Raw genomic sequence first — 57671 nt, 5'->3', positions numbered from 1 at the left:
CACCAGATTGAAGGCCTCCAGAGAAATCAAAAAATTTCGAGCTTCGAGGATCTGCGGTTGGCCGAAGCCCAGGGTTGTCATGCTGATACCTTTTGCATCAAGCCGATTATGGACCACCAAGAGGTCGTTAAATGCCTGCAACAGCATCAACTGCATCTCATCAACAATCAGGACAAATTGGTCCCCGCCTCTGACCTCGCACTCGGCAGCGATATGCTCGATATAACGTTCTAGTTGTATTGCGCGACTCTCTCGATTGGCAGCGGCTAAATTTGCCGAGCTCAACAAATCGCGCACCAGATAAGTAGCTCGCTCACTATCCATTGTATGATACAGAACATAAGAATCAGGGAACTCGCTAGAAAGCAAGTCTTTGATGGCAAGTGCGCATCGCGTCTTCCCCATGCGAGGGGAGGCAAACATAAAGGCACCGGAGTGCCTAAAAAAGACTTTCTCCCGGAACATCGCATATGACGCCTTGATCATCGGGGTCAGGATAGTATATTTATCTCGTTTGACCGGATGGGTGCGAAAAAGTTCAGCACGCGATTTATCATCAAGAACCAACATGATTCACCTCAGCTTGTTCTTGCCAATTAATTTGTTGAGGTCTGGCATCGGTGCAAAGCTGCAGTGACCTTCCGCTTCGAGATCCAATGATAAAATTGAAGGATACTCTGCGCCTTCTATTGGATCATGAATATTTAAACTCAGACCTGTTTCATCCGATAGTCGTTTCGCCTCGGTCGCCTGTCGAGTACTGAGAGGGGATTTTGACTTTTTCCCGCTGGTTTTGCTTTTTGTGGTCAAATATTGCATGTACACCTGCACGGGATTTTGCCCCCTGGCGATAATAACGACCCGTTCAGATACCAATTTATTGATTGCTTGCCGGGTGGCCAGGCTATGTTTCATGTCCGCCCAATGCCCCATAGCAACCAACATTCCCAAAGACTCACCCTGCAAAGTGAATGCCCTCAGATACCGTATATCGTCCTCAAAAATTTCAATGTATATCTGCTTGCCGATCAGACTAGCTGCCTGCCTCAATTGCTCGCTCGTATACTTAACTCTCGCAAACTGAATGTGTGGTGCACGGCCAGTTCTCCGCCCACCTCTGACGAACACACGTTTCTTTCTGAGTAATATTTCAGAAGCATTCTGAAAGTGCGCATTGGGAAGCTTTCGCAAAATCAGATGGTTATTGTTGTTCGTGATTTTTTGTCGGATATAGTCTAGAGGGGACATGTAGAGACCTTCGGTAGGAAGAGCATTATACATAGCGATCTCCACATCAAGCATATGCCTGATTTCATCTGCGATGATTCGCTTGGTAACCGCAATTTGCTCAGCTTTATCGGCTCGACCTTTGCCTGGACCATGCCCCGTGGTAGACGGCATTCGCGAAAAAATGCTATTTGCGAAATCAGCAAATTTCCGCTCTATAGAGTTTCGTCTTTCAAAATGTTGCGAAGGCCCAACATTCCAAGAGTAGCCAAGTTCTTTACGTGATTGATCAGTAACTTTCTCAGCAAGGTTAGCGAGCGCACCGTCAAATTTGACAATCGACCATAATGCCCCTTTGCATTCCTCAATCACTTCGCTGGGTAAGCCAGAGCCTTCGGGATAAATCAGCCCGTCGACGAGTGGTAATGGCCTTTCACGGTTTGGCAACAAAGCAATCCGAAACAGATTGACCACATCCTCAGCATTAACCTCTGGCTTAAACACAAGGGTATAACTTATGACAGCAGTCGAAGCGACATCGATCATCGCTAGCAACCACATTCGCGTAATATGGACAGCAGTGAGTATTCCCTCAGGAGTCATGAATTCAACGGATGTGTGACAATCTATCTTGTAGGCATCAACCTCGACTATGTCATAGGGCTGACTAGATCTAAGACTTGTGTGTATGCCCTTTCCAACCTTAAGATGAGCGCGGGCCGATGGCTCTTCATTAACTAGAACCGCCTGATCAAAATTCCTGTCCATAATTGCATTTAAAAACTTGCTAATTGTTCTCGCCCCCTTGAGCTCGGTAGTGAATGGCCATTGATCTATCGGTGCCCCAAGCTCTTGTAAGGTATGAAGAAAAATCGAATGGAGAGTTTTAGCACTCACCTTATGTTCATATACCGTCCCGCGACCTCCTATCTTGAAGATTTTCTTGCGCAATAGCTCTGGTAAATCTTCATATTGATCAAGAATCCAACCAAAAGCTCCTGCATACCCCCCTCTTCCACTAGCGCTGCCATTTGTCGGGGGAGCGCTTCGGGTATACGGCGCCAGTCTAATTCTTGGTAATAGAGCGCGACATCCCCACGGATTACCGTCTGGTGAAATTTCGAGGCATTTTTTTGCTAGAGATACAACTTGCGAAGGAGCGATTCCCGTCAACCCTTCAATATCGCTTAGCTTACTTCCTGCTGAGTACATCTCGAGGGCTCGATACCTGAAGATATAAACCTCTTTGTCGCTATCGTTTAAATGCGAGACATCGGGCCTCTGCCAAGATTCAAATTGGTCACAGGCTCTATTTTGGACTGCTCCGCCTCGACTGAGTCTGATATTCACTTGGAGGGCCTCCTGACAAATGCCATCGTGTTTGCCGGCCAAAGAAATCCCGCGTGAAGTCCACATCAATCAAGTTTCGAATCATGTGTCTAACAATGACTCCTGCAACCAGAGATTCCTCTATTCCTTCAAAAGCCTCCAATAGCTGCCTTATCGTTCCGCTCATCATTTGGCGCTCGACCAATATGAGTCTGTTTTCGATTTGAGCCAATTCTTGGTCACGGACACCAGCGCAAAAAGACAATGCCCCAAAAATTCGCATAGCCTCCGGTGCTTTTGATATAATCTCATCAGGTGAAACTATTATACAGTCAGATTCGAGCTCAGCATTGTCAGCATGGATCTTGGGTGGTATTTTTTTTGCTATCCAGAATTGTTTAACACAGCCATCTGCCGTAATCAATTCGCCATCCGGTTCGGCTGAGGTTTTTTTGTCCAAGTACTCAAAGCTTCTTACATACGCATTAGTTTCAAGCCAGTAAATCCAGTGGAAAAGGCGCAAGTCAGAATTTAATGCAAAGTCACGATGCATCTTCTCGCTATAGACCAACCATATATTGTTCGCCCGCCCACTCTTGCCCCCATATTTCTTGTAAAGATTGTACTTGGCGGCACTCTTTACTGTTTTTGACATAACACAAAACCCAAAACCATCCAGCCTTCCTTAAGCGATACGCTAGCGCAAATTTTGCGAATCCAATTATATTGTTTGGCCATAGGTGCCATGCCTTAAAGAAATATAACACGGCACTATAAATGCCCATTCAAAGCAATTGCCCCGATGCATGATCCATGCAACTAGCGTAGAAATATAATTTTCTCTTATTTTTCAACTATATGATATCTGCGACCGGGGAGGTTTCATATTGACCGGGATCCCTTTATCAAAAACCCAGAATACTGTAATTCACTATTACGATACCAAGAGTATTGGTGATCTGCACCGGAGAATGACTTCCTGATAAAGGCTGAATTTACCAGTCGAAAAAAATATATCGCATCGCGCACACCACCACAAATCCACAATCCCTTCCGCCTATTAGATTTGCACGTTATCGTTTGCAGATTGCAGGAGTCCATGCCGTTATTATTTTGTGAAATTCATTGTCAGAGCAATAACAATACTGCTCCGTCACGCCCAACCCTTTATACCCTGCAATTCTTTTTAACTCATATACATTTCTGGTAGCGGCCATACTGGCTAAGCATGAGTGCCTCAACATATATCCATTAGCACGCTGAAGTGTCGCCGCAACATCGCACTGCCTTCTTTCTCGCAGCAGTCGCATTGCTTGGCTTGCGATCTTTTTTATTATTGCCAGTACGGTTGAGCTATGTAGACGCCTTAATTTCCCGGTTAATGGCAGTATCAAGGGTATGGGACTATCAATTTTTTGCTCTAGCTCAGAGAGAAATAGAGTTTTATAGTGGCCCACCAATGAAAATAATTCAGACGTGATTGCAAGCTTTCGCAATTCACCATGCTTACCCTTTACAGCTATCCAGCAGGCTCCATTTTCGTCCCGGCTAACATCCTCCAGGTCTGCGGCTATTACTTCTGAAGTTAGCAGTCCAGTTTGCAAGAGGACTGAAAGCAACAAATTATCTCTTAATCTCTTTTTGACGCTTCCATGACCATTGATAACTTCAAACAATGCCGCAATAGCTTCTTGAGCAAGTGGTCGTGGCCTGAACATGAGTTTGACTATTCTTGGTTTTTCTTGCGATTCCATCGGAGAAAATTCGAGCAAGCCGCTCTGCACAGCCCATTTGAAGAAACTACCAATCTGCACTAACGCATATCGGCGCGAAGCTTCGTTTAGTGGGCCGGCAAAAGGACGCCATGCGTCATTGCACTTGGGATATTTTATTTTAGATATCCACATTGCAGCAGGCATTGGCTGCCCTAAGAATATTGCGTAGTTGGCAAGGTCAGCCGGGGTTAGCTCAAGTATGCTCTTATGCCTTATAGCATTCGCCCAGAATATAAGGCGTTCAATTTCTTTTTTCATTACCCTCCGAGTTTGACAATTTTTCGTACCTTGACTGATCCAATCCTTTAACAACTGAAAGTCGCTCACCAAAGAGTCAGCGCCACTCGAATTCATAGCATTTGGTGATAACCCTGCTGCGATTAGAAATCCTTCACTATAGATATCGTGAATCATGGGCCAAGTCCCGATCGGGCATAGTTGATTATCTATAGCGCCATTCCCGATACTTAGCTAGCCCAGGGTAGATGCTGCTCTATAGAGTAACTATCTAAAAAGCGTTAAAGTCTTAAGGAATTCATCTGACGCCCGTTTTAAAATTTACTTCCATCAACCTCTCATTTCATAGTTTTCTTCAATGTATTAGGAGATAAATGCTTGAATGAACCTCGCATAGATTGTAGAGTAATCAGCCATGCGCCTGTTTTATAGATGATTTTTTAATCAGGTTTTTGTACTGAATTACTTCTGAGCACTTAGATCACTGCGCTGCAGATAGAGCTTGGACCTCAGCGATGTAACCCAGCACGAACGGATCCTGAGAGCCTCGCTCCTTGTAGTAGCCAACCACGTTGGCCAATGTCCACCGCAGCAACCCCATCAGCACTGGATCGGAAAATTTGCAACTGACCGACTCATACTGATATCGGCTGTTGGTGAACACATCGCGATACCGCTCGAATGAATGTTCCTGGCTGTTAAGGGCCAGGCGCTCTCGAATCGCCGCAGGCATCGCGTGAAACAGCGTCAGCAGATCGTGAGCATCACGCTTTTGTTTGGGTGGAATCTTGCCGATTGACTGCAGGTGCTGGTGGGCCGTTTTGAGAGCTTCGACGTCGAGCTTGTAGGTTTCGCCAGAAGTACCTTGGTGCTGATCTGGCAAGGAAATAAAGCTTTTCAGCAGGATTTCCATACCGATCGCCGCATTGACCATGGCGACATGTGGGAGGTTTTGGGCGTGTAGAAGCTCAGCGGCCTTGAGGTAGTTATGGGCGCTTTCAAGCATCCAGCCTGGAAAATGAGTCATTGAGTGGTAATCCTCGATGGTCAATGACGCCGAAGGTAGCTCACCAGGTGAACTACCCTCCCTTTATCCTATGACTCCAAGGAATAACTACACTAAATATTCATTTAGTCGAGTTATGAGTCTGGCCACCTCTGGAACCTTGAATTCCCTATATTTTCTTCGAGCTGCTCACCCGCCACGAACGCTGTGGCAGGTAAGCCGTGTCCGTCAAGCCTGGCGCAACTCACTCGGGTCAATCGGCAATCGGCGAAGGCGTTTGCCTGTGGCGGCAAATATTGCATTGGTGACCGCAGGTGCAATCAGGACAGTGGAGACTTCACCCAGGCCACCGGGCGCGTCCTCGCTCTTGATGATGTGTACATCGAAATGCGGCGTCTCGTTGATGCGCAAGATCCGATACGTATCGAAATTGCCTTGTTCGACCCGCCCGTCCTTGAAGGTAATGTCTCCGAACAACGCCGCCGTCAGCCCGAAGATGGTGCCTCCTTGCATTTGCGCCACTACGCTGTCCGGGTTTATCGCAATGCCGCAATCCACCACACTGGTGATCCGTTTCACCTTGACCTCCCCCGAGGGCTGGACACTGACTTCAGCCACTTGGGCGGCATAAGTACCAAAACAATAAGTAAGGGCCAACCCGCGCCCTTCCCTATTGCCCATTGGCGTGCCCCAGCCCGATTTGTCGCGCAGCGTCTCAAGCACCTTGAGCAACCGCGGATGTTTTTCAAGCAACGGGTAGCGATACTCAAACGGGTCAGTCTTGGCGATATGTGCCAGCTCATCCAAGAAACTTTCCACCATGAAACCGTTTTGGGTATGGCCCACACCACGCCAAAATGCGGGGTAAATCCCTTCAGGAGGTTCGTGGCGTACGTAATAGGCACTGATATTGGGAAATGCGTACGGACCGGAAGGGTCGCGTACCGCATCTCGATCGATGCCGTCCTTGAAGGCGGCAGGCAACCAACGCGCCAAGATGGAGCCGCCGGTTACTTTGTGGACCCACGCGACGGGACGGCCCTGCTCGTCGAGCGCGGCGCTCAGGTGGTTGTAATGGTACGGCCGCAGCGAACTGTGCCGCGTATCTTCCTCCCGTGAATAGATGACCTTGACGGGATAATCCACTTGCTTGGCGATCTTTACGGCATGGGCTACAAAATCGACTTCCAGGCGTCGGCCAAAGCCACCTCCCAGCAATTGGTTATGTACCTCCACCTTATCCTCGGGCAGCCCAGTGAGCTCTGCAGCAATCGCCTTTGCACGCGCCGGTACCTGGCTACCGACCCAGAGTTCGCAACCATCCTTACGCACATGTACCGTGCAATTCACCGGTTCCATACAGGCATGGGCCAGGAATGGAACCTGGTAAACCGCATCTACCTTCCGGGTGGCGGTCTTGAGCACCCCTTCTGCATCACCCTCCTTGCGGGATTGCCGACCGGGTTGCATCGACGCTTTTTTTATCGCCTCAAGCATTTGTTCGCTCGACACCGATGCGTTCTGGCCGCCGTCCCATTGGATCTGCAATGTAGCCAACCCTTTGCGCGCGGCCCCCATGTGATCTGCGACCACCGCTACCGAATTATCGGTTTTTATGACCTGCCGAACGCCCTTGATGGCCATGGCCGGGCCTGGCTCGACCGCTTTCAGCGTGCCTCCAACAACAGGGCAAATCGTGATTGCAGCGACTTTCATGCCTTCCGGCCGAACGTCGATGCCGAACACTGCCTTGCCCGTAACCTTATCCTGCCCGTCGGTCCGTTTGGCGGGAGTACCAATGAGCTTGAATTCACTGGATGGTTTGAGAGCCAATGTATCTGGAATGGGCAGTTTCGCAGCTGCACCGGCGACCTCTCCATAGCCAAGCTTCCGGCCACTGGCCGGATGAAACACCGATCCGTTTTCTGCTTTGCAGCTGTCCGCAGCCACCCCCCACTGATTGGCCGCTGCGCTGATCAATAACATACGAGCTGCCGCTCCCGCTTCACGTAGCGGCTTCCAGTTCGCAGGCACCGATGTCGATCCTCCCGTCACCTGGAAGCCCAGTGCCGGGTTGGCGTAGCGCGTGTCGTCCGCCGGGGCATGTTCGACAATGATCTGGTCGAGCCCTACTTCCAGTTCCTCCGCTATGAGCGCTGGCATTGACGTGTAAGTGGCCTGCCCCATCTCCACCGGCTGAATGACAAATACAACCTTGCCGCTGGGCTCGATCCGAATATAGGCATTGGGAGTGAAGTTCGAATCCTGGCCTTGCGACGAACCCGCAAATCCAGGTAGCGAGATACCGATCAACAACCCGCCGCCGAGTGCAGCACTGGCTCGGAGGAAACCGCGACGGCTGACCCCTTCAGGAGAAGATGAGGGCATCAGGTTCTGGATGCTCATGATTTGGCCTCCATGTTGCTAGGCCGAGATTTGCTTGCAGCCGTCTTTATTGCCTCTCGAATGCGTACATAAGTGCCGCAACGGCAGATATTGCCTGCCATGGAGGCATCGATATCGGCATCGCTGGGGTTCGCATTGCTGGCGAGCAATGACGTTGCGGCCATGATCTGCCCTGATTGGCAGTAGCCGCATTGAACGACCTCGTGTTCGAGCCATGCTTGCTGCACACGACGGCCTACATCGGTATCACCTACTGCTTCTATCGTCGTGATGCTCGCCCCCGCCAGACTGCCGACAGGCGTAACGCATGAGCGAATGGCGACACCATTCATATGCACGGTACAGGCGCCACACAATGCCATTGCGCAACCGAACTTGGTCCCCGTCATACCAAGTACGTCTCTGAGTACCCACAGCAATGGTGTGTCGTCATCAACGTCGACCTGATGTTCGGTTCCATTGATCCTTAGCGTTTGAGTCATCGAATCGCCCTCATGTGGCACACGGGTATTCGCGCCTGAGTGGCTTCGACACAGGCGTGCGGAACAATACATGAGCTTAGGTCGAGATCGCGCTTATGGAAGGCAGCGCAAAAGGATAAAAACCGACGACCCGATCGATGTTTAATCACGCAAGCCAACCCTGCAATTTGCACCGCTTGCACGATACTTGTTGCCTGGACACCGCCCCAGAAAGGAGCCAGGATGAACCGCAACGAGCTGCGCCGTATCGACTTGAACCTGCTGGTGGTCTTCGAAACGTTGATGTTCGAAAGAAACCTCACCCGCGCTGCAGAAAAACTATTTCTTGGTCAACCGGCGGTGAGTGCCGCACTGGCCCGCCTGCGCGATCTCTTTGACGACCCATTATTGGTCCGAAACGGCAGAAGCTTCGAACCGACCTTGCGTGCCTTGGCGATTCTGCGGGAGCTGCAGCCCGCGATGGATACTATCTCCAGCGCCGTGAGCCGGGCCCGGGACTTCGACCCGGCCACCAACCGCGATACGTTCCGCATCGGCCTCTCCGATGATGCCGAATTCGGCCTGTTCCCCCACCTACTGAAACACATCCGTGAGCAAGCGCCGAATGTGGTCATCGTGGTCCGGCGGGTGAATTTTCTTTTGATGTCCGGAATGCTGGCTTCGGGCGAAATTTCTGTCGGAGTCAGCTACACCACGGAACTCCCCGCCAATGCCAAGCGTCGCAAGCTACGCGACATGGCAGTCAAAGTGTTGCGTGGCGATGATTGCAGTGAGCCCCTGAGCCTGGATGATTTCAGTGAGCGTCCCCATGCCTTGGTATCGTTCTCAGGTGATCTGTGCGGCAATATCGACAATGACCTGGCCCGTGTTGGCCGCACTCGACGCGTGGTGCTGGCAGTTCCTCAGTTCAGTGGCTTACGGTCGATCCTGGCGGGCACCCAGCTACTGGCCTGCGTTCCGGACTACGCGGCGGCAGCGCTGATCGACGGCAGTCAACTGCGCGCCGAGGATGCGCCCTTCCCTATCGCCACATCAGAACTGTCCATGGTCTGGGGCGAAGTCACGGACAACGACCCCGCCGAGCGCTGGCTACGCGCCAAAATCATCGAGCACATGGGGCAACCTGCGTCTAGCACTTGATGTCACACGACGGGGCGGCCTCGGTGAGGTAAATCGACAAATCAGTCATCGGCGGTATGGCGGGAATTTCGAAATACATCTGCACCAGCCAACCGCGGTGATAGGTCCCATGGTTGACTACATGCAGCAACATGCCGCCAGCGGTCATGGTTCCCTGGTTGCCAGAGACGAATGCGAAGTCGATTGAGCGCTTCAATGAAGCCTCCGTCTGCCCGGTGCCCCAGTCGACAAACCAGTCGTCCACCTCCTGTTGAGCGCCCCACAACTCATCGAGTTGCGGGTAAGGCATGGCCTGGCGTGACGAAAACCCATGCAGCCGTCCTTCAAGATGGGCCTGCCAGATGCGGTCTACCACATAGATGTGATTGAGCGTGGCGATCATGGTTTTCATCGGTCCAGCGCGTTGCCGGGTCAGCTCCTCGGGTGCCAGGGAGGCCAGGCTGGCGAAAAGCAGCTGGTCAGCCCAGCGTTTGTAGCGGGTCAGCAGTTGGGTGGTGGGCAGGTTTATCACGGCAAACCTCCTGGCGAGCAACGACGTCTTTCCCGGAGCGGCGGTGTACGCTGCAAACGTCTATTGGGTATAGATCACTACGCCGATCCAGTCGACGACGCTGTACTGGCCCGCGCTCCCGCTAGCGATGTTCCCGTACGAACTCGATGAAGGCTTTCAATGCCGCTGGCACCTGCCGCCGGCTTGGGTAATACAGGTGCAGTCCCGGATAGTAGTGGCACCAATCGCCCAAAACCTGCTGCAGATCGCCTCGCTCCAGATGTTCCTTGACCATGTCCTCGAACACATAGGCCAGGCCGATGCCTTGTAAGGCAGGCGCCAGCATCAAGCTCACATCACCCAGTATCAGCGGGCCTCGGACATCGACCTCCAGTTGGACACCTCCCCGCTCGAACTCCCATCGGTAAAGCGCGCCACTGGGAAAACGGTGCCCGATACAAGGTAGTTTTTTCAGGTCTTGTGGGTGTTGCGGGGTGAAATGGCGTTCGAAGAACGCGGGCGAGCCGACCACCACCGAGCGCAGATAAGGGCCAATGGGCAATGAGACCATATCGGCTTGTAACCGCTCACCCAGGCGTACACCAGCATCAAAGCCGGTGCCCACCATGTCCACTAACGCGTCGTCACTGACGATTTCCAGGTGTACATCCGGGTATGCATCGAGAAAAGGCTGGGCCAGTGGAAGCAGTGCAAGCTCCGCGGCTGCGCGCCCAGCGGTAATGCGCAGGTTGCCAGACGGTTTGTCACGAAAATTATTGAGGTCTTCCAGGGCGTCGGCGATGTCGCGAAAGGCCGGTTGCAGCCTTTGGTAAAGACGCTCCCCTGCGTCGGTAAGTGCCACACTGCGCGTGGTGCGGTTGAACAAGCGAACATCCAGGCGGGTTTCCAGAGCTCGCAGCGCATGGCTCAAGGCCGAGGGCGTAAGGCCGAGCTCGACCGCTGCACGACTGAAATTCAGGTGCCGGGCAATGCACAGGAAAAGCGACAGGTCGGCGGTGCTGGTCGGTTTCATTGATGAAAACCACTCAAAGGCCCATGTGATATTCATGGGATTATCACAGGAATCAAGAGATTTTAAAGTTCAATCAACTCATCGAGAAGGCCCGCATGGTGCAGGGTCGGATACAGGAGGAGTTGATATGCGTACTTGGCTCATTACTGGCGCTTCCCGTGGTTTCGGCACCCTGATCGCCCAACAGGCCCTGGCGGCTGGCGATGCAGTCATTGCAACGGCACGTAAACCAGAAGACATCGAGGCCCGACTCGGTCAGCATCCGAACCTGCTGGCGGTGCGCCTGGATGTGACCCGCGAGGAGGAAGCCCACGCAGCGGTCGCTGCCGGCATCAAGCATTTCGGGCAAATCGACGTGCTGGTCAACAATGCCGGGTTCGGCGTGCTCGGCGCGGTCGAAGAAACCAGCGCCAGCGAAACCGAGCGGCTGTTCGCCACCAACGTCTTCGGCGTGCTCAACGTCACCCGTGCGGTATTGCCCCATATGCGCCGTCAACGCAGCGGCCATGTCATCAACATCTCATCGCTGGGTGGCTACCAAGCCTATATGGGCTGGGGCGTTTATGGCTCGACCAAGTTCGCCGTCGAAGGCATCAGTGAAGCGATGCATCAGGAGTTGGCCCCATTGGGGATCAAGGTAACCGTGGTCGAGCCAGGTTTTTTCCGCACCGATTTCCTCGATGAGCAATCGTTGGTGAAAACAGCTTTGGAGCTGCCCGATTATGCCGCCACCGTCGGCGTCATGCGCAATCATGCCGAAGCAGCCAACCACGCTCAGCCCGGCAACCCTGCGAAACTGGCCGAGGCTTTGATGGTGCTGGCGAGTGTAGCCAATCCACCGCTGCGTCTGGCCCTGGGCAGCGACGCCGTGGCGCGCGTCGAGGCCAAGAACCGCGCAGTCGAACATGAACTGGAGCAGTGGCGGACACTGTCTCTTTCCACCGACTTCGTCTCGTAAGCTGCCGCGCGCCAAACCTGAACCGGGTGCGCCGGTTCAGGTTTTGGCTGCCTGCGACGCCAGAACGACCGCCCTGCAAGTTGACTCCCCTTCGCATAAATGCTCAGATGCGCCCCAGTTTCAGGTGTCCCCTGCCGCCGTGCCGGGGATTAAACGGGAAGCCGGTGCCTCGCCTTGTGCGATCAGTCCGGCGCTGCCCCCGCAACGGTAAGCGAGCGATGCATTCGATACGCCACTGTGCCACCGGCATGGGAAGGTGAATGCCTCACGCCTCTCGCAAGCCCGGAGACCGGCCTGTCACCTCGTTTGGCAACTCCCGCGGTGGGCGGGCGCGGGCCGGTCTTGGGGCAGCAGCCTGCCCGCGATTCCCTTGCGCGCCGTCATCGTCGGGTTACATTCATTCCCGGTACGGTTGCTCGTCATGTCTGCCCCTACCCTGCGTCTCGAAGGTTTGCACTGGGCGCCATCGCCTGGTGGCCGGCGGCTGCTCGACGGCATTGACCTGGAGGTACGCCCCGGTGAATGCGTCGGCCTGATCGGCCCCAACGGCAGCGGCAAGACCAGCCTGCTGCGCTGCGCCTATCGCTTCACACGGCCTGATGACGGGCGCGTGCTGCTCGAAAACGAGGACATCTGGCAGCGCCCGGCGCGCTGGGTGGCACAACGCGTCGCGGTGATGCTCCAAGAGTTTCCCGAGGATTTCGGCCTGAGCGTACGCGATGTGGTCGCCATGGGCCGCACGCCGCACCAGGGATGGTTCGACAGCGACGATGACGATGCGCTGGTGGACGCCAGCCTGCATCGCCTGGGCCTGCAAGCGCGCGGCGATCATGGTTTTACCCCGTTGTCCGGCGGCGAGAAGCAGCGCGTGCTGTTGGCTCGCGCGCTGGTCCAGCAACCGCGCCTGTTGATCCTCGACGAACCCACCAACCACCTGGACCCCCGCTACCAGCTGGCCTTGCTGGAGCACTTGCGCGCCACCGGCCTGAGCCTGCTCGCCAGTTTCCACGATTTGAACCTGGCTGCGGCCTTCTGTGACCGGCTGTATGTCATCGAGGCCGGTCGCATTGTTGCCCACGGCCCCCCGGCCGAGGTACTGACCGAACAGTGCCTGGCCGAAGTCTTCGGCGTACGGGCACTGGTCGACCGTCACCCCGTGGCCTTTCACCCACGCATCACCTGGATCAGCCCCGCATGAAGCGAAGCCTCACCTGCCTGGCCCTGCTGGCCGCCCTGCCCTTCGTCGCCTGGGCAGGCGACTACCCCGTGACCGTGCGCAGCTGCGAGCGTGATGTCACCTTCAGCCAGCCGCCCCAGCGGGCGGTGAGCCACGACAGCAACCTGACCGGCATGCTGCTGGCCCTGGGGTTGCGCGAGCGTATGGTTGGCTTCACCGGCATCAGTGGCTGGAAGACCCTTGACCCTACCATGACGGGTGCCCTGGACGGCCTGCCGGAACTCGCCCCGCGCTACCCATCGGTGGAAACCCTGCTCGATGCGAACGTCGACTTCCTCTTTGCCGGCTGGGGCTACGGCATGTACGTGGGCGGCCCGGTCACGCCACAGGCCCTGGCACCGTTCGGCATCCCGGTGTACGAGCTCAGCGAGTCCTGCTCGCGGGTCATGCCCCAACACCGCGCCAGCCTCGATGACCTGTACCGGGACCTGGACAACCTGGGGCGCATCTTCGACGTTCGCCAGCAGGCCCAGGCCCTGATCGCCACCCTGCGCCAGCGCGTGGCGCGCGTGCAGGCGCAGGTCGCCGCTGAGCCCCAGGCTCCCCGTGTATTCCTCTATGACAGCGGCGAAGACCGCCCCACCACCTCCGGCCGCCTCGGCATGCCCCAAGCGCTGATCGAGGCGGCCGGCGGTGACAATGTAATGGCCGATGTCAACGCCAGCTGGACCGAAGTGAACTGGGAAAGCGTGGTGGAGCGCGACCCGCAGGTGATCGTGATCGTCGACTACGGCCCGACCTCCTGGCAACAGAAGCGCGATTTCCTGCTCGCGCACCCGGCCCTAGGCGAAGTGACGGCCATCCGCGAACGACGTTTCGTGGTGCTCTCCTATATTCAAGTCACCCCATCGGTGGACAACGCCAGCGCCATCGAGCAGTTGGCAGCGGCGCTGCATCCCCGCCTGTTCGCAGGCACGCTGCAGTGATGCCGGTACGTGATCGTCGCGCCTACCGGTTGTTGCTCGTCGCGCTGCTGATGGCAATGCTGTGCTCGTGTCTGGTGTCTCTGGGGTTCGGTGCTGCCCAGGTACCCCTGGCCGATGTGCTGGGCATCGTGCTGCAACAGGCAGGCCTGGTCGACCCAGGAGGATGGAGCCGGGGCCAGGCACAGATCGTCTGGCAGATCCGCGCGCCGCGGGTGCTGCTCGGTGCGCTGGTGGGTGCAGGCCTGGCCTTGGTCGGTGGTGCATTGCAGGCCGTGACCCGCAACCCGCTGGCAGACCCGCATCTGCTCGGGGTCAGTTCCGGTGCGGTGCTGGGCGCGGTCCTGGTGGTGCTGTTCCTGGGCGCCTTCGCCGGCCCGTTCAGCCTGCCGCTGGCGGCGTTCATCGGCGCGCTCGCCAGCATGCTGCTGGTATTGGCGGTGGCCAGCCGACGCGGGCGCCTGGACAGCGACCGGCTGCTGCTCGCTGGGGTGGCCGTGTCCTTCGTGATCATGGCCCTGGCCAACCTGCTGCTCTACACCGGCGACCCACATGCGGCCAGCTCGGTGATGTTCTGGATGCTGGGCGGCCTGGGCCTGGCGCAGTGGTCGCTGCTGTGGCTGCCGGCACTGTGCGTGCTGGCGGGCTTTGCCTTGCTGATGAGCCTGGCGCGGGCCCTCAATGGTTTGATGAGCGGCGAACAGACAGCCGTCAGCCTGGGCTTCGAGCCCCGTCGGGTAAGAGCCCATGTGTTCGTGGGGTGTGCGCTGCTCACAGGCGTGCTGGTGTCATTGTCCGGGGCCATCGGCTTTGTCGGCCTGATGCTGCCCCATGTCGCCCGCCGGCTGGTAGGCGCCGAACATCGACGGCTGCTCCCGGCCTGTGCCTTGCTCGGGGCGCTGTTCATGGTCTGGGTGGACATCGGCGCACGTACGTTGATCGCGCCCCAGGACCTGCCCATCGGCATCGCCACCGCCGCCATCGGCGGCATGTTCTTCATCCTGATGCTGCGCCGCAAGCCCTGACGTGTCTACAGGCCTTGTGCCCGACGCTCGCGTACCTGGCGCTTGAGCACCCGCAAAGGCGGTGCATAGAAGAACCCGAACGACACGCTGCCCTTGCGCCCGGGCAGCGCGTGGTGCAGCCGATGGGCCCGATACAGGCGTCGCAGGTAGCGGTTCACCGGCTTCGGCGCCCGGGGCCAGTGGCGGTGGAAGAAGCCATCGTGGGCCAGTACATACAGCACGCCGTAGCCCGCCACGCCAGCGCCGACCCATTGCAGCGGCGCATACCCGGCCTTGCCCAGGGCGACCAGGCCCGAGGCGATCAGGGCGAGTGCCACCAGGTACAGGTCGTTGGTCTCCAGCATGCCCAGGTGGGGCTCATGGTGCGAGCGATGCAGCCACCAGCCCCAGCCATGCATGACGTACTTGTGGGCCAGCGTGCCGACGCCTTCCATGGCCACCAGCGTGCCGAACAGGATGGCGAGATTGAACAGCATGTAACGGTCCGAGGTTGTAACGAAGGGCGCAAGGTTAACACCGCCTGGGCGCGCTTCAGAGGCCTTTTTCATGAAAGTCCGGTCGCCGAACATCCAGTTTCATGAAGGAAATTTCCCAGATCGCGCAATTGTCACGCAACTGTCCTTGACCCTGCCTGGCGCCAGGCGTAAGGTCCGCGGCGCAGTTTTGCATCCCACAACAGGAGTCCTGCATTGGACAGTAGCCCCAGTCGATTGCGACAGGCCCACACGGCGAGCTAGTCCGGCAGCCCTCCTGCCACTGTCTTGCCGCACACGGTAGACGGTGGTTCATCACGGCCCAGGCGGGTCGATGTCTCCCCTTCTTTCCTTCCTGCTCCCGTGCCCGGCACGCGGGCATGTGGTCCTCGCACTCGTTGTTTTCAGTTGCGCCGCAGGTGGCGGCGCCCCACGGGCATATGCCCGGGAAATGAGGTTTGCTATGGATTGGAAAGTCTTTCTGCTGCGCGTCAGCGTAGCCCTGGTACTCGGCGCCCTGATCGGTGCCGAACGTCAACTGCGCCAGCGCCTGACCGGCCTGCGCACCAATGCGCTGGTCAGCACCGGCGCCTGCCTGTTCGTGCTCATGACCCAGGCGGTGCCTGGCATGGCGCCCACCGATGCCTCGCGTATCGCCGCCTATGTGGTGTCTGGTATCGGCTTTCTCGGCGGTGGCGTGATCATGCGCGACGGCTTCAATGTCCGTGGCCTGAACACCGCCGCCACGCTTTGGTGCACGGCCGCCATCGGTGTGTTGTGCAGCCTGGGCCTGCTGCTCGAGGCGGCATTGGGCAGCCTGGTGGTGCTGTGTGCCAATATCCTGCTGCGTGACATCGCCCAGCGCCTGGACCGCCAGGAGGTACTGCCGGCCAGCGAGGTGGAGCAGCGTTTCGAGGTCCGCATCGTCTGCCGCGCCGAGGACGAAATCCAGGTACGCAGCCTGATGTTGCACAGCCTCAGCGACCCCGGCCTGCGCCTGCAGTCGCTGCACAGCGAAGACCTGGCCAACCCCGCGCGCCTTGAGGTGCGCGCCGAGCTGCTCGGTACACCGCAGGCCCCTACCCAGCTGGAACGCCTGGTCAGCCGGGTAAGCCTCGAGAAAGGCGTCAGCTCGGTGCGCTGGCAGCTGCGCGAGCTGGTCGGCGAATGAGCCGCTGGCGAGCCTTGCCTTGGCGCGGCAGGGCTCGCAGACTGGGCGTTTTGTCAGGGACCACCCATGCACATTCGCCCTACCCGCCTTCATGATGTCCCCTTGCTTGCCGCCATCGAGCGCTCGGCGGCCCAGGCCTTCCTGCGTTTGCCTGACCTGGCTTGGCTGGCCACTGGCGATGTGCTGGACGAAAACGCCCACCGGGCCTTCATTGTCGGGCAAGGCAGCTGGGTGGCGGTGGACGGCAACGACTGCCCGCAAGGTTTCATCTGCACCGAGCAGGCACACGACTGGCTGCATATCCACGAAGTGTCGGTATGCGCGCAGGCCCAGGGCCTAGGGCTGGGGCGCGCCCTGCTCCAGCAAGCAATCAGCATCGCGCGGAGCCACGGCAAGCGGGTCGCCACCCTGACGACCTTCGCCGAGGTCCCCTGGAACGCGCCGTTCTACGCCCGGCACGGGTTCAAAATCATCGAGCCGGCACAACTGGACGCCCGCCTGGGCGACATCCTGCAGGCCGAACGCGCTCACGGCCTGACTGGGCGCTGCGCGATGGCATTGACGATCGTGCCGGCGGCTTGATCGCTCACGAATGGGTGCCGGTCAGCGCACCAGTGGCCAGCTGATAGCGGTCCCGCCCTTGGCGTTTGGCCTCGTACAGGGCGCTATCTGCCGTCGCCATCAGGTTTTCCGGCGTGATCGTTTCAGGCCCTGGGTACCCCACCGCGATGCCCGCACTGGCGGTGACATGCCCCAGCGGGCTGCCGGCATGTTCGATCATCTGCCGGCGCAGCAAGGCCAGGATCTCCTGCACGATCGCCACTGCACCCTGGGCGTCGGTGTTCGGTAGCAGCAAGGTGAACTCCTCGCCGCCATAGCGCACCGCCAGATCGCCTGGGCGCTTCAGCGCATGGCGCAGCACTTCGCCCACGCGTCGCAGGCACTGATCGCCGCCGGGGTGGCCATAGCGGTCGTTGTAGGCTTTGAAGTAGTCCAGGTCCATCATCACCAGCGCCAACGGGTAGCCTTGACGGCGTGCCCGGCGGATCTCCGCGTCGAATACACCGTCGAGCCGGCGCCGGTTACCCAGGCCTGTCAGGCTGTCGGTCAGCGCCAGGGATTTGAGGGTCTGGTGCGCCTGGTGCAAGGCGCGCTCGATGACGATGCGCTCGCGTAGCTGGCGCAGCACCACCCAACCGAAGGTCGCCAGCCCCACCAGCAACAGCAGCAGCACGGCGACCGACTTGAGCATGTCGTGGCGCCACGGGGCGAGGATCGACTCCCGCGACAAACCTGCTTCCACCACCAGTGGGTAGCTCGACAGTGCCCGGTAGGCATACAGCCGCGGGGTACCGTCGACCACTGCCACCGCCTCGGCCACGCCCTGGTCGGCGTAAGGCAGGTGGTTGCGGAAGATCTCGCTGTCCGCCAGGCTGCGCCCCACTACCTGCTCGACGAACGGCCGCCGAACCAGGATGGTGCCATCACGCTTGGCCAGTACCAGTGCGCCGCGTTCGTCGATCTTGAAGTCGCCGTAGTAGCGTACGAACCAGTCCACTTTGATGGTGCCCAGCAGCACCCCGGCGAAACGGCCGTCCGGGTGGTCCAGGCGCCGAGAGATCGGGATCACCAGGTCACCCGTGGAACGGCTGCGCACCACCGAACCGATACGCACGCCTCGGCCGGTATGGGTGCGGTGATAGATGAAGTAATCGCGGTCGGCATTGTTGGCGTGCTTGGGTGTCGAGGCCCGGTCGGTTACCACCCAGCGGCCCTCGGCGTCGTAGACGAACAGGCCGTGCAACTGCGGCATGATGGCCTTCTGCTGCTTGAGCAAGGCATGCAAGCGCGGCCGGTCCAGGTTGGCGAAGCCATCGCCTTCGAGCCGTTCGGCCAACGCTGCGCTAATGGCGTCGACCTGGCGAATCGCATCTTCGGCGTGCTGAGCGGTGGCCCTGGCCAGGTTGATCACTGCGTCCTCTGCATTCAGCGACGCATGGCGGTAGTCACGGGCGATGCGCCAGCTTTCGACCGAGACGAAAGCCAGCATCACCACGGCCATGAAGCTCAACACCAGGCGGAACAACGCGACAGCCCGGCCTTCGCCGGTGATCGCCAAAAGCCCCTCCTCGTGCGGTTTCCTGCTTGCAGCCATTACAGTCCCTTGTTGTCCCGCCCTCGCCGCCTATGACTATAGAACAGCGTGCCAGGCACGCGAACAACGCTTGGCACCTTTGCGCTAGCCTACGACGCGGTTTGCAGCGAGATCCAGACCGGCGCATGGTCGCTCGCCTTCGGCTCGTTGCGCACCCAGGCATCCACCCCGGCGGCCTCCAGCCGTGGTACAAGCTCGGGGCTGAGCAGCAGGTGGTCGATGCGCAGGCCCGCGTTGCGCTGCCAATGGTTACGGAAGTAGTCCCAGAACGTATAGACCTGCTCGTGCGGGTGCAACTGGCGGATGGCGTCGCTCCAGCCCTGGGCCAGCAGCTGGCGGTAACATTCACGGCTCTCGGGCTGGAGCAGCGCATCCTTGAGCCAGGAGCGCGTGTTGTAGATGTCCTGGTCGGTGGGTACCACGTTGAAGTCCCCTGCCAGCACCGTTGGGTGGCCGCTGTCCAGCAGCCCCTGAGCGTGCGCGTTCAGGCAGTGGAACCAGCGCAGTTTATAGTCGAACTTCGGCCCAGGCTGGGGGTTGCCGTTGGGCAGGTACAGGCATGCCACCAATACCCCATGGGCCGCGGCCTCCAGGTACCGGCTCTGGCTGTCCGCCTCCATGCCTGGCAAGCCGCGTCGTACCTCCAGCGGCTCGCTACCCCGGGCCAGGATGGCCACGCCGTTCCAGGACGGCTGACCGTGGTGCAGGCAGCCATAGCCTGCGGCCTCCAGGGCATCGCGCGGGAAATCCTTGTCGGCGGCCTTGAGTTCCTGCAGGCAGGCGATGTCCGGTTGCTCGCGCGCCAGCCAGGCCAGAAGCCCGGGCAGGCGGCTGCGGATGCCGTTGATGTTGAACGTGGCGATCTTCAAGGTCTTCATGCGTCAGGGTCATCGACATGGGCCTGCACCGCTTCTTCAAGCGCACGGCCATGGGCCTGGTCGGCCAGGGCCTTAAGCGCCAGCCAGTCGTCCCAGTCGATGGCGCCATCGTCGCGCAGGGCTTCGGCGGTACGGATCAGTTCATGGTGGTAGGCATCCGGCGACTCGCGCCGATAGCTCGCGTCATCGTACTGGGCGTACCAGGCTTCGAGCTCGGGAATGCTGCGTTCGATGCTCATGGGCAGGCTCCTCGGTGCAACCTTTGAATGTCTGAGCCCAGGTTGTCGGCAACGTTCAACCCAATGACCACTCGCCTCATGGCGTGAAGAAAAATCAAACCTTTGCCCACTGGCCGTGCTCAACCATAAGCGACACTGAGGTCGCGCCAATGGATAAGGAGTGACACATGAGCAATCTGTTCCTCAAGCGGGTCGGCCTGACCGTCGCGCTGGGCATGGCTTCGATGCATGTGCTGGCCGCCAGCTCCAACGACTTCGTCGACAGTGCCACCGAGTCGGGCATCGCCGAAGTGGTGACGGGCAACCTGGCCCAGGAAAAGAGCAAGAACCCTGAGATCAAGGCCTTCGCCCAACAGATGGTCACCGACCACACCCAGGCCAACCAGAAGCTCGGCGATATCGCCCGCTCGCTGGATATCAGCGTGCCGGACGAAGCCGCGCTGACCGACAAGGTCAAGAAGATGATCCTGGAATGGCGCGACGAGTCCTTCGACCAGTCGTATATCAACAACCAGGTCGAGGCCCATGAAAAAGCCGTGAAGCTGTTCAAGGACGAAGCGAACACCTCCGACAAACCCGAGCTCAAGGCCTTTGCCAGCGAAACCCTGCCCAAGCTCGAGCAGCACCTGGAGCACGCCAAGCAGCTCCAGGCCAAGCACGGCAAATGACCTGCAGCACGTGTGAGGCACGCCATGAGTAACGATGCACTACGTTCCGAAATCCTCACCCGCCTGTTCCATGCCCACCCACAAGGCCTGGGCAAGGAGCTGCTGGACAACTACCGCGGTGAAAAGGCCGTGGCCGGGATGCTCAAGACTCTGCAGGAGCAGGGGTTGATCCAGGATGGCAGCGTCGATGTCGATGCCGAGCATCGGCTGAGCGTGAACTACCCGATCAAGCTGTCGTCCGCAGGCGTCGAGGAAGCCAAGAAAATGCCGCAAGGCTGAATGCACCTGGCGGCACCTGACCTTCACCAGCGCCTCGGCACCCCGGGGCGCTGGTGAAGCCTTCTTGGTTCAATCTTTTTTTTCGTCGTCCCGAGGCGGCTTGGCCGGGCCTTGCGGGTCGACTTGCGGGTCTTCCAGGTCGGGTGAGTCCGGGTCGAAACCCAGGTCGTTCTTGCGTGTCGCGTGCTCGGAAGAATGAGGGCCGTCGTCGGGCTTGTGCTGTTCGGGTCTGCTCATGGGCTGTCTCCGGTAGAGGTGTCTACGGAAGAACCTGCAAGCCTCAGGAAGTTTGATCCATCTGCGCCCCACTGCGCCCGACGGCGTCAGGGCAGGCGCGCCTGGCACGCCAAGAGCTCCGCCGTTCGGGCATCCAGCTTGGCCTGCAACTGCTCCAGTTGCCGACGCATTTCATCCCCTGCGCCCTGGGCCTGGGCGAGGATCGAGCGCAGCCCCTGCACCTGGGCGTCGCGTTGTTCCAGTTGTTCGTCCAACACCTTGCGCTTGGCCGAAGCCCGCCGATTGTCCGCCAGCAACCGTTCGTTGTCCCGGTGCAGCCGGGTGGCCTCCTCCTGGCGGAAGGCGACGCTTTGTTGCAGGCGCAGCACCTCCACCTGCAACTGCTGCACCTGCGTCTCGTGGCGACGCTTGTCCTGCTCCTGCGCATCGCGTGCATGGCGTTGCGTCTCTTCCAGCGAGCGAACCTGCTCGTCCTTGTCGGCCAGGCGCACCTGCAGCTCCCCCAGCGCCTGGCTGAGGCTGGCGCTGCGTAGCTGCTCGGCCTGCAAGGCGTCTTGGGTGGTCGCCAGCTTCTCGGACTCCGCCTGCAACGCGCCGGCCTGGGCCTGCAGTTGCTGGTGAGCCGCCGCCAGCGCCTGCTGGGCCACTTGCAGTTGTGCCTGCAGACGTTCGCGTTGTTCGTCGAATGTGGCCTCGGCTTCGCGGATACGTGCCTGGGCCTCGTCCTCCAGTTGCCCGGCCAGTTTCTCCACCAGCGTGCCCAGTTGCTCGCTCAGGCCGGCCCTGCTGGGCTGAGCTGCGTCCAGCTCTTTGAGATAACGGTGGATGGTGGTCTTGGAGCCGGTGTTGCCCAGCTCGATACGTACTGCGTCGATGGTTGGCTGCTCGCCTCGGGCAAGCAGCGCCTGGCGTGCCTGCTGCACCACCGCTTTGTTGATACCGGCCCGGGCCATGTGCGCTCCTGTGTTCGTAACGTAGTACGTATTACGTAATAGGGGCCGATTGTGCGAGTATTCGCGCGCCCATTCAAGGCCCACCTCAACGCTTTACCACCTTTGGGTAAGGGTTTGCCCGCTTTTGGGCCTCTATCCCCTTTTTCTATCCGAGCCGGCGATTCAGTACGGCCGAAACGTACTGAAATAAATGCTTACAAATACCTGGCGCACTCATTGCTTCTGCCTCAGCAACAAGGCAAATGGCCACCTCGATGTGACCATGGCCATGCTGTACGACCCGAGGCGAAAGCGATGAAAAGACATCCGGCAGTGCGTTCATCCATGCATGTTTTCCGGTTATCGTCGGTCACGGCGATGCTGTTCAGTCTGGGACTGATCACGGCCATAGCCTCCCCCCTCGACGACACCAGCCAGCCCCCGCCAACCGACCCCTCGGCCTACTACGATCCGCCAGACGACCCGGCCAAGGCGCTCGATGACATCAACAGCGAACCGGAGGCCAACGAAGGCGCGCTGGAGCTCACCGACGGCGTGTTCGGTGACCGCTCCACGCCCACCACCGAGAACGTGCTGCCGCCACTGCAGCAAACCTCCAGCCAATACCCCACCAACGGTAAGCCCAGCCCGTTGTTCGGCGCCGAGCCGTTCACCCAGCAACTGTTGCTCTTCGAAGAATTCGGCACCGAGAAGCTCGACCCCACCGCGCCCCCGCCCGAGCTGGGCTTCCCCTTGCCGACCAAAGGGCCGGCGCCCGCCCAGGACCCGAACAACGTCGCCCGCAGCGGCCCGGACGGCAATGCCCTGGAAGCCTTCCTCAAGCAACCAGGGCTGCACCCCTTCCCCACCCAGTACGCCAACGTGCTCGATCGCAACCCGTGGAAGGCGCAGATCGAAGACTTCCTCAATCGGCACCCGGTCGGCTCGCCCGCCGAAGGCCGCCCGCCAGGAAAAGGCTGGTCGCACCAGCGCTGGAACGAGTTCTACCCCCAGGCCGCATTCAAGACCGCCCAGGCCGGTGCGCGCATCAACCAGGGCCTGCGCGATCGTCGGCAACTGCACAACTACGCCCAAGGCGAGTTCGCCCCAGGCGGGCTGTACTACCAGACCTCGGACATCCCCACCACGCTGGGCACCACCAAAGGCATCGACACCCGCTTCCACCCCAAGATGCCGCTACAGAACCACAAGTCGCTGTGGACCTTCGACGGCACCTTCCCGCCGAAGCTCTTGATGGTGCGCTACGGCCAGCCGATCCTCATGCGCCATTACAACGCCCTGCCGATCGACCCGTCGGCCAACGGCGGCTTCGGCCTGCACACCATCTCGACCCATGAACACAATGGCCACTCGCCAGCCGAAAGCGACGGTTTCGCCAATGCCTATTTCTTCCCCGGCCAGTACTACGACTACCGCTGGCCGGTGCAGCTGGCCGGCTACGACACCATCAACACCCGCGCCGAAGACCCGCGTGCCGCCTTCCCTTGCTCGCCGGGCGAAACCCTGTTCGTCAACGACGCCTCGCCGGGCCTGAAGACGTGCCAGAACGGCAGCATCAAGATCCGTGGCGACTGGCGCGAAACCATGAGCACCCACTGGTTCCACGACCACATGCTCGATTTCACGGCGCAGAACGTCTACAAAGGCAACGCCGTGATGATGAACTACTACAGCGCCCTCGATCGCGGCAACGAAGCCCTGCAGGACGGCGTCAACCTGCGCCTGCCCAGCGGCTCGGCGCTGCCCTGGGGCAACCGTGACTATGACGTGAACCTGGTGATCGCCGACAAGGCCTGGGATGCCAACGGCCAGCTGTGGTTCAACCCCTTCAATACCGACGGTTTTCTCGGTGACCAGGTGCTGGTCAACTGGCAGTACCAGCCACGCCTGAAGGTGCGGGCACGCAGCTACCGCTTCCGCCTGCTCAACGGCTCGGTGTCGCGGTACTTCAAGTTCGCCGTGGTGCGTGAAGTCGCGGGCAGCGGCGGCGAATTCAAGGGGCCGTCCGGCTCCAACGTCTCGTACCAGCGCGTGCCGTTCCACATGATCGCCAACGACGGCAACCTCATGGAACACGCAGTGCCGTTCGACGGCACCATGGATCTCAACGGCGACGGCAATCGCCAGGACAACAACGGCATCCTGCCCCTGCAAGGCATCGCCGAGCGCTACGACATCATCATCAACTTCGCCAAGCACGGCATCCAGGTCGGCGACAAGCTGTACTTCGTCAACCTGATGGAACATGAGACCGGCAAGGGCCCCAGCGAGGCGATCCCCCTGGCCGATGTGCTCTCGGGGAACTACAAGGCCGTCATCAAGCAGACCAGCAAAGGCCCGGAATGGGACCGCGGCGACCCCGCTGTCGGCAAGTTCCTGCAACTGGTGGTGCAGCCCTACAGCGGCCAGGACCTGAGCATGGACCCGGTGGCCTACGAACCGGCCAAGCCCGGCAAGGCCGAAGGCCTGAAGATGCTGCCGCTGACCATCGACCGCAACAGCGCCAGCGACCAGGCCAAGCTCAAGGACGCCCGCCACCGCGAGTTTCTCTTTGGCCGCTCCGACGGCACCGACACCGCGCCCTGGACCATCAAGACCGACGGTGGTTTCGGCTACAGCATGGACCCACGCCGGATCAGCGCGGCCCCGCAACTGTCCGCCGAAGCGACCGATGGCGGCTTCAGTGGCGACGGCACCCTGGAGGTCTGGAAGATCAAGAACGGCGGCAACGGCTGGAGCCACCCGGTGCATGTGCATTTCGAGGAAGGCGTGGTGCTCAGCCGCGACGGCAAGGCACCGCCGGAGTGGGAGAAATGGGCACGCAAGGACGTGTATCGCATCGGGCCGGACGCCGACTCGTCGGAAGAAATCGAGGTGGCCATCCGCTTCCGCGAATTCGCCGGCACCTACATGGAACACTGCCACAACACCCAGCACGAAGACTCCTCCATGCTGCTGCGCTGGGACCTGGAGCATCCCGGCCAGTTCCAGATGATGCCCACACCACTGCCTGGCTGGGATGGCGTGCAGTACGTCAGCTCCGCCGCCCTGCCGACCTTCCGCACCAGCAACAGTGGTAGCGGCAGCGGCGATGACAACAGCAGCAACCAGCCCCCGGTGGCCATGCCCGACAGCGCAGCCACCCAGGCCGGCACCCCGGTCGTGGTGAACGTGCTGGCCAACGACACCGACCCGGACCGCAACCTGCCCTTGAGCGTGGTAAGCCTGGCCCAGCCGGACTCAGGCAAGGGCACCGTGGCCAGCGATGGCACGCAGGTCACCTACACACCGCCACAGCAGGTGACTGCGCCGTTCACCGCAAGCTTCACCTACCAGGCGCGCGATGCCCTGGGCGCCGAGTCGGCAAGCCCAGCCACGGTCAGCATCGCGGTAACGCCACCGGTGATCGCCGATGAGCTGAAGGTCAGCAGCGCCACGGTGCAACGGCGCAGCAACGACCGCTACACCTGGGACCTGGCCGGCACCACCAGCCAGGCCACCGGCAACAGCATCCGGGTGACGGCTTCGACCACCAACGGGCCGCTGGACCTGGGCCTGGCGACCCTGAGCCCGACCACCAGCGGCGCGCGCTGGCGGCTGTCGGTCACCACCACCGGTGCCGGCCCGGCATCACCAGCGACGGTGACCGCGCGCTCCGCGCTTGGGCAGAGCATCACCGTACCGATCAGTGTCCGCTGACAACGAAGGAGCAAGACCATGGGCTGGTTCCGGCGTCCTACACGTGCCCACCTGCTGCTGTTGCTGGTGGCCTGCCTGCCCTACTGGCCTCCCCAGGCCACCCAGGACGTGGCCCAGGCCACGCCCTGGGGCCGGGACTACTTCCCCAACATCCGCCTGCTCGACCAGGACGGCCACCCCGTGCGTTTCTTCGACGACCTGATCGAGGGCAAGGTGGTGGCGATCAACTTCATCTTCACCGGCTGCTCCGACGCCTGCCCCCTGGAAACCGCGCGGCTGCGCCAGGTGCAGAAGCTGCTGGGCGACCGGGTGGGCAAGGACATCTTTTTCTATTCCATCAGCATCGACCCGTACAACGACACCCCGGCCACCCTCAAGCGCTATGGCGAGAAATTCAACTTGGGCCCAGGCTGGCGCCTGCTCACCGGCGAGCCCGACGACATCGAGCTGCTGCGCAGGCGCCTGGGGTTGTTCATCGAAGGCCTGGACAATGGCCGCTCCAAGGACCACAACCTGAGCCTGATCATCGGCAACCAGGCCACCGGCCGCTGGATGAAGGCCTCGCCCTTCGAAAGCCCCTACATCCTCTCCGACCGCCTGGGCAAGAGCCTGCACAACTGGAAACTGCCGGAAACGGCTGTAGCCCAGGCCACACAGATTCGTACGCCCAGCACGGGCGAGCAGATCTTCAGGACCCGCTGTTCCTCCTGCCACAGCCTTGGCGACGCCGGGCCCAGCGCCTCGGGCGGGATCGGCCCCGACCTGCTGGGCGTCACCCGGCAACGCGATGCTCGCTGGCTGGTGCGCTGGCTAAAGGAGCCCGACCGCATGCTTGCCGAAAAAGACCCGCTGGCCATGCTGCTGTACGACCAGTACAAAGGCCTGGCCATGCCCAACCTGCGCCTGGGCGACACCGAGGTGAGCGCACTGTTGACCTACCTGGAGGAAGAAACCCAGCGGGTGCAGACGCCCTCACAAGGGCCCTCCCACAACCTGTAGAAGCGGCACCGCTTTTTGTGGGAGCCGGCTCGCCGGCGATTGGCCCGCAAAGGCAACACAAGCGTTCGCCCGTGCCCTACCCCTGCCTCAACCAATCGATAAACCGGGCAAACAACTCGGACTGCGAGTTGATCCCAAGCTTCAAGTACAGGTTCTTGCGATGCATGCGCACGGTCTCCGGCGAGATCCCCAGCTCGATGGCCGTGGACTTCACCGAATGCCCACGCAAAATCATGTGCGCCACCTGCCGCTCACGGTCAGTGAGCACCTGGCAACCAAAACTGTCGAAGGCCGCCTGCAAGCCGCCCGCCTCCGACGCCCCTGGTGCCTCCAGCAGGTGATGCCGGGCATAGCGCCCCAGCAGCTCCCGCACCATCGGTTCCACCGCCCGCAGCAGGTCCACCTGCCCAGCGCTCAGGCGCGTGCCACTGCAGCCCTGGAACAGGCTCAGGGACAGCTTGCGGTCCTCGGCGATGTCGGCGATGAAGTAGCTGTCTTCGCTACAGCCAGTGCCCAGGTAATAAGCCTTGTAGTAGTCGCTGTCGAAGAAGTTGTCCGGGGCGATGTCTTCCAGGTGGTAGAAACCCTCAGCCAGACCGTTCTCCACCGCCAGGCAGAATGGGTCGAGCAGATAGCCGGCCGCGAAGTAACGGTTGAGCACCGCATCACGGTGGCACTCAGGAATGCCTTGCTGGTACAGCAGCCGTGGCGCCCGGCCCCGGCATTCGAGGCTGATCATCATCGACTCCACCGACACCAGCCGGCCGATGGCCGTTGCCAGGTGCGCCAGGGCATCCGGGGTCTCGCTGCTGGCGAACGCCTGCTGCAGGGCGGCATGCCACTGCTGTAGCGCGCCGAAGCTCAGGGTGACGGGTGTATCGAGGGAGGGCTGGGTCATGCCCGGCAGTCTAACCTGCCGAGCATGGGGGCGCACAGCCCGCTCCAGGTGGCTCATCGCCCCTGGTACAGCCCTTCGGCGCGCAGCTCCTCGGCGGTCTCGAGGATACAGTGGCGCAGGGTCTGGACGATCTCGTCGACCTGGGCGTGGGTGATCACCAGCGGTGGCGACATCACGTTCAGGTGCATGATCGGCCGCACCAGCAGCCCCTTGGCCTGAGCCTTGCGATGGATGCGTTCGCCGATGTTCACCGCATCGTCGAACAGCGCCTTGCTGGCCTTGTCGGCGACGAACTCGACGCACGCCATCAGCTTCATGCAGCGCACGTCCCCCACCAGCGGCAGTTCGCGCAGGCTGCCCAGGCGCTGCTCCAGATATGTGCCCACATCGTTCACATGCGCCAACAGGTTCTCCCGCTCGATGATCTCGATGTTCTTCAGCGCCGCGGTGCAGCACACCGGGTGGCCGCTGTAGGTGAACCCGTGGGTGAAGCAGCGCCCCTTGCCCGGCTCGGCGATCACCTGCCAGATCCGCTCGGAGAAGATGCACGCGCCCAGTGGCAGATAGGCCGACGTCAGCCCCTTGGCGGTGGTGATGATGTCCGGCTGCACACCGAACAGCTCTTCGCTGGCGAAGAACGTGCCCAGGCGCCCGAACGAGGTCACCACTTCGTCGGCCACAAACAGGATGTCGTAGGTCTGGCACAGCTGCCACATGCGCAGGAAATAGCCCTTGGGCGGGATGATCACGCCGCCCGAGCCCATGATCGGCTCGGCGAAGAACGCCGCCACATTGTCTGCGCCCAGCGACAGGATCTTGTCCTCGAACTCGGCCACCAGGAAATCGAGGAACTCGGCCTCGTCCATGTCGTCCGGGGCGCGGTACGGGTTGGGGTTGGAGACATGGTGGATCAACGGATGCAGGTAGTCGAACTCCGGCACCCGGTCGGCCGCCTTGTTGCCGATCGACATGGTCAGCGTGGTCGAGCCGTGGTAGGCGTTGAAGCGGGCGATGATGTGCTTCTTGTGCGGCTTGCCCCGGCAGTTCTGGTAGTACTGGATCAGGCGGTAGGCGGTGTCCACGGCAGTAGAGCCGCCGGTGGTGAGGAACACATGGTCCAGGTCGCCCGGCGCCAGCTGCGCGAGCTTCTGGCACAGCTGGATGGCCACGTCGTTGGCCATGTCGGAGAACGGGTTGGAATACGCCAGCTTGCGCACCTGGTCGGCAATGGCCTGGGCCATCTCCTCGCGGCCCAGGCCGATGTTGGTGCACCACATCCCGCCCACGGCATCGAGGAACCGGTTGCCCTCGGTATCACGAATGTAGGCGCCCTCCCCGGCGACGATGTTCAGCGCGCCCTGCTCACGGTGCTCGTCGAACATGTGGTAGCCGTGCATGTAGTGGGCCTTGTCGGCCTCCACCAGTGGGTCCTGGATGAGTGTCGAAGCGACTGCTTGGCTTGGCATGGCCATGGGGCAGCTCCTTGCGGGAAATATGATAGGGAAATCGGTTCACAGGCCGGTCTTGACCGTGCTCCACACCCGGGTGATGGCGCGCATGTCCCGGGGCGCCTGGGTTTTCTGTGCAAAAAGGCGGCTGCGGGTGGCGTCGTCGGGGTAGATCGCCGGGTTGGCGCGGATGCCCGCCTGCACCAGGGGCGTGGCGGCGGCATTGCTGTTGGCGTAGTGGATGTAATTGGTCACCTTGGCCATGGTCTGTGGTTGCAGCAGGAACTCGATGAAGCGGTGTGCGTTCGCCGCATGGGGTGCATCCTTGGGCAGGTACAGGTTGTCGAACCAGATCAACGAGCCCTCCTTGGGAATGAAGAAGTCCAGCGTGATGTCCTTCTTCGCCTCCTCAGCGCGGGCCTGGGCGGTGGCGTAGTCGCCCGACCAGGTCAAGGCCAGGCAGGTGTCGCCGTTGGGCAGGCTGGTGAGGTAGTTGACCGAGTCGAACTTCTTCACATAGGGGCGAATGCCCATGAGCAGGTCTTCGGCCGCCTTCAGGTCGGCGGGCGCGGCGCTGTGCGGGTCCTTGCCCAGGTATTGCAGGGCCAGCGGGATCACCTCGCTGGGTGCATCCATCAGCGTCACGCCGCAGTCGGCGAAGCGCGAGACGACCTTGGGGTCGAACAGCATCGCCAGCGAGCCGATGGGGGCGTCGGGCATGCGGGCCTTGATCTTGTCGACGTTGTAGGTCACGCCCGAACTGCCCCAGGTATAGGGTGCCGAGTACTTCAGGCCCGGGTCGTAGCTTTGCAGCTGCGCGACCACCTTGGCGTCCAGGTTGTGCCAGCTCGGCAACTGACCTTTGTCCAGCGGTTGGAACACCCCGGCCTGGATCAGCGGCGGCACCAGGGAGGCGTTGAGCATGACCAGGTCGTAGCCGGAACGCCCGGTCAGCAGCTTGGTCTGCACGGTTTCGTAACCATCGAAGGTGTCATAGATCACCTTGATGCCAGTGGCCTTCTCGAAGTCTGCCAGGGTGGTCTCGCCGATGTAGTCGGTCCAGTTGTACAGCCGCAACGTATTGCTCGCATCTGCCTCCACCGCCTGCGTGGCGCTGGCACAGGATGCCAACAACAGACTGCCAATCACCTTCAGTGCCTTGCCCATAGCAACTCCATCGTGTGACTGCTCGGGATGAGCCGGTGGCGTTACTATCGGAAGATTCGGCGGCCTGGAACATACCCCGAATGTGTGGGTGGCCCCTGCAATTGGCTGGGGCACCGTACTTTGTGGGAGATTACCCAGCCCTTCGGGCTGCGCTGTCGCGCAGAGAACAAGCGGCCAATGCTGCCCCTGTGGGAGCGGGCTTGTCCCGCGATTGGGACGGTCCTGCCATCGCAGCTGCATGGCAAGGGCTTCGCCCTTGATCGCGGGGCAAGCCCGCTCCCACAAGAGCCATGCAGCGCTCAAGAGGTGATCACACCCGCCTTCGCCAACATCGCCCCCAGCAGCACATTGGCCCCGGCCTCGGCCCAATGCGGATGGATATGCTCGGCCTCGTTATGGCTCAACCCCTCCACACAGGGCACGAAGATCATCGCCGTAGGCGCGACCTTGCTCAGGTAGCAGGCATCGTGCCCCGCGCCGGAAATCATCGGCCGCTGGCTGTAGCCATGGGCGCGTGCCGCCTCGGCCACGTCCGCCACGCACCCCGGGTCGAACTGGATGGGCGCGTACTGGAAGATCCGCTTCACCTGCTGCTCCAACCCAAGGCCCTTGGCGATACCTGCCACCCCAACGTACAAACGCGCCTCCAGGGCCTCCAGCACGGCCTCGCTGGGGTGGCGGAACTCCACGCTGCACACCGCCCGCCCAGGGACCACGTTGCGCGAGTTGGGGTATAGGTTCACCCAGCCTACCGTGGCCCGGCCGACATCGCCTTGCTCGACCCCAAGCGCATGCACTTGCTCGATCACCCGCGCCAACCCCAGCCCTGCATCCAGACGGTGCGACATCGGCGTGGTACCGGCATGGGCACTGCGCCCAGTCAGTTCGACCTCATACCAGCGCTGACCCTGGGCACCGCTCACCACGCCAATGTCGATGCTTGCCGCTTCCAGGATCGGGCCTTGCTCGATGTGCAGTTCGAACGCCGCATGAATAGCCCGACCGCCCACCGGCTCCGGGCCGGCATAGCCGATTTGCCGCAGGGCCTGGCCCAGGGTGACGCCCTCGGCATCGGTGCGCGACAGGCCATACGCCAGGTCATAGACCCCGGCGAACACCCCCGAAGCGATCATCGCCGGGGCGAAGCGCGACCCTTCCTCGTTGGTCCAGTTCACCACCTCGATCGGCCGCTCGGTCTCGATCCCAAGGTCGTTCAAGGTGCGCAACACTTCGATGCCGGCGAGCACGCCATAGATACCGTCGAACTTTCCGCCGGCGGGTTGCGAGTCGCCGTGGGAACCGGTGATGACCGGCGCCAGGTCGTCCCGAGCGCCGGCCCTGCGGGCAAAGATATTGCCCATGGCATCCACGCGCACGGTGCACCCTGCCTGTTGCGCCCAGCGCACGAACAGGTCGCGCCCCTGGCGATCCTCCTCGGTCAAGGCCAGGCGCGTCACCCCGCCGGCTGGCGTGGCGCCGATGCGCGCCATTTCCATGAGTGAATCCCAAAAGCGCGCGCCATCGACCCTTGGCACGCCGCTCATGGCTGCTGCTCCTTGAGGCGATAACGGAAGTCGCAGCACGGCGCACCCCCCATGATGGTCTGGGTACGCGTCAGGCTCACGCTCGGGTCGTAGCCGACGATGAACACTTCGTCGCGATTGCACGAGAGCAGATGGCCGATTTCGCCCAACCCCATCGCCTGGTACATCTCTGCATACCGGCAGCGGTGCACGTCATAGTCGTAGCGGGTGGCATCGCTGGCGATCACCTCCACCTCCAGCGCATCGTCCTTCTCCCACAAGGCTTGGAGTGCCACGAAGCCCGCCAGGCTCGGGCCCTCCGGCTCGCGCGAGGCGAAATGACGCCCGGCAGCGACCGCCGCCCCGGACACCGCCTCGCCGATCACCGCCTGGGCCTTCTGCTTGCCATAGTCGCGCACGAGGATTTCGTAGATGGGTTTGATGATCTCGGCTTCGATGCGCCGGCGGGCAAGAATGCCCAGTTCTCCGTCGATTGCACTCATGTCGGGATGACCTCTCAGGCAGCGGTTCTGTTGTGTCTGCACGGTAAGGCAACCGTTCTGATTTAATCAACTTGAATGAATGAATACCGACAAATAACCCTTGAAAGCCCACCATATTTGGGTTTTTCTAGGCAAAATTCACCAATTAATCTCAACACATGAATTTAATCGAACAATTTGACACCGATCCGCCCTTGCGCGCCGTGCGTACGTTCGAGGCGTTTGCCCGGCATGGCGGTGTCAACGCAGCCGCCAGGGAACTGAACGTCTCGGCCTCCGCCATCAGCCATCAGTTGCGCCTGCTGGAGGACTTCCTCGGCCTGCCGCTGACCCTGCGCCAGGGCCGCAACCTGATCCTCACCGAGCAGGGCCGCGAGTACTACCGCGCCATCCGCTCGGCCTTCGCGGTGCTGCGCAGCGCCACCGAGCATGCACGGGAGCAGAATGCCACGCGCCAGGTAACCGTCAGCCTGATCCCCCTGTTCGGCCTGAACCTGTTCATCCCGCGGTTGGGCGAGTTCCTGGCCGCCAATCCCGGTGTGGACGTCAACGTCACCTACGCCAACCACCGCAGCTACCCCAGCGACGCCGCCGACATCTCCATCCGCTTCGGCACCGGGCATTGGGCCGGCTACCACAGCGAGCCGCTGATCAGCGGCGCCGTGACCGCCTGGTGCAGCCCCTCTCTGCTCGCCCGCTTCGGCCCGCTCGACACGCCCCTGGCGCTGGCGCGCATGCCCCTGTTGCATGACGAAGACCGCAGTACCTGGCCCCAGTGGCTGCACAGCGCCGGCATACGCCACCCAGCCCCGTTGCAGGGCTTGCTGTTCGAGGACGGCCAGCTGGCACTTACCGCAGCCTTGCGTGGGCTGGGCTGCGCCCTGCTGCGCGAACCCCTGGTGGCGGCGCAGCGGGACAGCCGCGCATTGGTCAAGCTGTTCGAGCATGCGCTGGATGACGGTCGTGGCTACTACCTGTGCCGACGCGTGGACGGTGAGCTGTCTCGAGAGGGCGCGAGCCTGTACGAATGGATTCGCGCGTGCTTTGCCTGAACGGGTCGCCAGGACTGCGCAACCCTTTGAAATGGAGCTTGAATTTGTGCAAAAAATCACCAGCCGACGCTCAGGTTGCCATCATTGGCCACCCCTCCCTCATCCCCTTTTGAGCGAAAACCAGGCGACCAAAGGGCGACCTGGTTCACTTTTTGAAAAAAAACATTGAACAGCCCATTGGATCCAACCAGCAACGACAAACCCCTTTAAATTCCTGGCCTGCAGGCCATTTAGCAGCTCTGATCCGGGCATTTGATATCACTTAGACATCATTGCAGTGCGTCACAAAACCGGGAAAAAATCCGTTTCCTAACTGGAACTTCTTCCCAAAGGAGCTGCCCTAGAGGGCATTACTGGCACCTCGATATTTTTTTGCCAGCACGGTTGATCCAGGGTTCGCCACACGTTTTTCTGCGCGGCGAACGAGAACGAAATGCCCTTCAGGTCCACGCCTCCCAAGGCGTCGTGGGACGAACACGAAGGCTCAAGGACGATGCACCCGAATGACACAGACGTTCGATGTTGAAGCACTGATCAAGCTACGCAGCCAGACCCGTGCGATTTCCGATGCGCTCAAGGCGCAGGCGTCGGACTATCTCGCGAGCCTCGCTCCGCTGATCCGTCCCCAGGCCTTCTTCGGTGAGTACCTGCAAGGTGCGCAACGCAGCAGTGGCCGCGAAACCCAAGGCCACTTCCAGTCGCTCATCGGACTCTACGAGCGCATCGGTTCGGCCGCCCCGTTCCAACTGGTCAGCGAGCTGGACGTACCGCTCAACCTGATCAGCACCACCCCCGAACTCTTCCCGCTGGAGTACGACAAGGCCCTCGCCCCGGGCGGCCAGGTCATTCGCATCACCAGCCCCGTGCGCTGGGTCGTCGGCTACCAGGGTTTCGACCTGGCACGTTTTCGCACCGTCATCAAGGACCCCGACCGCAGCAGCGCCGAGCTGTACCGCTTCGTGGTGCACTACCTGGTGCTGTTCTACTGCCTGAGCAAATCGCCAGGGCTCGGCCGCCTGTTCGAAGGCCTGCGCTTCGCCCTTGGCTTCGAGCGCCTCAAAGGCTTCGGCGACCTGCCCTTCTGCATCATCAGCTCACCGGTACGTTCGGAACTTCCCGACGATTCGGTCATCCGTAGCAGCACGCAAATTGCCGGCAACACCAGCTTCGAAGAGCTGGTGGGGCGCGACAACATACTGGAAATGAACGACGAAATCCGTCAGCGCCTGTTGCTGACGATCGAAGGACTGTAACGCGCGTTGCCCGGCAACGGGCCGCGCAATGATTCGCAGCGAATTGCTCGCACTGGAGATCACGATGGCGAAGAAGGAAAGCACCCAGCACAAACTCGACCGCGTTCGCGCGCCTCGGGTCCACATCACCTACGACGTGGACATCGGCGATGCAATCGAGAAAAAGGAACTGCCCTTTGTCGTCGGCGTGCTGGGCGATTTCTCCGGCAACCCGCTGGAGCCGCTGCCCAAGCTCAAGGACCGCAAGTTCGTCTACATCGACCGCGACAACTTCAACGGCGTGCTCAAGGGCATCAAGCCGCGCCTGACCTATCGCGTCGACAATACCCTGGCCAAGAACGGCACCCAGCTGGGCGTCGAGCTGAACTTCAACAGCCTCGAGGACTTCGAGCCGCAGAACGTGGTCAAGCAGGTAGAGCCACTGCGCAAGCTGCTCGAGGTGCGCAACAAGCTCGCCGACCTGCGCAACAAGATGGGCGGCAACGACAAGCTCGAAGAGCTGCTCATGGACGTGCTGCAGAACACCGAGAAGCTCAAGACCCTGGGCAAGGAATTCGGCCGTGAAGCCGAAGTGAAAGATCCATCCAGCGACGACCGCGCCTGAGCAGGAGCCTGAACATGACCGACAAGCAAACCATGCCGCAACAGGCTGCCGACCTGGTGGAAGTGGAATCCTTCGCGCCGCAGTCCTCGCTGCTCGACAGCATCATCTCGCAAAGCCGCGTGGCCCGCTCCGAGACCGAGCGCAGCCGCACCCGCGACCTGATCGGTGAACTGGTGAGCCAGGTACTCGAGGGCGAAATGACCCCGAGCAAGGACCTGATCGCCGTGCTCGACGCCCGCATCGCCGAGATCGACGCGATGCTCTCCGAGCAGATGAACGAGATCATGCACGCCCGTGAGTTCCAGCAGCTGGAAGCCTCCTGGCGCGGCCTGAAATACCAGGTCGACCAGACCGAGACCAGCACCACGCTGAAGATCCACCTGCTCAACGCCTCGAAGAAAGACCTGGTGCGCGACCTCAAGGCCGCCAGCGAATTCGACCAGAGCGCACTGTTCAAGAAGGTCTACGAAGAAGAGTACGGCACCTTCGGCGGCGCCCCGTTCGGCATGCTGATCGGCGATTACGAGTTCAATCGCAACCCCGAGGACATGTACCTGCTCGAGGAAATCTCGCACGTCGCCGCCGCGGCCCACGCGCCGTTCATTTCGGCCGCCTCGCCCGAGCTGTTCGGCTGGGACTCGTTCACCGAAATGTCTGGCCCGCGCGACCTGGCGAAAATCTTCGACACCGTCGAGTACGCCAAATGGAAGTCGTTCCGCGCCTCTGAAGATTCGCGCTACGTCGGCCTGACCCTGCCACACGTGCTCGGCCGCCTGCCCTACGGCCCGGATACCACCCCGGTCGAGGAGTTCAACTTCGTCGAAAGCGTCGACGGCCGCGACCACAACAAGTACCTGTGGATGAACGCCGCCTACGCCCTCGGCACCCGCGTCACCGATGCCTTCGCCCGCTACGGCTGGTGCGTGGCCATCCGTGGCGTCGAAGGCGGTGGCCTGGTCGAAGGCCTGCCCACCCACACCTTCAAGACCGACGACGGCGAAATCGCCCTCAAGTGCCCCACCGAGATCGCCATCACCGACCGTCGTGAAAAAGAGCTCTCGGACCTGGGCTTCATCCCCCTGGTGCACTGCAAGGGCACCGACTACGCCGCGTTCTTCGGCACCCAGTCGGCGCAGAAGCAGAAGCAGTACAACACCGACATCGCCAACGCCAACGCACGCCTGTCGGCGCAACTGCAGTACATCTTCGCCACGTCGCGCATCGCCCACTACATGAAGGCGATCATGCGCGACAAGATCGGCAGCTTCGCCTCGCGTATGGATGTGGAGCGCTTCCTCAACCAATGGCTGGCCAGCTACGTACTGCTCGACGACACCGCCAGCCAGGAAGCCAAGGCCAAGTTCCCGCTGCGCGAAGCCCGCGCCGAGGTGTTCGAGGTGCCAGGCAAGCCGGGTGTGTACAAGGCCGTGACCTACCTGCGCCCGCACTACCAGCTCGACGAACTGACCGCCTCGCTGCGCCTGGTCGCGGAGCTGCCGCAAGGCGCCCGCGGCTGACCGGCCCCATGTGAACGGAATGTGTACAGGGATTGACACATGAGTAACCAGGCCCGCCTGCTGCCCTCGCTGCTCGACCGACTGCTGGACGACCGTCCGTACCAGTCGGCCGAGCCAGCCACGCAGCGCACCTGTTCGCTGGCCGAGTACAAGGCGAGCATCGTGCGCGACCTGGAAGTGCTGGTGAACACTCGCCAATCCCTGGTCGCCGAGGAGCTCGAAGGCTTCAGCCAGCTCGGCGGCACCATTCTCGAATACGGCATGCCCGACTTCATCAGCCGCAGCGTGCTCGACCCGCAGGATCGCCGGCTCATCCAGCAACAGCTGGAGCGGGCGATCAGCACCGGCGACCGGCGTTTCCGCCGGGTTCGCGTACAGCTGTTGGCCCAGCAGAACGGGCACCGCATGTTGACCTTCCGCGTGGACGCCGTGCTGCGTCTGCAGGACATCAGCCGCCAGGTGTCGTTCGACGCCGTGCTGCAGGTCAACACCCAGGAATACAAAGTGCAGAACCTCAACTGATGCTCGACGAACTGCTGCCCTACTACGAAAAGGAACTGTCGCACCTGCGCTTCCTCGGCCAGGAGTTCGCCGCGCAGTACCCGAAAATCGCCTCACGGCTGCTGATCGAGGGCGACAACTGCGAGGACCCGCACACCGAGCGCCTGATCGAGGCGTTCTCGTTCCTGTCTGCACGGGTGCACAAGAAGCTCGATGACGAGTTCCCGGAAATCGTCGAGTCCTTCCTCGAGGTGCTGTACCCGCACTACCTGCGCCCTACCCCGTCGATGTCGATCGCCGAGCTGACCCTGGGCAAGCACGAGAAGGTCACCGAGGCCTATCACGTGGCACGCCACACCGAGATGCACGCCAATGCCATCGACGGCGTGGTCTGCAAGTTCCGCACCTGCTACCCGGTGGAACTCTGGCCCATCGCCGTGCAGCACGCCTCGTTCGCCGAAATGGAACGCTCGGCCTTCAACGGCCACAGCGCCGACCTGGTGGCACGCCTGCGCATCCGCCTGGAGGCGACCGGCGATGTGCTGTTCGGCCAGATGGAGCTGGAGCGCCTGCGCTTCTTCCTCGATGGCGAAGCCACGCTGATGCTGCAGCTGTACGAGCTGCTGTTCAACAACCTGGCCAAGGCCACCCTGAGCTTCCAGGATGGCGGCCGTACCCGTGAGGTCGCGCTACCGGCCAACGCCCTCAAAGCCGTCGGCTATGCCCGCGACGAAGGCCTGGTGGACTATTCCGAGCGCTCGTTCCTGGGCTACCGCCTGCTGCACGAGTACTTCACCTTCCCCGACAAGTTCATGTTCTTCGACCTCAGCGGCTTCGCCCGCATCCTGCAGGGCAAGGCCATCGAACAGGTCGAGGTCAACTTCTACTTTTCCGACTACGACCTCAGCGATCGCCTGGCGCGGCTGACCCAGAACATCGGGCGCAACAACTTCAAGCTCAACTGCACGCCGATCATCAACCTGTTCCGCCAGCAGGCCGAGCCGATCAAGCTGACCCATACCCAGCACGAATACCCGGTCACGCCCGACATCCGCCTGCACAATGCAGCCGAGGTGGTGTCGATCGACCGCGTGCGGCGTGTGCGCAAGCTGGGCGGCATCGACCAGGTCGGCACCTGCCAGCCGTTCTTCGAGCCACGTGGCGAGCAGGACCCGCATACCAGCTTCTGGATCGCCCGCCGGCGCAACCAGGGCGATGCCACCGCCATGAGCATCCGTGTGGTCGACCGCGACCTGGAGCTGATCGACGGCAACGCCGACACCCTGAGCATCAACCTCACCTGCAGCAACCGCGATGTGCCCTTGATGCTGCCCTTCGGTGGCGAGCGTGGCGACTTCAACATCCCGGCCAACTCGGTGATCAAGGACATCCGCTGCCTGCGCAAGCCCACCGCCACGGTGCGCGTACCGCTGGGCAAGGGCCTGATCTGGCGGCTGATCGCGCACCTGTCGCTCAACCACCTGTCGCTAGTGAGCCAGGGCCGCGAAGTGCTGCTCGAACTGCTGTCGCTGTACAACTACCGCAACGTCTCGGCGATCCGCAAACAGATCAACGGCATCAAGGCCATCAGCAGCGAACCGGTGGTCGCGCGCATTGGCCACCCGCGGCCGAACTTCGTGCGCGGCGTGGGCATCACCCTGACCTTCGACGAAAGCCAGTTCACCGGCAGTGGCGTGTTCCTGTTCGGCATGGTGCTGGACCACTTCTTCGGCCAGTACTGCTCGATGAACAGCTTCACCCAACTGACCCTGCGCACCCAACAACGAGAAAAGAGAGTCGTCCAATGGCCAGCACGTACTGGCGATCAGCCCCTGGTCTGATCGATCAGGCCCGAGCCGAGCCGCACCGATTCGAATTCTTCCAATTGGTGCGCCTGCTTCGCCTGCACTACAGCCGCTCCGGGCGCATGGACCTGGCGACCCGGCCGCACGAAGACCCGCTGCGCTTTCGCACCCAGCTGTCCCTGGCGTTCCCGGCCAGCGAGGTCAGCGACCTGCACTTCGAGCGCGAGGGCAAGGTGTCGCCGGCCGGGCTGCCGCTGTCGGAGGTGCAGGTCACCTTCATGGGCCTGGTCGGGCCATCGGGCGTGCTGCCGCGGCCATATACCGAATTGTTGCTCGAACGCCACGTGCAATACCGCGACGATGCCGCCCACGCGTTCCTGGACATCTTCTCGCACCGCATGACCACGCTGTTCTACGAGGCGTGGCAGAAGTACAAGTTCCATATCGAGCACGAGCGCAACGGCACCTCGAGCTTCGACGGCTACCTGCTGAACCTGGTGGGCCTGGGCCCACGCGCCCAGCAGCTGAAGTTCGAACAGCCGCAGGCGCTGCGCCGCGAGCTGTTCAGCTACTTCTCCGGGATGCTCAGCCAGAAGCCACGCAACGCCCTCAACCTGGAGGTGATGCTGGGCTTCTATTTCTCGCTGCCGATCAAGGTCAAGCAGTTCGCCGGGCGCTGGCTGAGGCTGCAACCGCAGCAGTGCACCCAGCTTGGCCGCAAGAACGCGCAACTGGGCCACAGCGCCGTGGCCGGCAACCGGGTATGGGATTACCAGTCGTGCATCCGCATCGAGCTGGGCCCTCTGGCACTGGCCGACTACCAGCGCTTCCAGCCCGGTACCGATGACTACCGCAAGCTGGTCGAGCTGGTGCGCTTCTACATCGGTGCCGAACTCGATTTCGAAATCGCCCCGCGCCTCAAGCGCGAGGCCGTGCCCTGCGCCCAGCTGGGCCGCAACGGCAATGTCGCCCTGGGCTGGCTGGGCTGGCTCAAACGCCCTGGTCGTGACGCGGAGCCTTCCCGTTGCGCCGTCTTCCACATTCCTTACGATGGGGTCGCCTTGTGAACCTGAAGTCTCTGTTCGCCAAGCTCAACGAAACCAGCCGCACGGCCACTGAAAGCGCGGCGGCCCTGTGCCTGTCGGAGCAGCACTACGATGTCGAGGTCGAGCACCTGTTGCTGCAACTGCTCGACAATACCGACAGCGACCTGCCGCAGGTGCTGCGCCACTACGAGGTGGTCGCCGAACGCCTGCAGGCGCAACTGGTCACCGCCCTGGGTACCTTCAAGAAAGGCAATACCCGCACACCGGCGCTGTCGCCGCATATTACCCGCCTGATCGAGCAGGCCTGGGTGCTGGCGTCGATCGAGTACGGTGTCGGCCAGGTGCGCAGTGGCCACCTGCTGCTGGCCCTGCTCGACGACGCCGAGCTGCGCCGCGTGGTCATCGCCTCGGCGCCGGAGCTCGAGAAGGTCAATGTCGACGACCTGCGCCTGAACTTCACCGCCCTGGTCGAAGCCAGCGCCGAGTCTAAGCTCGCCAGCCCCCTGGCCAGCCCCGCGGCACCGGTCGCCCCTGCCGGCAAGGCCGGCGGCAAGACCCCAGCCCTGGACCAGTACACCGTCAACCTGACCCAGAGCGCCCGCGAAGGCCGCATCGACCCGGTGCTGGGCCGCGAGTTCGAAGTGCGGCAGATGGTCGACATCCTCACCCGTCGCCGCCAGAACAACCCGATCCTCACCGGCGAGGCCGGGGTCGGCAAGACTGCCGTGGTCGAAGGCCTGGCCCTGCGCATCGCCCAGGGCGACGTGCCCGCCGTGCTCAAGGACGTGGCCCTGCACACCCTCGACCTGGGCCTGCTGCAGGCTGGTGCCGGGGTCAAGGGCGAATTCGAGAACCGCCTCAAGGCGGTGATCGAAGAGGTCAAACGCAGCCTGCACCCGATCATCCTGTTCATCGATGAAGCCCACACCCTGATCGGCTCCGGTGGCCAGGCCGGGCAGAACGACGCCGCCAACCTGCTCAAGCCGGCCCTGGCCCGTGGCGAGCTGCGCACCATCGCCGCCACCACCTGGGCCGAATACAAGAAGTACTTCGAGAAGGACGCCGCCCTCGCCCGCCGCTTCCAGGTGGTCAAGGTCGAAGAGCCCGACGAGGACAAGGCCATCCACATGCTGCGCGGCCTGCTCGGCAAGATGCGCGAACACCACAAGGTCGCGGTCATGGACGAGGCGCTGGTACAGGCCGTGCGCCTGTCCAACCGCTACATCACCGGCCGCCAGCTGCCCGACAAGGCCGTCAGCGTGCTGGACACCGCCTGTGCCCGCATCGCCCTGGCGCAGTCGTCGCAGCCCGGCGCGCTGGAGGACTGCCGCCGGCACATCGACAACCTGCAGGCCGAGATCGCCGTGCTCGACCACGAGGCCGCCAAGGGGCACGACCATGCCCGCCGCCTGGCCGAGCTGCAGGCCGCCCTGCAAGCCGAACAGCAGCACGAACAGCAGCTCAACGAGCAATGGCAGCAGGAGCTGGCGCTGGTCGAACAGCTCAAGGCCCTGGATGCCGCCAATGAAGCCGACGCCCAACAGCTCAACGCCCTGCGCGCCGAGCTGGGCCGGGTGCAAGGCGACCAGCCGCTGGTGCACGCACTGGTCGATGCCGGTGCCATCGCCCAGGTGATCAGCGGCTGGACCGGGATCCCGCTGGGCAAGATGCTGCGTGACGAAATCGACACCGTGCAACGCCTGCCGGCATTGCTCGGCGAGCGCGTATTGGGCCAGGACCATGCCCTGCACGAGATCGGCAAGCGCATCAAGATCTCCCGGGCGCGCATGGAAGACCCGAACAAGCCCATCGGCGTGTTCCTGCTGCTCGGCCCGAGCGGCGTCGGCAAGACCGAAACCGCACTGGCCCTGGCCGACACCCTCTACGGTGGCGAGCGCAACCTGATCACCATCAACATGTCCGAGTACCAGGAGGCCCACACCGTGTCGAGCCTCAAGGGCTCGCCACCCGGCTACGTCGGCTACGGCGAAGGCGGTGTGCTGACCGAGGCCGTACGCCGCAAGCCCTACAGCGTGGTGCTGCTCGACGAGGTGGAAAAAGCCCACCCCGACGTGCTCGAACTGTTCTTCCAGGTGTTCGACAAAGGCGTGCTCGACGACGGCGAAGGCCGCGAGATCAACTTCCGCAACACGGTGATCATCCTCACCTCCAACACCGGCACCGAGCGGATCATGCAGACCTGCCTGAACGCCGAGCAACTGCCAACGCCCGAGGCCATCGTCGAAGACCTGCGTGCCGAACTCAACCGCGTGTTCAAGCCGGCGTTCCTCGGCCGCCTGAGCATCGTGCCGTTCTACCCGGTGCAGGACCAGGTGCTCGAGCGCATCGTCGCCCTCAAGCTCGACCGCATCGCCAAGCGCTTCGCCCGCAACCACCAGGCAGAGCTCGCCTACGACCAGGCGCTGGTCAAGGCCATCGCCGCGCGCTGCACCGAGGTCGACAGCGGTGCGCGCAACATCGACAACATCCTGTCCCAGACCTTGATGCCCGAGCTCGCCCAGCATGTGCTCGAGCGCATGGCCCAGGACATGCCGATCGAACGCCTTGTGATCGAGCTGGGCAGCGATGGCGACTTCGCCTATCGCCTGGCCTGACCAGTACCCGGAGGTTTAGCCGTCATGCAACACAACCACACCACCCTCAAGCGCTTGGCCGCCGCAGCCCTGCTGCTGGCCCTGGCCGGCTGCGGGGTCACCGACCGAATCGGCAAGCGCATGGAAGACAGCTGGGCGGCCGACATGCTGGCCGACAGCGAGAAAGTGATCCTGACCTCCGACGGCGGCAATACGCTCAACCCCGGTGCCGATGGCAAGCCGTTGTCGGTGGTGATGCGCGTGTACCAATTGACCGACCTCGAGCGCTTCGCCTCGGCCGACGCCGACACCCTCTGGGACGCACCGGAAAAAGCCCTGGGCAACACCCTGGTCGAGGCCCGCGAGATCACCCTGCTGCCGGGCATGGGCCAGATCGACCAGTGGCCGCTGGCCAAGAACGCCCGCTATGTCGGCGTGGCGGCGTTCTTCCGCGACGAACAGGATGCGCGCTGGAAGGTCGCGTTCGATGCCAACTCGCTGCGCAAGGACGGCATCTGGTTCTCCTCCGACGGCCTGCGCATCCTCGTCGACAACACCGAAATCACCGCCATGCGCGGCGTGGACGTGCTGAACAAGCCGCCCACCGCCGAGCAGCTGGCGGCCCAGCAGCAAAAGAACGCACCGCCCACCCTGGCCGACAAAGTGCAGGACGCGGTCATCGACAAAGCCAGCGACGCCGCTGGCCAGTCGGCGCGCAACGCCATGGATTCAACCTTCAACTCTCTAGTGGATAGCGTCAAATGAGCAAGCAGAGCCGGGTGATGTGGTCGGAAGGCATGTTCCTGCTGCCCCAGCACTTCCAGTACCAGGATGAGTTCCACCAGCACCAGCTGGCCGAGGCGACCCTGCGCAGCACCCCGTTCCATTGGGGCGTGCAGACCCTGCAGGTGGACGAGGACGCCCTGGCCAACGGGTCGCTGCAGCTCAAGCGCCTGAAGCTGGTGTTCCCCGACGGCAGCCTGTACGACGCCCCGCAGCACGACCCGCTGCCGGCCGCCCGCGACCTCAAGGACCTGCTCAAGGCCAACGACCTGAAGGTCTACGCCGCGCTCAAGCTGCCCGAGCCGTTCGGCCTGAACTACGTCGAGGATGGCCAGGAGCACAAGGCCGCACGTCGCTTTCGCAAACAGTTCGACACCCTGCCCGACCTCAACGAAGGCGAGCTGGAAAACGAGATCACCAGCCTGCGCCTGAACGTGGTGCTGCTGGTCGATGGCGACAGCCTCGACGGCTACAGCCACTGCCCGTTGGCCAAGCTGACGCGCAACAGCATGGGCGGTTTCAACCTCGACCCGCATTTCGTCCACCCGACCTTGCACCTGGGCAGCCACGACACCCTGGCGGGCATCGGCAAGCGCCTGCTGGGCGCGCTGCAGGCCAAAAGCAAGGCGCTATCGGGGCGCCGCCGCGAACGGGCCGACCAGATCGCCGAGTTCGGCTCAAGCGACGTCACCCTGTTCTGGCTGCTCAATACGGTCAACCGCGCCCACCCGCAGCTGGCCCATCTGCTGGCGCACCCGCGCCTGCACCCGGAGCGCCTGTACCTGTTCCTGGCCGACCTGGCCGGCGGGCTGCTGACCTTCACCCTGGACACCCAGCTCAGCGACATCCCCGAGTACGACCACCATGACCCGGCCGCCTCGCTGGTCAAGCTCGACGAGATGATCCGGGTGATGCTCGACAACGTCGTGCCCAACCAGTGCATCGTCATCAACCTCACCCAGACCAAGCCGTCGTACTGGCAAGGTCAGCTGCGCGACCCCCGCCTGGTCGAGGCCGACTTCTACATCTCGGTGCATGCCGACATGCCGGGCGCAAGCCTTCTGGAACTCGTACCCAGGGCGTTCAAGGTCGGCTCGCCGGAAGACATCGAGGTGGTGGTCAACAGCGCCATGCCGGGTGTCACCCTCAACCATGCCGCGCGGCTGCCCAATGCAATCCCGGTGCGCCTGGACAACCAGTACTTCGCCATCGAGCCCCACGGCCATGTGTATGAGCGAATGATGAATGCCCAGACCATCTGCTTCTATGCGCCCAGCGCCTTTACCAACCTCAAGCTCGAACTGATGGCGGTGCTCAAATGACCGAAGCCGTACTGCAGCAGGGTGCCGTCGCGGCCGCCCACGACAAACCGACCCTCAAGGGCCTGGTCCAGGATTTCATCAGCATGGCGCTGATCGTGCGCCGCGGACGCCAGGTCACCTCGGTGCAGGCTTTCGAGGCCAGCCTGGAGCGCTTCTTCGCCAACCTCGAGCGCGAAGCCCGCGCCGCCGACTACAGCGTCGAACAGGTCAAGGACACCCAGTACGCCCTGTGCGCCTTCCTCGATGAAAGCGTGCTGCGCTCGGGCGACAACGAGCTGCGCCGGCACTTCGAGCTGCAACCTTTGCAGTTCCGCTACTTCGGCGTGCACCTGGCCGGTGAGGGCTTCTTCGAGAAGGTCGACGCGCTGCGCGCCGACGTCAAGCAGAACGTCGATGTGCTCGAGGTGTACCACCTGTGCCTGGCCCTGGGCTTCGAAGGCAAGTTCGGCCTCGGCCAGCACGACCAGCTGCGCTACCTGGCCAATACCCTGGGCCAGGACATCGCCCGCTACCGCAAACCACCGAAAACCCTGTCGCCGGACTGGGCCCTGCCGGACCAGGTGTCGCAGATGCTGCGCCACGAAGTCCCGCTGTGGGTGTACCTGGCGTTGATCGCGCTGGTCTGCGTCGCCGTGTACCTGACGCTCGACTGGTTGCTGGGCAAGGACGTCGCCGCCCTTTCCGAACAAATCCGCCAGCTGTTCAGTGCCTGAGCCCACCCAGGTAGCCGAGTCAGGAAGACATGAAAACACTATTGCGTCTGTTGAAGAGTTTCTGGATTCTCCTGCCACTTCTGTGGCTGGCGAGCCTGTTGATCTGCTGGTTGTTCGCGCCGCTGGTACCGTGGCTGCGCCACCATGTGCCCGAAGCGCTGGCGATCATCAGCGCCTGTTTCCTGCTGGTGATCGTGCTGCGCCAGTACCAGCGCATCCGTGCCGAGCACAACCTCGAGAACCTGCTGCACATCGAGGTCGACCGCTCCTGGAACGCCACCGGCGAGTTCCGTGACCAGCAGGTGCTGCGCGAACGCCTCAAGCACGCCATCGCCATGCTGCGCACCGACCGCTCCGCCGGCGGAGGCGGTAAGGCGGCGCTGTCCGACCTGCCCTGGTACCTGGTGATCGGTATGTCGGCGGCCGGCAAGACCTCGCTGCTGACCCACTCGGGCCTGTCGGCCAGCATCGCCACCGCCAACGACAGCGAAAGCGGCACCCAGCACTGCGACTGGTACTTCAGCCCGGACGCGGTGATGATCGACACCGCCGGCCGCTACCTGCGCGACGACCAGTCGGCCAGCGAGTTCTCGGCCTTCCTGCGCATGCTGCGCAAGCAACGGGGCAAGGCGGCGATCAACGGCCTGGTGCTGGTGGTCAGCCTGCCCGAACTGCTGGCTGCCAACAGCGACGAGCGCGACGCGCTGGCCGCGCAACTGGTGGCACGGGTGGAGGAATACGCCCAATGCCTGGATGCCAACCCGCCGGTCTACCTGATGTTGAGCAAGACCGACCAGCTGCCGGGCTTCAACCAGGCCTTCGAAGGCCTCGACCTGCAGGAACGCCAGCAGCCGCTGGGCATGACCTTCGGCCTGGCCGAAATCCGCAACAACGGCCTGCACGCGGTACTCGAAACCCGCCTCAACAACCTCCAGGGCCACATCCGCCGCCATGTCGATGCGCAGATGATCGCGCTCGGCGCCCAGGCCGACAGCACCCTGCTCAACTTCCCGCAGTACTTCGCCGAGCTGCGCGGTGTGCTCGAGCACTTCCTCGAGCATTTCACCCGTGGCCACCGCGGCAATGCCCCGCTGCTGCTGCGCGGCCTGTACTTCACCAGCGCCCTGCAGACCGACCAACAACTGGGCCAGGTGTACGAAGACGCCATTGCCGACGAATTCGCCCTGCAAGCCGCCTCTGAAGACGGCGCCCAGGCCACCGGCAAGCCCCAGGGCAACCGCAGCTACTTCATCACCGACACCTTCCGCCGGGTGATCTTCCCCGACCGTGACCTGACCCTGTACCAGTCGCGCCTGGGCCGCCAGGCCGCGTTCAGCCCGCTGCTGCTGGGCCTGGCGGCGACCGCTGGCGTGCTGTTCATCGCCTGGCAGGCGTTGTCGTTCGCCAACAACCGCCAATGGCTGGACGGCCTGCGCGCGGAGCTGGCCAAGATCGATCAGGCCGAAGACCGCCCACAGCTGCTGGCGGCCGGCGAAGGCCTGGAAGTGCTGCGCGAGCAGATGGCGACCGTTGAAACCCATCGCCAGCAAGGCGTACCGCTGCAACTGGGCGCAGGCCTGTACCAGGGCGAGGCGATCCATCAGGTGGCGCGTACCGCCTACCTGGCACAATTGCGCAGCCAGGCCCTGGAGCCGATCGCCCGTCAACTGCAGGTGCAGATGCGCGCCTTCAACACCTTCGCCGACGGCATCAATCAGGAACTGCAGTTCACCCCGGCCCCGGCGCCCAAGCACAACAACGGCAAGCGCCTGGCACCGGCGGTGGCCGCCAAGGCCAAGGCGGCACTGGGCAAGACCCGCGTCGGCGCCTATGCCGCCAAGGTCAACCTGGCCACGGCCAGCGATGCCGCCGAGCTGTCCGCCACCACCGGGGGCCTGTCGCTCTCCGAGGAAATGCTCGGACGCCTGGACGAACAGCAGGTGGCCTCGATCATCGACGCCTACAACACCCTCAAGCTGTACCTGCTGCTGACCGAGCCCAAGGCGCACCCGGACCCTGCGTTCATCGCCGCGAGCCTGCCCCAGGCCTGGGCCAGTGCCGCCGGTGAAGGCGCCGCGGCCGGCGAAGGCGTGATCGCACAGAACGCCCCGCTGTACGTGCAACTGCTCGAGCAGGGCCAGGCCCCGTCGCTGCCACGCAACGAGCAACTGATCAGCCAGACCCGGCAGAACCTCAAGTCGTTCATGATCTCCAGCTCCCTGGTCGACCGTGAATACCTGCGCCTGCAGCTCGAAGCCAGCCGCCAGTTCCCGGCCCTGAGCCTCAACGACCTGGTGCCGCAGCCCGGCCGCGCCCTGTTGTACGGCTCGGCCGGCGTCCCGGCCATCTATACCCGCCAGGGCTGGGACACCTTCGTCAAGCCCGAGCTGATCAAGCTGGTCTCGGGCAACCTGCGCAACGAGTCGGACTGGGTGCTGGACGGCGAAGGCGGTGATGCCATCGTGCAGAAGGCCAATTTCGTCCGCGAGTTCATGACCCGCTACAAGCGCGACTACACCCAGGCCTGGTACAAGATGGTCAGCAGCGTCGGTGTACGCCACTTCGCCGACCTGGCCTCGGCCACCCAGCAGCTCGGGCTGCTCAGCGACGTACAGAACTCGCCGGTGAAGAACCTGCTGGCGGCGGTCAACGACAACACCCAGTGGGACCTGCCGATCAAGCAGGAAATCCCGCGCGCCGGCACCGCCCGCGTGGACGGTTTCTGGAGCAAGGTCACCGGCCTGTTCGACGACAAGGACGCCCTGCCTACCGACGTCGCCCCTACCCTCCCGGCCATCGACGACGGCAGCCTGGCCAAGCGCTTCGAGCCGATTTCGCGCGTGTTCGCCGAGCACAACGCCGAAGGCGCCGACAGCACCATCATGGACCGTTACCTGGCCGCCCTGCGCAAGCTCAAGGTGCGCATGAACAACATCCAGCGCTCGCAGGATGTGGGCAAGAGCAGCAAGCAGCTGATCAGCGAAACCCTCGAAGGCCAGCCGAGCGAGGTGACCACCGTGCGCAACTACGTGGAAACTAGCGTCGACACCAGCCAGGATGGCCTGTCGCGCTCGCTGCAGAGCCTGTTCAGCCTGCCGATCCAGTACGCCTGGGAAACCCTGCGCGACCCGGCCGGCCAGCAAATCGCCAAGGCTTGGGCCCAGCAGATCGCCAAGCCCTGGGAGCAGGTCATGGCGCACCGCTACCCCATCGCCACGGGCAGCCGCAACGAAGCCTCGGTCAAGGACCTGCAGCGCTTCGTCGACCCCGACAGCGGCCTGCTGCCGACCTTCAAGCGCAACGAGATCGGCAACCTCTCCGGTGGCGAAGGCCTGGGCCTGGGCGACGGCAAGGCGCCTTCGCTGGTCAACCCAGGCATGCTACGCAGCATCGACAAGGCCAGCTCCGTGGGCCAGGTCATCGCCAGCCTGTCGGACCGCGACAACGGCTTCGAGATCATGCTCGAACCGTCGGGCAACTTCACCGACATCGTCTTCACCCTCGATGGCCAGGAGCAGCATTACCGCAACGGCCGCAGCAGCTGGAACCGCTTCGCCTGGCCGGGCAAGAGCAACGCGCCGGGCGCGCGCCTGGACGTGATCACCCTGAGCGGCGCACGCGTCACCGTGTTCGACTTCCCTGGGCGCTGGGGCCTGCTGCGCATGAACGAAAGCGCCCGGGTCGAAGACCTCGACGGTATCCAGCAGCGCTTCAGCTGGAACACCGCCAACGGCCGGGTCAGCCTGTTGGTGCGCAATTTCGGCGGCGTCAAGCTGACCGACCTGGGCGACGTCAAGGCGCTGAGCGCGCTGAACGACAGCGGCAGGGGCGCCCAATGATCGGTTGCTTCGGCAAGCTCCCGTCGAGCGCGGACTTCGTCAGCCTGCATGGCGCGGCGGAGGAAGTCTGCGAGTTCGACGCCTGGCTGCAGGCTTCGCTGGCGGCCATGCGCCACCGCGAAGACTGGCAGGCGTTGTTCGACCCGCTGCCGATGTGCTTCTTCAGCTACCGTGCGCGCACCGGCAACTGGCTGCTGGGCGGCCTGCTCAGCTCGCGCGATGCCAGCGAGCGGCGCTACCCGTTCTTCATCTTCCAGCTGCTCAAGGGCCAGGAAGGCGAAGCGCTGCTCAACCCGTTCACCCTGGGCGAGCTGTTCAGCGCGCAGATCAAGCCCTTGTTGCACCAGGCGGTGCAAGGCGCCGACCGCGCCGGCATCTTCGAGCGCATCAAGGCCCTGCGCCCGCTACAGGCCCAGGACCTGGACCTGTTCCGCCGCGTACATGCCAAGTTCCTGCATGACTTCAGTTTCAGCGACATCGCCCGCGCCTTGCATGGCTCCTGGCCTGGCTTCGACAGTGCCACGGCGCTGGCCCGGCTCGAGGCGACCCGCGGCACGTTGCACGGTGACTTCGAAGGCGGCATCGAGCTGCCCCTGCCCGCCGAGCGCGGCCTGAAGAACCCCACCGCCGACCTCTGGCTGACCTGGCTGACGCGTATGAGCGGGCGCCACGACGTGCCGGCAGTGAGCCTTTTGGCCGACGACTTCATGCACCCGCGGCTGTACTGCTTCCCGTCGCCCCATGCCACCAGTGCCTACCACCTGCTCACGGCCAGTGCGCAGCCTCGCCTGCACCTGGAGCTGCTGGGCCCATTGGCCGGGGCGACGCGCCCATACGATTACGACCGACCTCTTGAACACGTCATCGACCGCTTCGTCGATGCGCTGGATGCGACGCCTGTATGAACAAGATCAAGTACTACTGCCTGCGCTACCAACCCTACCTGCTCGGGGTGGCGTTCTTCCTGGTGATCTTCCTGGTCTGGGCCGTCGGCCGTGGCCTGGGCTTCACCTCGTTGCACAGCCTGCTGGCAGGTATCGGCGTATTCCTGCTGCTGTCGGCAGGCTATGTACTGCTGATGTACCGGGGCGTCGGCCAGCACCGCAACCTCGAAGGGCTGCTGCGCGACGATGCCGACCAGGCCGTGCTCAACGCCCCGCCGGCCGACCGCGAGGAAATCAGCCTGCTGCGCGAGCGCCTGCTGCAGAGCCTGGAGCGCCTGCAGAGCAACAAGCCGCGCGGCACCTCGGCAAAGGACGCCCTGTATACCCTGCCCTGGTACCTGGTGATCGGCCAGCCGGCCGCCGGCAAGAGCACCATGATCCTGCAGTCAGGCCTGAACTTCCCCTACGCCGAACGCGAGGGCGCCCGGGTCGCGGGCCTGGGGGGCACGCGCAACTGCGACTGGTTCTTCAGCTCCGAGGCCGTGCTGCTCGACACCGCTGGCCGTTACATGAACAGCCCCGAAGAAGCGGGCAAGTGGCGCGGCTTCCTGCAACTGCTGCGTCAGCACCGCCAACGCCGCCCACTCAACGGGCTGATCGTCAGCGTCAGCATCGCCGATATCCTGCAGGGCTCGGCCGAAGACCGCGAGCGCGTGGCCAAGCGCCTGCGCGAACGCATCCAGGAAAGCTGTGCGCTGCTCGAGGTGCGCCTGCCGATCTACCTGGTATTCACCAAGTGCGACCTGATTCCTGGCTTCATGCCGTTCTATCGCCAGCTGGACGACGCCGCCCGCGGCGAAGTGATGGGCAAGACCTTCTCCCACAAAGGCTATGAGCAGGCCAACTGGGGCCAGCGCTTCGGCAAGGCCATGGACGAGCTGACCGATTACTGGCAGCAAGTGGCCACCCAGCAGCTGGTGCAGCAGGACATCCTGGTCACCCGGCAGAACAATGCCGCCTACCGCTTCCCGCTGGAGCTGGCCGCGCTCAAGCCGCGCCTGCAACAGTTCGTCGACAGCCTGCTACGGGCCAACCCGTACCAGAATGCCGAGTTGCTGCGCGGGTTCTATTTCACCGCCGCGCTGGAGGCCGACGAAGCCCAATGGGGCAGCCACGGCCAGCATGTCGCCGAGCGCTTTGCCCTGGAGCATGGCCAGGGTAGCGCCGGCACCGCCAGCCAGCCGGCGCCGTTGTTCATCAACAGCTTGTTCCGCAAGGTGATCATCCCCGACCAGCACCTGGTGGCGTTGTACACCAGCAACCAACGCGAGCGCCGGCGCAAGGCCGCCTGGGTGGGCGCCGCCAGCCTGGCGGGCCTGGTGCTGTGCAGCCTGTGGGGCTGGTCGTACTTCAACAACCGCAGCACCCTGGCCACCCTCGCCGACGAGCTGGCCCAGGCCAAGGCCCAGGACCAGGGCGCCAGCGGCCAGTACACCGCCTGGCGCAGCCTCGACCGCCTGCGCTTCTGGACCGAGCACTACTACCAGCAGCACCGCCAGCACGGTGTACCGCTGCGCATGCGCCTGGGCCTGTACCAGGGCCATGCCGTGGAGCCGCTGGTACGCAGCCGCTACTTCGCTACCCTGCAGAACGTGATGCTCAAGCCCACGGCCGACAACCTCACCCGTACCCTGTACCTGCTGACCACGCTCAAGGTCTACCAGCGCAACACCAACACCTTGCAGCCGGTGACAGGCGTGGACAGCGTCGAGGCCGAAGCCCTGCCCCATGACAACCGCGCCCAGTCGATCGCCGAGTTCGGCAAGGCCGCCCTGGATACCTATGTGATGCTCTCGCCTGCCCAGCGGGAAAAGGCCGACCCGGCATTCCTCAAGGCACGCCTGCCAGACTACTGGTACCCGGCCATCGCCCGCCATACCGGCAAGAGCATGGCGGCCAGCGCCGGCGACACCCAAGGCAACCAGGATTACCTGTACGCCAGCCGCCAGATCACCTTCTACAGCGACCAGATCCGCGAGTCGGACGTACCGCGCATCCTCGACAACGCCTTCCTGATGTCGAGCTCGCGCAATTACATCAACAGCCTGCAGGCCCAGTCGCTGCGCTCGATCGAGACCATCACCCTGGAATCCGACACCCTGTTCGCCTTTGGCCGCGCCGACTTCCAGAGCCTGCGCAACGAAGGCCAGAACCAGCTGAGCGCCATCGCCAGCAAGCTGCTGAACACCCCCAACATCGGCAAGATCATCATCTCCGGCCACGCCGACCAGCTCGGCGATACCCAGGGCAACCTGCAGGTTTCGAAACAACGGGCACAGACCATCCGCACCTACCTGGTCGGCAAGGGCGTGCCGGCCGAGCTGGTGGATGCCCGCGGCGAAGGCAGCCGCAAGCCCCTGGTCAACTGCGACATGCAGCAACCGCGCGCGCAGTTGATCAAGTGCCTGGAGCCCAACCGTCGGGTAGAAATCGAAGTGCGCGGCCTGAACTGAGGCCGCGCGGCAAGAACCGGCCACCCGGGCCTCACAGGAGGAAGCCTGGAGGGCGGCAAGCTACCCCTGCCGACACGTTCGCAGGGGTCAAAACCAAGGGACGCATGAGCGCCCCTTCACTGATGTAAATGGAGAGTTTCACAATGGCATTTGACGCGTATATCCAAATCGACGGCATCCCAGGCGAAGCGCTGGATGACAAACACAAGGACTGGATCGAGGTGCTGGGCTACGAGTACGGCGCCACCCAGGCCACCTCGGCGACCGCCAGCTCCTCGGGCGGTGCATCCTCCGAGCGTGTCGCCCTGAGCGACTTCAAGATCCGCAAGTATGTCGACAAGGCCTCGGCCAAGCTGTTCGAACACTGCTGCACCGGCAAGCACATTGCCAAGCTGAAGCTCCACGTCAACCGTGCCGGTGGTGACAAGGTGACCTACCTGACCATCGACATGGAAGAAGTCGTGGTGTCGTCGGTGCGTTTCGTCGCCGGTGGCAACCAGTCCGGTGAAGACAAAGCGGTCAGCGACCTGCCGATCGAAGAAATCAGCTTCAACTTCGCTCGCATCAAGACCACCTACACCCAGCAGAACCGTACCGACGGCCAGGCTGGCGGCAACATCGTCGGTGGCTGGGACAGCACCGCGAACAAAGTGTTCGCCTAAGCGTTCGCTTTGCCATGGGTCGCGCAAGCGGCCCATATCCGCAGCGTGCCGGCCTGGCCGGCGCGCTTCTCCTTCCCTGACCAGAGTGCCTTATGCCTGAAACCCTCAACGACCTTTCGCTGGCCGAGCTGGCCGCGCCGATCGACGGTGGCAGCGGCGAAGACTTGAGCTTCTCCGCCTTGTTCGACCAGATCAAGGAGGCGCGCCGGGCAGACCCTGACTACCTCACCCAGGGCGACTGGCAAACCGACCTGAAGACCGCCGACTGGGAAAAGGCCATCGCCCTCTCCGCCGAAGGGCTCGCCCACCAGAGCAAGGACCTGATGCTGGTGGCCTGGCTCAGCGAGGGCCTGGCCCAGCGTGAGCACTTCCAGGGCATCACCTTCGGCCTGGAACTGACCGAGCGCATCCTGGAAGGCTTCTGGGAAACCGCCTACCCGTCCCTCGAAGACGGCCTGGACGAGCGCGCCGCGCGGCTGTCCTGGCTGAAGACGACCCTCACCGACATCACAGGTGGCTTGCCCATTACCCAAGGGCAGAATTTCGGCGTGCTGCGCTATGACGAATCACGCCACGTAGAAAACCTCGCCTTGCAAAATGCCAAGGCCATGCAAACCGCACTGGACGAAGGCAAGATCAACGCTGAGATCTTCCAGCGCTCGGTCGCCCTTACCGACACCGAGCACCTGCGCAACAAAGCCCTGCAGATTGCCGAAAGCCTGCAGACCTGCAACCGCCTGCAAGCGACCATCGACCGCCTGTTCGGCCACGAAGCACCCAGCTTCGCCAGCCTCGCCGACATGCTGTCACGGGCCAGCCAGCTGGCCGAGAAACTGCTCAAGGACCGCGGCGTCGAGCTGCACCCTGCCACCGTGGCCGCGCCTGAACCGAGCACCACGCCCGCCCCTGCCGCCGAACCAGGTGAACCGATGACGACACCCGCACAGGCCCCTGCCCCTGCGCAAATGCGCACCACACCACTGACCCGCGACGAAGCCTTCACCATGCTTGCGGGCATTGCTCAGTTCTTCAAGCAGAGCGAACCCCAGAGCCCGGTGCCCTATTTGATCGAACGCGCTATCAAATGGGGCAATATGCCGCTGGAAGGTTGGCTGAGCGATGTGATCAAGGACAGTAATGTGGTGGACAATATTCGGGATGTGTTGGGGACGCGTGAGCAGCGGTGAGTGCGGGGGGAGCGTTTTGGTATGGCCCTCTACTGCAAAGGGTGGGGGCCGCTTTCCAGATGTCTCGGAGCGCTCGTCCGCAAACCTCCTAAAAACCTAATCCTTAAAGATTTCTAATTTCATCACCCGATCCATATCCTGTCGACCGCTCGACAACATCTATATAGCTCATGCGCTCTAAGAAATAATTTATCAGGAAAAACGATTCGCGGCCTATTGCAATCTAATGTGTTTATTTCCTGTTCGAACAGGAGATTATCAAAAACATCGCCACCATACCGCTCTATGAAAACCCGCTCTTCTTCATGGATGGCGATACATTGCAGCCAGTTAACTTTAAAATTTGAATACTGAAGCTCAGGAAAGTAGGAGTCGTTCCACATAAATGGTATCGTTAGATAAATATGAGGCATTTTCGGCCGCACTAGATACTCGCTAAAAATTTCACGAACCACGTCCCCAGGCATGACTGCGGCCTGCTGTTTTTGATATGAAACGCAGCCGACGCTACCGCATTCTCCCAATAGGTTTCTTGAGTCAATGCTCCGGCACAAGCTCCACCCGCGTGCCGAATTCATTTCCATCGGTTGTTAACAAAGGGGTCTCGGATAGGCCTATAGTACCAATGGATTTTACACCTGCATGTAGCGAGTCAAGCGTTGTCAACAAATCAATCGACAAAGTTCTAGCATCATCATAATAAGCTTGCACCTTGAGTTGACCGCCAAAAACTCGCAATGCGTGCTTCGCCACCATTTTACATTGAGCGCTAGGAACAGCCATTTTGCCTTCCCAAAAATGAAAAATTCAATCCCCTTACAGCATTTGACCGAAATGGTAGTGCAAGCCGTCGCTGATTCAGGCCCAGGCATTGCTATCGCGTAAGTGAAACACCAATGAAGCCTGATTATTATTCATGCCATGACTGGAGTACTAACTCAAGAAGAATCAGTAAAAATTAGCAATTAACTCTTCGCGAGACCTGGTGCCTTCCAAGAATACGGTCATCCATGCATCCATTATTTCGAAAATATCAACTCCATACTCTGGCGTCGTAGGATTTTCATGCCACCATATTAAGCCTTCTGAGGCTTTTTCCGCCTCCGTATCTATCGCGACAAAGTCTCCACTGCCATTCGAAAATACGGTAATCCAGCTCCCCGCAAACGAAACGTCTTCTTCGTCAATGAAGTCCGACACACGCGAAATATCACTTAGGCTCTGTGGCCCCATTGAGCGCGCAGGGAAAAATGTATATCCATCATGAACTTCCCGATAAAAACTCTGAAGTTTTATGGGAAGAGCCTCAAACATTTCCTTATCAGTCGCACCCCCTTCAACAGGCAACCCACCTATATAATAATAGAAGCCGTTCGCATCATGGAAAACATACAACAGCTCCAACTTATCATCAGCCAGCAAAACGGTACCCAGCAGACTATTATTTAGCAGCGTAATGATTGAAGGGAACTCAGTAGAATACGACTGCCAGCTATCAGGATATGCGGGAGCATCGTCGAGACGCAGCCCAAAACTCTCCCACGCCTTAGGTAAGACAATACCTGCCGAAACCTCCTCGCGATCAAAGAAAAACTTTCTTCCTGTAAATGCACTTTTGATATCTTTAACTATATCATTCAATCTAATCACTTCATTGCTCCTGCAGGCCCTCTGAAACTATGCTTATCCAACCAGAACAAAGTCGCTCAACGCCTCGACTAATTGAGAGTGCCTGAGCAACTCCTCGTTCTTACGATCGCGAATCAGAGTAAACTCGTCCTTTTTTGGAGAAAGAACTTCTACAACCTTCTCTTTGAAATTTGTAATTTCAATAAAACCGCTTGCCACGCCATTGAGATTTTCAATTTCAGTTAACAAAGTAGAATATTTCATTAATACTCCCACCTCATGGGTGCCAGCTTCAGTCTGCGGATTATCAAAATAAACTTTAAGCTTAGGGCAGACAGCTCTATCCCAGCGGAAAACAGGAATAATTCGCTGGATCATTTCCTTAAATTCACCCTCGGTCTCCCTCCCCGAAAACTCACACCGATGTATCGGAATGCATAGAAATAAATTTTCGCGCTTATTTTCCAGTCTCCCCTTCAGACTGCCGTGATATGTATTAGGGACAACGATAGCATGAGTAAATCCATATTTATTTGGATAAATATCAAAAATTGCAGTCTCACCTTGAATCAAGGACTCGGGCACTTGCTTAACAAGCTCCACCGCAAATGCTCTATCGCTTAAACCTTCAGATATAACCAGCAAATCTTGTCTACCGGTGCTTTTCAAGCAATATTCATAAACCACTTTCGGAAGTTTATGTTGAAAAAAATAACACCCAGCAAACTCATCCACGCTAGCAAAGGATTGCAATAAATCATCTTGAGAAAACATACCGTCCTCACTCATAATCGGGCCCTACATCCTGCCTGTACTTAACACCGTCTGCGGCCATCTTAGCACCGTCCAAGCTATTAGTAGAGCGCAATCGAATACTCATGTTATCTGTATCATTGTAAAAATCGTTTCGCGCAGCACGGGTGGAATTACATCCCTGCTCATTCCAATGTTCAACGACTGGCTTGTTATGTTCAATTGTGATTCTTGGATCGCTTCTATGAACAGCATCCATGTCACCTGTGAGAATTTTTCCTGCATCCGGTCCTAGCATCCAAGACCTTGAGGTATTGATGCCGGTGTTGTACACCTGCGAGGCAAGGTCGAGGCGAATTGCCAGGCCTTGCGCCCCATTGCGTCATAACCGAAGCAACTGGTGAGCTTGCCCTGGGTCCGATACACCTCGCGGTGCAGGTCATCACGCTCCATGTC

At 61.5% G+C, this 57671-nt stretch carries 51 protein-coding genes and 1 riboswitch (1 of these 52 running past the window's edge); of the genes, 27 read left to right on the top strand and 24 right to left on the bottom strand.

Annotation, left to right across the window (positions count from 1 at the left end):
• The 7 genes from AC1MHZ_RS16795 to AC1MHZ_RS16765 all read right to left on the bottom strand — a co-directional run.
• On the bottom strand, positions 1 to 570 hold the 5' portion of the coding sequence (locus AC1MHZ_RS16795) for an ATP-binding protein (RefSeq protein ID WP_482966644.1). The gene continues 387 nt to the left of window position 1, outside the view; 570 of the gene's 957 nt are visible here — the first part of the coding sequence; the start codon lies at positions 568 to 570; its stop codon lies beyond the left edge, outside the window.
• A 3-nt stretch (positions 571 to 573) separates the two neighbouring features.
• Positions 574 to 2577, bottom strand: coding sequence for a hypothetical protein (locus AC1MHZ_RS16790; protein WP_482966643.1), 2004 nt, complete (start codon positions 2575 to 2577; stop codon positions 574 to 576).
• Positions 2537 to 3211, bottom strand: coding sequence for a hypothetical protein (locus tag AC1MHZ_RS16785; protein ID WP_482966642.1), 675 nt, complete (start codon positions 3209 to 3211; stop codon positions 2537 to 2539). The genes AC1MHZ_RS16790 and AC1MHZ_RS16785 overlap by 41 nt, the downstream gene beginning before the upstream one ends.
• A 418-nt stretch (positions 3212 to 3629) precedes the next feature.
• Positions 3630 to 4745: a tyrosine-type recombinase/integrase gene (locus AC1MHZ_RS16780; protein ID WP_482966641.1), complete on the bottom strand. Its 1116-nt coding sequence runs from the start codon at positions 4743 to 4745 to the stop codon at positions 3630 to 3632.
• A gap of 304 nt (positions 4746 to 5049) precedes the next feature.
• Positions 5050 to 5595 carry a hypothetical protein gene (locus AC1MHZ_RS16775; RefSeq protein ID WP_482966640.1) on the bottom strand — a complete coding sequence of 182 codons (546 nt, stop codon included), beginning with the start codon at positions 5593 to 5595 and terminating at the stop codon, positions 5050 to 5052.
• A gap of 207 nt (positions 5596 to 5802) precedes the next feature.
• Positions 5803 to 7980, bottom strand: coding sequence for a xanthine dehydrogenase family protein molybdopterin-binding subunit (locus AC1MHZ_RS16770; protein ID WP_482966639.1), 2178 nt, complete (start codon positions 7978 to 7980; stop codon positions 5803 to 5805).
• Entirely contained in the window at positions 7977 to 8462 is a 486-nt protein-coding gene (locus AC1MHZ_RS16765) for a (2Fe-2S)-binding protein (RefSeq protein ID WP_084857865.1), read from the bottom strand. Before AC1MHZ_RS16765 ends, AC1MHZ_RS16770 begins: the two co-directional genes overlap by 4 nt.
• Before the next feature lie 222 nt (positions 8463 to 8684).
• Here AC1MHZ_RS16765 and AC1MHZ_RS16760 point away from each other — a divergent pair, with 222 nt between their 5' ends.
• The gene (locus AC1MHZ_RS16760; protein ID WP_084857864.1) at positions 8685 to 9602 is read left to right on the top strand and encodes a LysR family transcriptional regulator; all 918 of its coding nucleotides are present in this window, start codon (positions 8685 to 8687) and stop codon (positions 9600 to 9602) included.
• Here the strand turns inward: AC1MHZ_RS16760 and AC1MHZ_RS16755 are convergent.
• Both AC1MHZ_RS16755 and AC1MHZ_RS16750 read right to left on the bottom strand, forming a co-directional pair.
• Positions 9592 to 10113: a DinB family protein gene (locus tag AC1MHZ_RS16755; RefSeq protein ID WP_482966638.1), complete on the bottom strand. Its 522-nt coding sequence runs from the start codon at positions 10111 to 10113 to the stop codon at positions 9592 to 9594. The genes AC1MHZ_RS16760 and AC1MHZ_RS16755 overlap by 11 nt on opposite strands.
• 121 nt (positions 10114 to 10234) lie before the next feature.
• On the bottom strand, positions 10235 to 11125 hold the full coding sequence (locus AC1MHZ_RS16750) for a LysR family transcriptional regulator (RefSeq protein ID WP_482966730.1): 891 nt from the start codon (positions 11123 to 11125) through the stop codon (positions 10235 to 10237).
• A 127-nt stretch (positions 11126 to 11252) separates the two neighbouring features.
• Between AC1MHZ_RS16750 and AC1MHZ_RS16745 the strand changes: the two genes are divergently transcribed.
• The 4 genes from AC1MHZ_RS16745 (at position 11253) to AC1MHZ_RS16730 (ending at position 15268) form a co-directional block, all read left to right on the top strand.
• Entirely contained in the window at positions 11253 to 12083 is an 831-nt protein-coding gene (locus AC1MHZ_RS16745) for an oxidoreductase (RefSeq protein WP_084857861.1), read from the top strand.
• Between the two features lie 105 nt (positions 12084 to 12188).
• A riboswitch (cobalamin riboswitch) is annotated at positions 12189 to 12395 on the top strand.
• 109 nt (positions 12396 to 12504) lie between these two features.
• A complete protein-coding gene (locus tag AC1MHZ_RS16740; RefSeq protein ID WP_482966637.1) occupies positions 12505 to 13281 on the top strand; it encodes an ABC transporter ATP-binding protein in 777 nt (258 codons plus the stop codon).
• The gene (locus AC1MHZ_RS16735; protein ID WP_084857859.1) at positions 13278 to 14246 is read left to right on the top strand and encodes an ABC transporter substrate-binding protein; all 969 of its coding nucleotides are present in this window, start codon (positions 13278 to 13280) and stop codon (positions 14244 to 14246) included. The genes AC1MHZ_RS16740 and AC1MHZ_RS16735 overlap by 4 nt, the downstream gene beginning before the upstream one ends.
• Entirely contained in the window at positions 14246 to 15268 is a 1023-nt protein-coding gene (locus AC1MHZ_RS16730; RefSeq protein ID WP_465001093.1) for a FecCD family ABC transporter permease, read from the top strand. Before AC1MHZ_RS16735 ends, AC1MHZ_RS16730 begins: the two co-directional genes overlap by 1 nt.
• A gap of 5 nt (positions 15269 to 15273) precedes the next feature.
• On the opposite strand, the gene AC1MHZ_RS16725 is transcribed toward AC1MHZ_RS16730, so the two are convergent.
• Positions 15274 to 15744, bottom strand: coding sequence for a sterol desaturase family protein (locus tag AC1MHZ_RS16725; RefSeq protein ID WP_084857857.1), 471 nt, complete (start codon positions 15742 to 15744; stop codon positions 15274 to 15276).
• 460 nt (positions 15745 to 16204) lie between these two features.
• On the opposite strand from AC1MHZ_RS16725, the gene AC1MHZ_RS16720 reads away from it, so the two are divergent.
• Both AC1MHZ_RS16720 and AC1MHZ_RS16715 read left to right on the top strand, forming a co-directional pair.
• Complete coding sequence (locus AC1MHZ_RS16720; protein WP_084857856.1) at positions 16205 to 16912, top strand: MgtC/SapB family protein; 708 nt, start codon at positions 16205 to 16207, stop codon at positions 16910 to 16912.
• A 66-nt stretch (positions 16913 to 16978) separates the two neighbouring features.
• Positions 16979 to 17494, top strand: coding sequence for a GNAT family N-acetyltransferase (locus tag AC1MHZ_RS16715; RefSeq protein ID WP_482966636.1), 516 nt, complete (start codon positions 16979 to 16981; stop codon positions 17492 to 17494).
• Between the two features lie 4 nt (positions 17495 to 17498).
• On the opposite strand, the gene AC1MHZ_RS16710 is transcribed toward AC1MHZ_RS16715, so the two are convergent.
• The 3 genes from AC1MHZ_RS16710 to AC1MHZ_RS16700 form a co-directional block, all read right to left on the bottom strand.
• Entirely contained in the window at positions 17499 to 19067 is a 1569-nt protein-coding gene (locus AC1MHZ_RS16710) for a sensor domain-containing diguanylate cyclase (RefSeq protein WP_368828953.1), read from the bottom strand.
• A gap of 89 nt (positions 19068 to 19156) precedes the next feature.
• Complete coding sequence (xth, locus tag AC1MHZ_RS16705) at positions 19157 to 19945, bottom strand: exodeoxyribonuclease III (RefSeq protein WP_084857853.1); 789 nt, start codon at positions 19943 to 19945, stop codon at positions 19157 to 19159.
• Positions 19942 to 20184, bottom strand: coding sequence for a hypothetical protein (locus AC1MHZ_RS16700; RefSeq protein WP_084857852.1), 243 nt, complete (start codon positions 20182 to 20184; stop codon positions 19942 to 19944). Before AC1MHZ_RS16700 ends, xth begins: the two co-directional genes overlap by 4 nt.
• Positions 20185 to 20351: 167 nt before the next feature.
• On the opposite strand from AC1MHZ_RS16700, the gene AC1MHZ_RS16695 reads away from it, so the two are divergent.
• Both AC1MHZ_RS16695 and AC1MHZ_RS16690 read left to right on the top strand, forming a co-directional pair.
• The gene (locus AC1MHZ_RS16695) at positions 20352 to 20852 is read left to right on the top strand and encodes a DUF4142 domain-containing protein (RefSeq protein WP_084857851.1); all 501 of its coding nucleotides are present in this window, start codon (positions 20352 to 20354) and stop codon (positions 20850 to 20852) included.
• A gap of 24 nt (positions 20853 to 20876) precedes the next feature.
• The gene (locus AC1MHZ_RS16690; RefSeq protein ID WP_084857850.1) at positions 20877 to 21131 is read left to right on the top strand and encodes a hypothetical protein; all 255 of its coding nucleotides are present in this window, start codon (positions 20877 to 20879) and stop codon (positions 21129 to 21131) included.
• A 69-nt stretch (positions 21132 to 21200) separates the two neighbouring features.
• Here the strand turns inward: AC1MHZ_RS16690 and AC1MHZ_RS16685 are convergent, their stop codons facing one another.
• Together AC1MHZ_RS16685 and AC1MHZ_RS16680 are read right to left on the bottom strand one after the other, a co-directional pair.
• Complete coding sequence (locus tag AC1MHZ_RS16685) at positions 21201 to 21368, bottom strand: DUF6021 family protein (protein WP_368828951.1); 168 nt, start codon at positions 21366 to 21368, stop codon at positions 21201 to 21203.
• Between the two features lie 86 nt (positions 21369 to 21454).
• Positions 21455 to 22321, bottom strand: a complete 867-nt coding sequence (locus tag AC1MHZ_RS16680; protein ID WP_368828950.1) for a DNA-binding protein — start codon at positions 22319 to 22321, stop codon at positions 21455 to 21457.
• Positions 22322 to 22615: 294 nt separating this feature from the next.
• On the opposite strand from AC1MHZ_RS16680, the gene AC1MHZ_RS16675 reads away from it, so the two are divergent.
• Positions 22616 to 26020 carry an Ig-like domain-containing protein gene (locus tag AC1MHZ_RS16675; protein ID WP_482966635.1) on the top strand — a complete coding sequence of 1135 codons (3405 nt, stop codon included), beginning with the start codon at positions 22616 to 22618 and terminating at the stop codon, positions 26018 to 26020.
• Positions 26021 to 26038: 18 nt separating this feature from the next.
• Positions 26039 to 27019, top strand: a complete 981-nt coding sequence (locus AC1MHZ_RS16670) for an SCO family protein (protein WP_482966634.1) — start codon at positions 26039 to 26041, stop codon at positions 27017 to 27019.
• Positions 27020 to 27095: 76 nt separating this feature from the next.
• On the opposite strand, the gene AC1MHZ_RS16665 is transcribed toward AC1MHZ_RS16670, so the two are convergent.
• The 5 genes from AC1MHZ_RS16665 to AC1MHZ_RS16645 form a co-directional block, all read right to left on the bottom strand.
• A complete protein-coding gene (locus AC1MHZ_RS16665; protein ID WP_465001099.1) occupies positions 27096 to 27917 on the bottom strand; it encodes a helix-turn-helix transcriptional regulator in 822 nt (273 codons plus the stop codon).
• A 53-nt stretch (positions 27918 to 27970) separates the two neighbouring features.
• On the bottom strand, positions 27971 to 29389 hold the full coding sequence (locus tag AC1MHZ_RS16660; protein ID WP_482966633.1) for an aminotransferase: 1419 nt from the start codon (positions 29387 to 29389) through the stop codon (positions 27971 to 27973).
• Positions 29390 to 29428: 39 nt separating this feature from the next.
• Positions 29429 to 30532: a polyamine ABC transporter substrate-binding protein gene (locus AC1MHZ_RS16655; protein WP_084857845.1), complete on the bottom strand. Its 1104-nt coding sequence runs from the start codon at positions 30530 to 30532 to the stop codon at positions 29429 to 29431.
• Positions 30533 to 30831: 299 nt separating this feature from the next.
• Positions 30832 to 32076, bottom strand: coding sequence for a Zn-dependent hydrolase (locus tag AC1MHZ_RS16650; protein WP_482966632.1), 1245 nt, complete (start codon positions 32074 to 32076; stop codon positions 30832 to 30834).
• The gene (locus AC1MHZ_RS16645; RefSeq protein WP_224455753.1) at positions 32073 to 32558 is read right to left on the bottom strand and encodes an L-2-amino-thiazoline-4-carboxylic acid hydrolase; all 486 of its coding nucleotides are present in this window, start codon (positions 32556 to 32558) and stop codon (positions 32073 to 32075) included. Before AC1MHZ_RS16645 ends, AC1MHZ_RS16650 begins: the two co-directional genes overlap by 4 nt.
• Before the next feature lie 158 nt (positions 32559 to 32716).
• Between AC1MHZ_RS16645 and AC1MHZ_RS16640 the strand changes: the two genes are divergently transcribed.
• From AC1MHZ_RS16640 to tssA, 16 genes are all read left to right on the top strand, one after another.
• Positions 32717 to 33610, top strand: a complete 894-nt coding sequence (locus tag AC1MHZ_RS16640) for a LysR substrate-binding domain-containing protein (RefSeq protein WP_482966631.1) — start codon at positions 32717 to 32719, stop codon at positions 33608 to 33610.
• Positions 33611 to 34113: 503 nt separating this feature from the next.
• Complete coding sequence (locus tag AC1MHZ_RS16635) at positions 34114 to 34863, top strand: hypothetical protein (RefSeq protein WP_368828943.1); 750 nt, start codon at positions 34114 to 34116, stop codon at positions 34861 to 34863.
• A 64-nt stretch (positions 34864 to 34927) separates the two neighbouring features.
• Entirely contained in the window at positions 34928 to 35467 is a 540-nt protein-coding gene (gene tssB, locus AC1MHZ_RS16630) for a type VI secretion system contractile sheath small subunit (protein ID WP_003248358.1), read from the top strand.
• A gap of 14 nt (positions 35468 to 35481) precedes the next feature.
• Complete coding sequence (gene tssC / locus AC1MHZ_RS16625) at positions 35482 to 36984, top strand: type VI secretion system contractile sheath large subunit (protein ID WP_084857840.1); 1503 nt, start codon at positions 35482 to 35484, stop codon at positions 36982 to 36984.
• 39 nt (positions 36985 to 37023) lie between these two features.
• The gene (gene tssE, locus AC1MHZ_RS16620) at positions 37024 to 37506 is read left to right on the top strand and encodes a type VI secretion system baseplate subunit TssE (RefSeq protein WP_084857839.1); all 483 of its coding nucleotides are present in this window, start codon (positions 37024 to 37026) and stop codon (positions 37504 to 37506) included.
• On the top strand, positions 37506 to 39326 hold the full coding sequence (tssF, locus tag AC1MHZ_RS16615; protein ID WP_084857838.1) for a type VI secretion system baseplate subunit TssF: 1821 nt from the start codon (positions 37506 to 37508) through the stop codon (positions 39324 to 39326). Before tssE ends, tssF begins: the two co-directional genes overlap by 1 nt.
• The gene (gene tssG, locus AC1MHZ_RS16610) at positions 39290 to 40357 is read left to right on the top strand and encodes a type VI secretion system baseplate subunit TssG (RefSeq protein WP_482966630.1); all 1068 of its coding nucleotides are present in this window, start codon (positions 39290 to 39292) and stop codon (positions 40355 to 40357) included. The genes tssF and tssG overlap by 37 nt, the downstream gene beginning before the upstream one ends.
• A complete protein-coding gene (gene tssH, locus AC1MHZ_RS16605) occupies positions 40354 to 42951 on the top strand; it encodes a type VI secretion system ATPase TssH (protein ID WP_084857836.1) in 2598 nt (865 codons plus the stop codon). The genes tssG and tssH overlap by 4 nt, the downstream gene beginning before the upstream one ends.
• A gap of 24 nt (positions 42952 to 42975) precedes the next feature.
• A complete protein-coding gene (tssJ, locus tag AC1MHZ_RS16600) occupies positions 42976 to 43695 on the top strand; it encodes a type VI secretion system lipoprotein TssJ (protein WP_084857835.1) in 720 nt (239 codons plus the stop codon).
• Complete coding sequence (gene tssK, locus AC1MHZ_RS16595) at positions 43692 to 45035, top strand: type VI secretion system baseplate subunit TssK (protein ID WP_084857834.1); 1344 nt, start codon at positions 43692 to 43694, stop codon at positions 45033 to 45035. The genes tssJ and tssK overlap by 4 nt, the downstream gene beginning before the upstream one ends.
• Complete coding sequence (gene icmH, locus AC1MHZ_RS16590) at positions 45032 to 45748, top strand: type IVB secretion system protein IcmH/DotU (protein WP_084857833.1); 717 nt, start codon at positions 45032 to 45034, stop codon at positions 45746 to 45748. Before tssK ends, icmH begins: the two co-directional genes overlap by 4 nt.
• Before the next feature lie 29 nt (positions 45749 to 45777).
• Entirely contained in the window at positions 45778 to 49587 is a 3810-nt protein-coding gene (locus tag AC1MHZ_RS16585) for a type VI secretion protein IcmF/TssM N-terminal domain-containing protein (RefSeq protein WP_482966629.1), read from the top strand.
• The gene (gene tagF / locus AC1MHZ_RS16580; RefSeq protein WP_084857831.1) at positions 49584 to 50492 is read left to right on the top strand and encodes a type VI secretion system-associated protein TagF; all 909 of its coding nucleotides are present in this window, start codon (positions 49584 to 49586) and stop codon (positions 50490 to 50492) included. Before AC1MHZ_RS16585 ends, tagF begins: the two co-directional genes overlap by 4 nt.
• The gene (gene tssM / locus AC1MHZ_RS16575; RefSeq protein ID WP_482966628.1) at positions 50489 to 52984 is read left to right on the top strand and encodes a type VI secretion system membrane subunit TssM; all 2496 of its coding nucleotides are present in this window, start codon (positions 50489 to 50491) and stop codon (positions 52982 to 52984) included. Before tagF ends, tssM begins: the two co-directional genes overlap by 4 nt.
• A gap of 143 nt (positions 52985 to 53127) precedes the next feature.
• On the top strand, positions 53128 to 53646 hold the full coding sequence (locus AC1MHZ_RS16570) for an Hcp family type VI secretion system effector (protein ID WP_084857829.1): 519 nt from the start codon (positions 53128 to 53130) through the stop codon (positions 53644 to 53646).
• 92 nt (positions 53647 to 53738) lie between these two features.
• Positions 53739 to 54833: a type VI secretion system protein TssA gene (gene tssA, locus AC1MHZ_RS16565; RefSeq protein ID WP_368828938.1), complete on the top strand. Its 1095-nt coding sequence runs from the start codon at positions 53739 to 53741 to the stop codon at positions 54831 to 54833.
• A gap of 122 nt (positions 54834 to 54955) precedes the next feature.
• On the opposite strand, the gene AC1MHZ_RS16560 is transcribed toward tssA, so the two are convergent.
• The 4 genes from AC1MHZ_RS16560 to AC1MHZ_RS16545 all read right to left on the bottom strand — a co-directional run bounded on the left by AC1MHZ_RS16560 (position 54956) and on the right by AC1MHZ_RS16545 (position 57251).
• Entirely contained in the window at positions 54956 to 55300 is a 345-nt protein-coding gene (locus tag AC1MHZ_RS16560) for a suppressor of fused domain protein (RefSeq protein ID WP_253249351.1), read from the bottom strand.
• A gap of 70 nt (positions 55301 to 55370) precedes the next feature.
• Positions 55371 to 55616 (bottom strand): suppressor of fused domain protein, encoded by a 246-nt coding sequence (locus AC1MHZ_RS16555; protein WP_143515223.1) that lies wholly within the window; start codon positions 55614 to 55616, stop codon positions 55371 to 55373.
• 165 nt (positions 55617 to 55781) lie between these two features.
• On the bottom strand, positions 55782 to 56483 hold the full coding sequence (locus AC1MHZ_RS16550; RefSeq protein ID WP_482966627.1) for a hypothetical protein: 702 nt from the start codon (positions 56481 to 56483) through the stop codon (positions 55782 to 55784).
• 33 nt (positions 56484 to 56516) lie between these two features.
• Positions 56517 to 57251, bottom strand: a complete 735-nt coding sequence (locus tag AC1MHZ_RS16545) for a hypothetical protein (RefSeq protein ID WP_368828936.1) — start codon at positions 57249 to 57251, stop codon at positions 56517 to 56519.
• Between the last annotated feature and the right edge of the window lie 420 nt (positions 57252 to 57671).

This window comes from Pseudomonas sp. FA-1 (genome assembly GCF_056856075.1).
Note: the sequence above shows the minus strand (reverse complement) of the source record. Positions and strands in the feature narration are given on the sequence as shown.

Coding starts and splice junctions, on each gene's coding strand:
- AC1MHZ_RS16785 (WP_482966642.1), bottom strand. CDS start 3,211: ATGTCAAAAACAGTAAAGAGTGCCGCCAAGTACAATCTTTACAAGAAA.
- AC1MHZ_RS16780 (WP_482966641.1), bottom strand. CDS start 4,745: ATGATTCACGATATCTATAGTGAAGGATTTCTAATCGCAGCAGGGTTA.
- AC1MHZ_RS16775 (WP_482966640.1), bottom strand. CDS start 5,595: ATGACTCATTTTCCAGGCTGGATGCTTGAAAGCGCCCATAACTACCTC.
- AC1MHZ_RS16770 (WP_482966639.1), bottom strand. CDS start 7,980: ATGAGCATCCAGAACCTGATGCCCTCATCTTCTCCTGAAGGGGTCAGC.
- AC1MHZ_RS16765 (WP_084857865.1), bottom strand. CDS start 8,462: ATGACTCAAACGCTAAGGATCAATGGAACCGAACATCAGGTCGACGTT.
- AC1MHZ_RS16760 (WP_084857864.1), top strand. CDS start 8,685: ATGAACCGCAACGAGCTGCGCCGTATCGACTTGAACCTGCTGGTGGTC.
- AC1MHZ_RS16750 (WP_482966730.1), bottom strand. CDS start 11,125: ATGAAACCGACCAGCACCGCCGACCTGTCGCTTTTCCTGTGCATTGCC.
- AC1MHZ_RS16745 (WP_084857861.1), top strand. CDS start 11,253: ATGCGTACTTGGCTCATTACTGGCGCTTCCCGTGGTTTCGGCACCCTG.
- AC1MHZ_RS16740 (WP_482966637.1), top strand. CDS start 12,505: ATGTCTGCCCCTACCCTGCGTCTCGAAGGTTTGCACTGGGCGCCATCG.
- AC1MHZ_RS16735 (WP_084857859.1), top strand. CDS start 13,278: ATGAAGCGAAGCCTCACCTGCCTGGCCCTGCTGGCCGCCCTGCCCTTC.
- AC1MHZ_RS16730 (WP_465001093.1), top strand. CDS start 14,246: ATGCCGGTACGTGATCGTCGCGCCTACCGGTTGTTGCTCGTCGCGCTG.
- AC1MHZ_RS16725 (WP_084857857.1), bottom strand. CDS start 15,744: ATGCTGTTCAATCTCGCCATCCTGTTCGGCACGCTGGTGGCCATGGAA.
- AC1MHZ_RS16720 (WP_084857856.1), top strand. CDS start 16,205: ATGGATTGGAAAGTCTTTCTGCTGCGCGTCAGCGTAGCCCTGGTACTC.
- AC1MHZ_RS16715 (WP_482966636.1), top strand. CDS start 16,979: ATGCACATTCGCCCTACCCGCCTTCATGATGTCCCCTTGCTTGCCGCC.
- AC1MHZ_RS16710 (WP_368828953.1), bottom strand. CDS start 19,067: ATGGCTGCAAGCAGGAAACCGCACGAGGAGGGGCTTTTGGCGATCACC.
- xth (WP_084857853.1), bottom strand. CDS start 19,945: ATGAAGACCTTGAAGATCGCCACGTTCAACATCAACGGCATCCGCAGC.
- AC1MHZ_RS16700 (WP_084857852.1), bottom strand. CDS start 20,184: ATGAGCATCGAACGCAGCATTCCCGAGCTCGAAGCCTGGTACGCCCAG.
- AC1MHZ_RS16695 (WP_084857851.1), top strand. CDS start 20,352: ATGAGCAATCTGTTCCTCAAGCGGGTCGGCCTGACCGTCGCGCTGGGC.
- AC1MHZ_RS16690 (WP_084857850.1), top strand. CDS start 20,877: ATGAGTAACGATGCACTACGTTCCGAAATCCTCACCCGCCTGTTCCAT.
- AC1MHZ_RS16685 (WP_368828951.1), bottom strand. CDS start 21,368: ATGAGCAGACCCGAACAGCACAAGCCCGACGACGGCCCTCATTCTTCC.
- AC1MHZ_RS16680 (WP_368828950.1), bottom strand. CDS start 22,321: ATGGCCCGGGCCGGTATCAACAAAGCGGTGGTGCAGCAGGCACGCCAG.
- AC1MHZ_RS16675 (WP_482966635.1), top strand. CDS start 22,616: ATGAAAAGACATCCGGCAGTGCGTTCATCCATGCATGTTTTCCGGTTA.
- AC1MHZ_RS16670 (WP_482966634.1), top strand. CDS start 26,039: ATGGGCTGGTTCCGGCGTCCTACACGTGCCCACCTGCTGCTGTTGCTG.
- AC1MHZ_RS16665 (WP_465001099.1), bottom strand. CDS start 27,917: ATGACCCAGCCCTCCCTCGATACACCCGTCACCCTGAGCTTCGGCGCG.
- AC1MHZ_RS16660 (WP_482966633.1), bottom strand. CDS start 29,389: ATGGCCATGCCAAGCCAAGCAGTCGCTTCGACACTCATCCAGGACCCA.
- AC1MHZ_RS16655 (WP_084857845.1), bottom strand. CDS start 30,532: ATGGGCAAGGCACTGAAGGTGATTGGCAGTCTGTTGTTGGCATCCTGT.
- AC1MHZ_RS16650 (WP_482966632.1), bottom strand. CDS start 32,076: ATGAGCGGCGTGCCAAGGGTCGATGGCGCGCGCTTTTGGGATTCACTC.
- AC1MHZ_RS16645 (WP_224455753.1), bottom strand. CDS start 32,558: ATGAGTGCAATCGACGGAGAACTGGGCATTCTTGCCCGCCGGCGCATC.
- AC1MHZ_RS16640 (WP_482966631.1), top strand. CDS start 32,717: ATGAATTTAATCGAACAATTTGACACCGATCCGCCCTTGCGCGCCGTG.
- AC1MHZ_RS16635 (WP_368828943.1), top strand. CDS start 34,114: ATGACACAGACGTTCGATGTTGAAGCACTGATCAAGCTACGCAGCCAG.
- tssB (WP_003248358.1), top strand. CDS start 34,928: ATGGCGAAGAAGGAAAGCACCCAGCACAAACTCGACCGCGTTCGCGCG.
- tssC (WP_084857840.1), top strand. CDS start 35,482: ATGACCGACAAGCAAACCATGCCGCAACAGGCTGCCGACCTGGTGGAA.
- tssE (WP_084857839.1), top strand. CDS start 37,024: ATGAGTAACCAGGCCCGCCTGCTGCCCTCGCTGCTCGACCGACTGCTG.
- tssF (WP_084857838.1), top strand. CDS start 37,506: ATGCTCGACGAACTGCTGCCCTACTACGAAAAGGAACTGTCGCACCTG.
- tssG (WP_482966630.1), top strand. CDS start 39,290: ATGGCCAGCACGTACTGGCGATCAGCCCCTGGTCTGATCGATCAGGCC.
- tssJ (WP_084857835.1), top strand. CDS start 42,976: ATGCAACACAACCACACCACCCTCAAGCGCTTGGCCGCCGCAGCCCTG.
- tssK (WP_084857834.1), top strand. CDS start 43,692: ATGAGCAAGCAGAGCCGGGTGATGTGGTCGGAAGGCATGTTCCTGCTG.
- icmH (WP_084857833.1), top strand. CDS start 45,032: ATGACCGAAGCCGTACTGCAGCAGGGTGCCGTCGCGGCCGCCCACGAC.
- AC1MHZ_RS16585 (WP_482966629.1), top strand. CDS start 45,778: ATGAAAACACTATTGCGTCTGTTGAAGAGTTTCTGGATTCTCCTGCCA.
- tagF (WP_084857831.1), top strand. CDS start 49,584: ATGATCGGTTGCTTCGGCAAGCTCCCGTCGAGCGCGGACTTCGTCAGC.
- tssM (WP_482966628.1), top strand. CDS start 50,489: ATGAACAAGATCAAGTACTACTGCCTGCGCTACCAACCCTACCTGCTC.
- AC1MHZ_RS16570 (WP_084857829.1), top strand. CDS start 53,128: ATGGCATTTGACGCGTATATCCAAATCGACGGCATCCCAGGCGAAGCG.
- tssA (WP_368828938.1), top strand. CDS start 53,739: ATGCCTGAAACCCTCAACGACCTTTCGCTGGCCGAGCTGGCCGCGCCG.
- AC1MHZ_RS16560 (WP_253249351.1), bottom strand. CDS start 55,300: ATGCCTGGGGACGTGGTTCGTGAAATTTTTAGCGAGTATCTAGTGCGG.
- AC1MHZ_RS16555 (WP_143515223.1), bottom strand. CDS start 55,616: ATGGCTGTTCCTAGCGCTCAATGTAAAATGGTGGCGAAGCACGCATTG.
- AC1MHZ_RS16545 (WP_368828936.1), bottom strand. CDS start 57,251: ATGAGTGAGGACGGTATGTTTTCTCAAGATGATTTATTGCAATCCTTT.